Here is a 56,656-nt window from a genome sequence, read left to right on the forward strand (position 1 = left end):
TACAGAAGACCGCACTCGATCACTCGCCAATAGGGTCAAAAAATTCTTGCACTACGGGCGGCAACCACAGAAGGCCCGAGAGCACCGTGCCCCCGATGAAGAAGACAAAGCCAAAGACGCCCGCCGCCCCGACCGATTGCCACAGGTGAATGGGTCTGCGGCTGTGGACGAGGAAGGTCTGCATATAGCCTTTGATCCAGCGCGACCGTTGGCGCACCCAGTTCGGGATCGAGACGTTGGCCTCTTCAAAGGTCGTGGAATCGATGACGCCCACGCGGTAGCCCTTCTGCGTCAGACGAATGCCCAGATCGGCGTCCTCGGTCACGTTGAAGGGATCCCATGCGTTCAACTCGCGCAGCACGTCCATGCGGAAGTGGTTCGAAGTGCCGCCCAGCGGGATCGGCACGCCCAAACGCTCCAACCCCGGCAGCATCAGGTCGAACCACAGCGAATAGTCCAGCGTGAACATCCGTGTCAGCCAGTTCTCCCGCGCGTTGTAATAGTTCAAACGGCATTGGATGCAGGCGGTATTGGGCGCGGATTGGTTGAAGGCAGCGATGACCTTTTTCAACTGATCCGGTTCGGGCTTATCCTCGGCGTCGAAGATCACGAGGAAATCACCCTGCGCATAGCGCAGCGCAAAGTTGCAGGCCTTGGGTTTGGTCTGCGGGTGGGAGGCCGGGACGCGGATGATCTCGAACACGCCTTCGAGGTCGAGCTTGCGCGCAGCGTCGATGGTCTCGTGGTCGCCCTCTTCCAGCACGATCTTGATGTCGAGCTTGGCCAGCGGATAGTCGAGGTTGCGCAGCGCTTGGGCAAGGATCGGCAGCACCTCGGGCTCGCGGAACATCGGCACCAGCACGGTATAGATCGGCAGGTCTTCGTCGCGCAGCAGCGATGCCTCGGCCGCGATGGCCCGCGATGAAGTCTCTTGTGCAGCACCGCCGAGCCAGACCAGCAGCGCTTTGAACAGGAAGTTGCCGGTGTAGAACACCGTCAGCAGGACGTTCAGCACGATCAGCGTGACCACGGGGGCAAAAGCTAGCCCCAGCAGCAGGGCCGAGATCATGAGGTAAATCACCAAAATCTGCGGCGGGGTCACGACGTTCTGCGCCGACATATCGGGGTCAAGCTCGGCCAGCGCAAAGACCGCCTCATGCGAATGTTTCTCGCGGAAGGCGCGTTGCAACTGCCATGACACATCGAAATGCGAGGCCACGACGATGGTCACGCCAGAACCATAAACCTCACGGATATGCAGCAGCGTGCGCGGGCCGGGGCGCGAGGTGGCGACCGTCAGCGTGCCATCCTCTGCCCGGCCAATCGGCACCGTCATAAATTGGTTCATCACCACCGGATCATACTGGCGGATCAGATCGTCATCGGCACGGTCCTCGATTAGATCGACCAGCGTCAGCCCGTGGTAAAAGGCGATCTCGCGGTAGAGGGTCTGCGTGGTCAGCCAGCGCCGCGACAGAAGAACCTTGACCAGCGAGACATTCCACTCCTCAGCCAGATCCTCTGCCGCGTCGAGCTGTTCCGCCGTCAGCGCGCCACGGTCAAGCAGCAGCGAACCAATGGCTTCGCTTTCGGCATCCAACGGCACGGTGGCTTACGTCTCGTCTTTGCCGCGACGGGCGCGGTAGACGCGCTGGAACACGATCAGCACAAGCAGCGTCACCAGCACCCAGATGGCCCCCACGATCCAGGGGCGGTATTTGGCCAGCATCTGTGCAAGGCTGGTGCGGTCGGGGTAGACGACATCAACGAGCGGGCTGCGGTCGGTGGCGGTGGCAAGGATCACCCCCTCCTGCCCGATCAGCGCGAGATCGCCGCGGTCCAGCATCATGGGGCGTTCGGGCGTCAGCTCTGGTGCAGGGCCATTGCCAGGACGCAGCCACAGGCCACGGGTGTCGCCCCGGGTGACGATCTGCACCACGCCAAGCCGCGACAGGTCTTCGCCCGAATAGATCAGGTTGTCTTGACGGTCGCGCACCTCGATCCGGCCCTGATCGAAGGTGATCAGTGGCTCTGCATCGCCGGGGTTCTGGTCAGAGATCACAAAGAAAGGCTCATCCCCCTCAAGCGCCTCGACAGAGGCGCGCGGCAGGATGGAGGCGCGGTCCGGGATCACGCTGCCCGCGACACCTGCAAGCCACGGCAGGGTCTGCGCGAAATCAAGCGAAAGCGCGGGGTCGAGCACGACCTGAACGCCATCGGCGAATTCCTGTCGCAGGGTAAAGAAATCCTGACCCTGTGGCGCGGCATCCGAAAGCAGCAAGGCGCTACCGGGCAGGATTTGCGCCGGATAGCCCTGCGGTTTGAACCGGCACTCGCCGCCCGAAGGCTGGCGCTGGATCGACACCCGCAGCAGGTTGTCCCGGCCCAGCAGGCCGCTCGGGACCGAAAAGGTCAACTGCTCTGGACGGCCACTGTCAAGCGGGCGGTTGCCCAGCAGTGTGTCATTCAGAAAGACCGAAGCCGTCGCCCCCCGCCCTTCGGGGTCAAGCGCTGCGGCGACATGCAGGTTCACGCCAGACACGCCCTTGCCCGCCGGAAGGTCGGAGGATTGGAACGGCACGAAGAAGTCTTCGGTCGAAACCACGGGACGCGGGGTGAGGTCGCCCTCCAGCGCCGACAGCGGCAAACGGTCGTCAAAGCGGGCCGGTCCCCCGGCCACATCGACCACGGTCGCGCCTTCGTTCGACAGGGGCGACCATTCCGAGACCAGTTGCCACAGGCCCACCTGCGGATCGCTGCCGCGCAGGTTCAAGACGGGCAGCCCGGCTTCATTGTCCACGGCCATCTCGCTCGCCACGCCGGAGGTGGATACGTCCAGTTCGATGACCCCTTCGGACCATGCACCCGATGTGCTGACCCCGTCACCGCCAAAGGTCAGCCGCCCGGCCTCAGCGTCAAACAGCGCTGCGGCGCGGGTCGCAGCCGCCAAGGCCGCAAGGGAGTCGTTGCCCCCGATGGCCAGACGCGTGTCCGCAGGGCGCAGCCCGGCGAATGCCGCCGATGTGTCAATCTCAGACGGGTCCAATTGCAAGGTCACGGAAGAAGCCGCCGTGATCTCAAGAAAATCGCCCGAAGCGCGTTCGTCTACGCAGACCCGATCGCTGAAAGCCCCGGAATAGGACAGGCCCACGGCGATAAACCCGCCCGACACGTCCTCGGGGCTAAGCGGCACCGGAACGCTCAGGCGCCCTGCCCCATCGGGCAGCGCCTGCGAGGTTACCGGACGGCCCGCGACCGAGACCTGCAAATAGCGATCCACCTCGGTGGTGGCGGCATGTTCAAGCTCAAGCTGCAAGCTGCCCGAACTCAGCGCATCCGGGTTGGGCAGCGGGATATAGATCGTCGCATTGCCCGACAGCTGCCGGAAGGACAGACCATTTTGAAAGCCAAGCTCTGCCAGATTGAAGGTCCGCGCGATCAACCCCTCTTGGACCTGTTCTGCGGGGACGCTCACCGCGCCCTCACCCGTGGTTGTTTGGCCGTGAACTTGAAACGGCAGCAGAGCCGCCAACAAACCGATTGCGGGATACTTCATGAATAGGCTTTCTTAAATTTCTTCAGTGACACTGCGGGCATCGGCCAGAGCCGTTTCAATTATACGAATGTCATCGGTCGACAAGGGCGCGGAGGTTTCATCGGCATCTTCGGCCACGCGCAACCCCTTGCGCAGGCGATCTTCGATCTCGGCATATTCCAGCATCGCGGCATTGCCAGCCAGATCGTGCAGCATGCGGTGGACCTTGCGCGCCTTGGTCTCGCGCGGGTCAGCGCCATCCGTCTCGCGCAGCGCATCGGCCACGGCCTGCAACCGCTCCGGCATCCCTTCGATAAAGCGCTTTCGCGTCGCGGCGACGCGTTGTTCATATGTCTCGGTAGGTGCCACAGATCGTCCTTCGTACCCGCCCGCAAAGAAGCCCAGATAGCTCGTTTAGATTATTGTTCGAAACCTGTCAGAATTATGGCGCAATGGGCGATTTCTAAGTTTTTAAGCGTGAATGCCCAAAATTTGAGCCGTTGAATTTAGGCACTCGCCGCGCTGCCCGGCGAATGCGCAGCCCGCCTCACTAGCCGGCGCCCTCAGACCAAATGGAAGACGGGCGCGACATGCCGCGCCCGCCTTCTCCTATCAGCTTTCCAGCGCCGCAAGAATCGCATCGCCGGTGATCGGCAGATGACGCACCCGCGCCCCGGTGGCGTTGAAGATCGCATTGGCAATCGCCGGGGCGATGACCGTGGTCCCCGGCTCTCCGAGACCCACGGGCACTTCCGTGCTCTCGACGAAAGCGACCTCAATCTGAGGCACATCGACCATCCGCAGCGGCGTGTAAGACCCAAGGTTCAGGTCGACGACATTGCCGTCTTCGATCCGCGTGCCCTCATGCAGAGCCATGGACAGACCCCAAAGCGCCGCGCCCTCGCATTGCGCGCGCGCGCCGTCGGGGTCGACCACAGTGCCGCAATCGAAGGCCAGCCACATCTTCTCGACCGCGACCTCCCCAGTTTCGGCATCCACCGCCAGTTTGACGGCGGCGGCGGTCCAAGTCGGCATGGTGCGAGATTGGCCAGAGGTGGTGGCGATCCCGATTGCCGTGCCCTCGGGCAACTCTGTCTGCCCATAGCCTGACATCTCGGCCACGCGCTGCAAAACAGCCGCTTGCCGCGATGCCCCGCCCACCGCATTGGGGGCGGAACCTGCGTTGAGACCCTCGGCCTCCAGGTGATCCAGGCGGAACTGCAACGGATCGGCGCCGACTTTATGCGCCGCCTCATCCATGAAGCTTTCCACGGCGAAGTTGGTCCAGCCCGGCCCGACCGAGCGCAGCCAACCGGGGCGGAAGGTTGCATTGGCCAGATCGTTCGAGATCGCCCGCACGCGATGCGCTCCGACAGAATACCAGTGATCCGCGCCGTCGATGGCAAAGGGGTCATAGGGTTCTTCGTTGACGCCCTTGGGCATGAAGCCCGGTGCCATCACCTGCGTCGGCCAACCGGCGGCGGCGTGATGCTCCATCCCGGTGATGGCTTTGCCCTCATCAAAAGCCATGCGCAGCTTTTGCACCGAAGGCGAGCGGATGCTGTCGAACTGGGCGTCTTCCTCGCGGGAGAAGACCAGTTTCACCGGCTTACCCACGGCCTTGGAGGCCAGCGCGGCGGGCACAATGTAATCGCCGTTCAGACGCCGGCCAAAGCCACCGCCCAGCATATAGCTGCGCATCACGATCTTGTCGGCGGGCACCTCCAGCGCGGCGGCCAGCGTCGGCAGGATCAATGATTGCCACTGGTTGCCTGCATGGGTCTCCCAAACGCCATCGGCGTTTTGGAAGACGGTCGCGTTGACCGGCTCCATCTGGAAGTGCAGCACGGATTGCGTGGTGTATTCGGCCTCTAGCGTCTCGGCGGCGGCATCGAAGGCGGCGCCGGTCTCGGGCTGCTCGGTATGCAGGATCGAACCTGCATCACTGTCGATCAATTCGCGTGAGCGGGCTTGGATATCGTCTTCGGAGACATCCGCCGTCTCGCCCGCCGTCCAATCGACGCTGATCTCATAGGTGGCCATCCGCGCGGCGTGGAGCGTTTTGCCCAGCACCACGACCCAGCCCGGCACGGTGCCCGACGGATCATCCAGCACCACGGTCTCAAGATAGCCTTTGACCTCTTTCGCGGCGCTGTCATCGACTGAATTGACCTTGGAGCCATAGCGCGTCGGCGGCAGCATCGGCACGCCGTAGACCATGCCGTCGACCTTGGCATCCAGACCATAGATCGCCTGCCCCGTGGTTTTCGTGTCCAGATCAAGCGGATGCACGTCCTGCCCCACGAGCCGCAGATCGGCATGGGGTTTCAGCGGCAGGGCCGCCAGCTCGTCTTCGGTAAAGCTGCGGTCAAGGCCTTCGGCCACCAGATCGCCGTAGCTGATGCTCTGCGTGCCATCGGTCACGGCCCCGTCGCGCGCGGTCAGACCGGCGGGATCGACGCCCCATTTGGCCGCCGCCGCTTCGATCAGCGCGGTACGCCCGGCAGCACCCGCCTGACGGTAGACCGGCCAGCTTTGCCAGATCGACCAGCTGCCGCCGGTGACCATCAGGCCCCATTTCTCAGCCGTGTCGACATGGGTGATATGCACATTTTCCCAAGCGACTTCCAACTCATCGGCCAGAATGCGGGCGATGGCGGTGCCGACGTGCTGGCCCATCTCGGCGCGGATGATGTTGACGTTGACCTGACCTTCGGCGTCGATCCAGTACCACATCGACGGCTCAAAGGGCTGACCATTGGGCGCGATCGGCGTGCTATCGGGCACGGCAGGGTTCATCGCGGCATTCGACGCTTGCGGGAAGCCAAAGGCAACGCCAGCGGCCGTCATCGACACCAGAAACCCGCGGCGGGTCATCTGCGGTTGCGCGTCGGAGCCTTTCAGGCGGGACATCAGATTAGCCATTGTCGGTCTCTCCCATTGCGGTGGCGGCGTCGCGCACGGCTTGGCGGATACGGGGATAGGTCATGCAACGGCAAAGGTTGCCGGTCATCACCGCGTCGATGTCTTCGTCACTGGGGTTGGGCGTGTCTTTCAACAAAGACGCCGCCTGCATGATCTGGCCCGACTGGCAGTAGCCGCATTGCGGCACGCGCAGATTGCGCCATGCTTCTTGAACCGGGTGCTTGCCCTCTTCGTCCAGCCCTTCGATCGTGGTGACCGACAGGCCCTCTACGTCCCCCAGATAGGTGATGCAAGACCGTGTCGCGGTGCCGTCGATATGCACGGTACAAGCGCCGCAGGCCCCGATGCCGCAGCCGAATTTCGTGCCGGTAAGACCGATTTCATCGCGGATCGCCCACAGTAGGGGCATATCCGGGTCTGCATCGACAGAAATCGGCCGCCCGTTCAATTCGAATTTTATCATGAAGTGGTGTCCCTTGGGGTATGCTTTGCCTGAGGGGAGCGCGCGTATAGCTGCCCTGATTTGAGGAGCTGTACATAGGTCCAATGGCTGGGGATGACAGCGCAAGACTGCCCTGATCACGCGATTGTCAGAAAGCTCGCGCGCCGCGCGGTCAGACGTGCTGGCCGCCGTTCACCTCGATCTCGGTCCCCGAGACATAGGAGCTTTCCGCGCTGCACAGGAAATAGATCGCCCGCGCGACCTCATCGGGCTGACCAAGACGACGTAGCGGAATGGTCTGCACAATTTTATCGGTGCCTTCGCTGAGGATTGCCGTGTCCACCTCGCCCGGTGCAATGGCGTTGACCCTAACGCCAAGCGGGCCGAAATCATGAGCCATCTCGCGCGTCAGTGCGGCGAGCGCCGCCTTTGAGGTCGCATAGGCAGCCCCGGCAAAGGGATGCACCCGCGACCCGGCGATGGAGGTGACATTCACCACTGACCCGCGCCCGGCGGAAAGCTCATCCTGAAGCCCGCGCGCCAGCACCACGGAGGCGAAGAAATTCACATGAAACACCTCGCCCCATGTCCGCAGATCGGTGTCGAGCGTGCTGAGCCGCGCGCCATCCTCGCCCTTGGGCGAGACGCCCGCGTTGTTCACCAGAGCATGCAAAGGGTTGCCGCCCAACAGCCTTTTGACCTGCGCGACCGCCTCTATCGTCTGGTTCGGGTCACTCAGATCGACCTGCACATGGTCCTGCGCCCCACCGGGCCAAGGGCATTCGGGCGAGAACGCCTGCCGCGAACAGCCGATCACCCGCCAGCCCTTGTCGGCGAAAGCCTTGGCCGTGGCATGGCCAATGCCCCGGCTGGCACCGGTCAGTAGCAGCGTCTTTTGGTCGTTTTCCGCAGGTTTCATCGTCTGATCCATCTTGGGCGCAGCGGCTGAGGTAGCGCCCTAATCGGCCGCCGCCAGCGCGCGTTCATAGTCCTGCCCCGGAATAGCGTCGAGCAGGCTGCGCGTATAGGCGGTATCGGGGTCGTGCAGCACTTTGCTGACCGGCCCCGCCTCAACGATCTGGCCCTTTTGCATCACGATGATCCGGTCGCAAATCCGCGCCGCGACGCGCAGGTCGTGGGTGATGAAGAGCATCGACAGATGCAGCCGGGTTTTCAACTCGGCCAGCAAGTCGAGCACCTGCGCCTGAATGGAGACGTCGAGGGCCGAGACGGCCTCATCCGCGATGATGATCGACGGGTCCAGCGCCAATGCGCGGGCGATGCCGATCCGCTGCCGTTGCCCGCCCGAGAACTCATGCGGGAAACGTTTCATCGCGCTTTCGTCCAGCCCGACCAGTTCCAGCAACTCGCGCGCCTTGGCCTTGGCCTCCTTATCCGGGGTGCCATAGGCAATCAGCCCTTCGGTCAGGATGCGGGACACGCGGGCGCGGGGGTTGAGCGAGGAAAACGGGTCTTGAAAGATCATCTGCAACTTGCGCCGCTGCGCCCGCAGTTCTGGCCCCGACATCTCCGCGATGTCGACACCGTCCATCAGGACGCGCCCCCCGTCAGGGTCAAGCAGCCGCACCAAACAGCGTCCGACGGTGGATTTGCCCGAGCCGGACTCCCCCACAATGCCGATGGTTTCGCCTGCAAAGAGCTCGAAACTCACGTCCTGCACGGCCTTCACCACCCGACGCTTACCGAAAAGCGTACCAGAGCCGGTGGAGAAGGTCTTTTGCAAGCCTTCAACCTTCAAAAGCGGGCTACGTTCGACTTCTGCCGCGGCTTCGGTCTTGGTCAGCCGGGGGATCGCGTCGATGAGGGCGCGGGTATAGGGGTGTTGGGGCTTCAGCAGCACCTCTTGGGCCGGGCCAGCCTCGACGATCTCCCCCTTTTTCATGACGATCACCCGGTCGGCGATATCGGCCACCACGCCAAAGTCATGGGTGATGAAGATCACCGCCATACCGCGTTTGCGCCGCAGGTCTTCGATCAGCTTGAGGATCTGCGCCTGCGTGGTCACATCAAGCGCGGTGGTCGGCTCATCCGCGATCAGGATGTCAGGCTCCAGCGCCAAGGCCATCGCGATCATCACCCGCTGCCGCTGCCCGCCCGAAAGCTGGAAGGGATAGGCCCGGATCGCCGCTTCGGGGTCGGGAATGCCGACCTCCTCCAACAGCTTGAGCGCGCGCGCGCGGCGTTCGGCCCCGGTGAGCGCGCCGTGGGCCTCGAACACCTCGGCGATTTGCGCGCCGATCCGCATCAGCGGGTTTAGTGCGCTCAGGGGCTCCTGAAAGATCATCGAAATGCGGCTGCCGCGCAATTTCAACATCTCTTTCTCAGACAGCCCAAGGATCGACTGCCCGTCAAAGGTGATGCTGCCCTTGTCGGGCAGAACCCCCTGCGGCAACAGCCCCATCACCGCATTGGCCGACATGGATTTGCCCGACCCGCTTTCGCCCACGATGCAAAGGATCTCCCCCGGGGCGAGGTCAAAGTTGATGTCCTTAGCGGCATAGAGCCGATCCGCCCCCATGGGCAGAGCGATAGACAGGTCACGGATGCTAAGCAGGGTCATTCGGATTTCCTCGTCAATCGCGGGTTCAGCGCGTCGTTCAGACCTTCGCCAATCAAGTTCAGCGCCAGCACGGTCAAAAGGATCGCCATGCCGGGTAGGAAGGACAGCCACCATGCGGTGCGGATCACGGTGCGCGCAGCCCCGATCATATAGCCCCAAGACATGATGTTCGGATCGCCCAGCCCCAGAAAGGACAGCGAGCTTTCCAGCAGGATCGCCTGCGCCACCATGAGCGAGGCCAGCACGATGATTGGCGGCAGCGCATTGGGCAGGATGTGGCGGGTGATGATCTGAAGGTTGCCGAGGCCCGACAGGCTCGCCGCCTCGACGAACTCACGGGTTCTGAGCGACAGCACCTCGCCCCGTACCAGACGCGCGACCGGGGGCCATGACACGATGGAAATCGCGATGATCACAAAGGTCAGGCTGGGCTGAAAGATCGCCAGAAGCACGATCGCCAAGGCAAAGCTCGGGATGGTCTGAAAGAACTCGGTAAAGCGCATGAGCGCGTCGTCGATCCGGCCTGCGAAATACCCCGCTGCGGCTCCCACCGGCACGCCGATGGCCAGCGCCACGATGGTCGAGACCAGCCCGACCAGCAGGCTCACATAAGCGCCATGGGCAAGCCCCGCCATGACATCGCGGCCAAGGGCATCGGTGCCCAGAAGCAGCCCGTCTTGGGTGAAGGGCGGCAGGAAGGGGCGTTGCACCATTTTCCACGGGCTTTGCGGAAAGAGGATGGGCGCAAGGATGGCGGCGGCTATGACGAAGGTCAGGATGACCAAGCCGATCACCGCGCCACGGTTATAGCTGAAACGTTTCCAAAAACTCATCATGTCGTCAGCCTTATCCGCGGATCAACAATGACATAGATGACATCCGTGATCAGGTTGAACAGCAGCACCATGGCCGCCGAAATGTAAAAGACCCCGAGGATCACGTTGTAATCCCGCTGGTTGATCGCCTCGAACATCAGCCGCCCGATGCCGGGCCATGCAAAGACGGTCTCGGTCAGGATGGCCCCGCCAAAGATTTGCCCGGCCTGAAGCCCGGCCAGCGTGATCACCGGCAAGAGCGCATTGCGCAGGATGTGCCGCCGCTGGATCACGCCGCGGTTCAGCCCCTTGGCGCGGGCGGTTTTCACGAAATCCAGCCGCGAGACTTCGAGCATCGAGGCCCGCGTCATGCGCATGTAGATCGCCGTGAAGAACAGCCCCAGCGTCGAAGCCGGCAAGATCAAATGTTTCGCCACATCCAACACATGGGCGAGGCCCGTATAACCCGCGCCGATGGTGGAATAGCCAAAGCCCGGCAACCATTCGAGCCAGACCGAGAACACCAGCGTCGCCATCAGCGCCACCCAAAAGAGCGGGGTTGCATAGAACAGCAGCGCGAAGGTCGAAATGATCGTGTCACCCCACCGCCCCTGCCGGGCAGAGGCCGCAACACCGGCGGTCACGCCCAGCACCAGCGACAGCACGAAGGCCACGCCGGTCAGCAAAAGCGTCGCGGGCAGGCGGTCGCCGATCATCTCGGCCACTGGCATCTGCTGGCGGAAGGAATAGCCAAGGTCGAGCTGCACCGCGCCTTTGATGTAAATCCACAACTGCATGTAGAGCGGCTGGTCCAAGCCGAAACGCGCCCGCAGGTCTGCAAGAAATTTCTCGTCCGCCGCCCCGGCTTCGCCCGCCATGACCGCCGCAGGGTCACCCGGTGCCGCATGGATCAGCAGGAAATTGAAGACAAGGATCGCCAGCAGGATAAACACTGCCTTGACTAACCTGCCCAATATGAAACGTATCACGCTATCCGCCCCGTGTTGTTCTGTTAGATGCCCGAGCCGCCGTGGCGGCTTGGGCCATGAGCGTTGTCGCTCTTGTTACTTATCGAGCCATACGTCGCGGAAACCGTCGTTCACGCCGAAGGCGGTGTTGACCGGGTTCTTCACGTCGCAGCGGTAGATGGTGGGGAAGCCCAGTTCCAAAAGCCAGATGTTCGGCACATCCTCGACGATCGCGTCTTGGATCTCCTTATAGGCGGCCTTGCGCTCTTCCGGGCTGGCCATCAGGGCCGCTTCGGCAAAGAGCTTGTCGGTCTCGGGGTTTTGGTAGTTCGCCACGTTGTTCCAAGGCGAACCGGGGGCGGCATTGTCGCCCATATAGGTCCGCGAAACGCCAAGCGCCGGATCGCCGTATTGGTAGAGATAAGTAAAGGCGAGGTCGAAGTCGCGGTCGGCAACCTTCTGGTTCCAGCCCGCCACATCCGAGGGCACGATCTCGGACTTCATGCCGATCTCGCTCAGGTTCTGTTTGACCGCCTCGGCCCAGCGCTGCCAAGTCTCACCGTAAGGCAGGCCCAAGATGCGGATGGTCTCGCCGTCATAGCTGCTCTCTTCCAGCAGGGCTTTGGCCTTTTCCGGATCATAGGAGATATCCGGCGTGTCGCCGTCATAGAAACGCGTAGAGGAGGACAGCGGCCCGGTCGAAACTTTGCCCAGACCGTTCCACAGCGCGTCCTTGGCGAACTCGCGGTCGACGCCATGCATAATCGCCTTGCGCACCTTCACATCGTCGAGCGGTTTGTTGTCGTTGTTCACCCACATCCAAGACAGCGGGCCGAAGTATTCCCAGCCCTTGTCGGTGATGCAGGTGTTTTCCATTGCCTGAATGCGCGCCACGTCGAAATTCTCGACTGAGCCGCCGGGCAGCACGTCGACCTTGCCGGTCTCATAGGCCACGGCGCGGGAGGCCGCATCGGGGATCACATGGTAATAGACTTCGTCAACGTAGGGTTTCCCCTCCATATAGTAGTCTTCGTTCTTCACCAGATGGATGAAGCTGCCCTTTTCCCATTTGTCGAACTTGAAGGGGCCGGTGCCGATGGGCGTATTGTTCGCCTCGTTATTGGCGAAATCCGTGCCTTCATAGATGTGCTTTGGGATCATCGGCGCGGTGCCGGGCTCAAAAATACCGATGAAGGGGCCGAAGGGCTGTTTGAGGTTGAAGACCACCGTGTGATCGTCGGGCGTCTCGATGCTTTCGACATGTTCCATATAGGTGCGCATCCGCGAGTGGCTCTCGCGCAGGAACTTGTCCATGGAGAATTCGACATCCTCCGAGGTGAAGGGCTCACCGTCATGGAACACCACGCCCTCGCGCAGCTTGAAGGTATAGGTCTTGCCGTCTTCGGAAATCTCCCATGATTCAGCCAACTGCCCTTCGGGCTGGAGGTCGAAATCATAGCGCAGCAGGCTTTCGTAGATATCGCCGCCGACCATCTGTGTCGGGCCGTTCTGCACAAGGCCGATCATCAGGCTGGGCGGCTCGGGCTGGATCACGACGTTAAGCGTGCCGCCGGACTTCGGCTCACCATCCTGCGCGGCCAAAGGCCCGGCCATCGCCAGCGCCAGAACGGCTGCGGTTAATTTAGTGGTTTTTAGCATGTAAATCCCCATTGGTTTTGCTGAAACTCGCCCAAGGGCAGCGTCCGATCTGACGTCGGCTTTTTGCAGTCGCTTGGGTGGTCGCCGCGCGATAGGCGGCGTCTTGGTGGCTCATTCACTTGTGGTGAATGATTGGATGTATCTTATGATCCCCTCCTTTGCGTCATCGATGTCTGCGCGCATTTCCGCAGCCGCGGCCGCGGGATCGCGATTCTCACAGGCTGCAATAATTGCCTGATGATGTCGAACCAGCCCCATCTGCTCTTGCGCATAGTACCCGGCGATTAGCGGCCCCATGCGGAGCCATAGCCCGCTGAGGATGGCCAGCAGGATCGGCATCTCTGCCGCCTCGACCAGCGCGAAATGGAACTCTTGATTATACTTCACCGCCTGCGGCCAGCGCCCGGCCACCGCTGCGGCCTCGTTCCGTTCCACGATCTTTTTCAGGCGGCGGATTTCCTTGGGGCCGACCATCTCAGCGGCGCGACCGGCGGCAAAGCCCTCCAGCTCGCGCCGGATGCTCGCAATTTCAAGATACTGCGCCTCTGTCAGCACCGGCACGCGCACATCGCGCACGCTGCGCTGGACCAAAGCCTCATCCCGCAAGAGCCGCTGCACCGCGTCGCGCACAGGGGTCGAACTGGTGCCCAACCGCTCTGCCAAGCCGCGAATGGTGACCTTTTCATTCGGGCGAAGCCTGCCTTCCACCAAGTCCTGACAGACCCGATCATAGATCGCATCGCCCAATGAAACTTGATTGATCTCGGCCATCGCGCCCTCATCCTTACTGGCCGACTTGCTGCCAGTTTTGATGCATGATGCATCATTTCTATTGAGCCTGCAAATTAAAACTGCAATGCTCCGCCGCAACGACATCAGACCACAGGGAATGTGATGAAAGTCTTTTTCGACGAACGCCAGCTTGGCCATGCGCCGACACATTACTTTCGGCGCGGCGCGGCGATGCCGCATCAAGAACAGCCACAACGTGCTGAAATTCTACGCGATATGTTAATCGGCGAAGGGTTTGAGATCACCAAACCCCAAGACCACGGGCTTGCACCCATTAAAGCCGTACATAACCCTGACTACGTCGATTTCCTGCCCGATGCCCATGCCCGTTTCGTCGAAAGCGCGGGGCCGGATGCGCTGGCCATCCCCACCATGCACCCCGGCGTGCGGCGCGGGAAAGAGCCCAAGGACATTCACGGTCAATTGGGCTGGTGGATGACTGACACCTCGACCCCGCTGACCGAAGGGTCATGGGACGCGGCCTATTGGTCCGCCCAAACCGCCATTGAGACGGCCCAAACGGTGGCGACGGGTGCCCGCGCGGCCTATGCGCTCTGCCGTCCGCCCGGCCACCACGCGATGCGCGATTGCTCGAACGGGTTTTGCTTTTTCAACAACGCCTGTATCGCGGCAGAGCACCTGACCCAGACCTACAAGAAGGTCGCGCTGATCGACATCGACGTGCACACCGGCAATGGCTCGCTCGACATCCTCTATGAACGCGGCGACATCTTCTTTTGCTCGCTGCATCCCGATCCGGCCACCTACCCCACCTTCTACCTTGGCCATGCCGATGAGACGGGCGAAGGCGACGGGGCGGGCAAATCGCTAAACCTGCTGCTGGAGCAGGGCGCGAGCCAAGATGAGGTGCTGGCCCTACTCGACAAAGGCATCGCCGCGATCCGCGATTTCGGAGCCGAGGCGCTGGTCGTCTCGCTGGGCTTTGACATGGCCGCCGACGATCCGCTGGCCGCCGTGAAGGTCTATCCCGACGGCTTTGCCGAAATGGCGCGGCGCTTGGCGGCGCTGAACCTTCCCACCGCATTGATCCAAGAGGGCGGCTACCTTGGCCCCTCCCTTGCCGATAACGCAAAATCATTTCTCACGACATTCCGCGAGGCCACAGCATGAGCAAGACCCCTAAAGAAATGAATGGCGCGGAGAGCGTTGTGCGCAGCCTGCATGCGGGCGGGGTGGAGGTCTGTTTCGCCAATCCCGGCACCTCCGAGATGCAATTCGTCGACGCGCTGGACCGCACCAAACTGATGCGCTGTGTCCTGGGCCTGTTCGAGGGGGTGGTGACCGGCGCCGCCGATGGCTATGCGCGCATGGCGGGCAAACCGGCGGTGACCTTGCTGCACCTTGCCCCCGGTTTCGCCAATGCCGCCGCCAACCTGCACAACGCCCGCAAGGCGCGGGTGCCCATGGTCAACCTTGTGGGCGATCACGCGCTGCGGCATCAGAAATACGACGCGCCTCTGTCGGCGGATGTCGAAGGCGCCTGTGCGCCCTTCAGCGATTGGGTACGTTCGGGCCGTGACGCGGGCAGCTTTGCCGCCGATGCGATGACCGCCCTCGCGGTCGCCCAAGGCAAGCCGGGCAAGGTCGCCACGCTGATCGCACCCGCCGACATCGGCTGGGACGCGGGCGGCCAGATGGCCGAGGTCGTGCCCCCCGCAGCCCCTGCCCCGCTGGACGAAGCCGCGCTTGATGCCGCGGTCAAAGCCTTGGAAAGCGGTGAGAAGACCGTGCTTCTGGTCGGCAGCGGTGTGCTGGAAAACCAAGAGGCGATGGCCTTGCTGCATGGTATAGCGGAAAAGACCGGGGCCGATATCCTCGCCCCGACTTCGAACCGCCGGTTGGAGCGCGGACAGGGGCGGTTTGCCGTCAACAAAATCCCCTATCCGATCAACGCGGCGCTCGAATGCCTTGCCCCCTACCGCCGCGCCATCCTGATCGAAACGCCGCCGCCGGTCGCCTTTTTCGCCTACCCCGAAAAGCCGAGCCTGCTGTTGCCGGTCGATTGCCATAACGTGACGCTCGCCCCCGTCGATGCGGATGGCGCCACCGCATTGGCCGCGCTGGCGGACCGCATCGGTGCGAAACCCGCCACCCCGCGCGACCACGCACGGCCCGCGGCACCACAGGCGGGAGGCATCAGCCTGCAAAACCTCGGCGCGGCCTTGGCCAATGCGCTGCCCGAAGACGCAATCGTGGTGGATGAGGCCGTCTCTTCCGGCGGGGCCACTTTCCCGGCGGGCGACAGTGCCGCGCCGAACACTTGGCTCGCGCTGACCGGAGGGTCGATCGGCATTGGCATCCCCCTTTCCGCCGGGGCCGCCATCGCCTGCCCCGACCGCCCGGTGATCACGCTGCAAGCCGATGGCTCGGCCATGTACACCATTCAGGCGCTCTGGACCCAAGCGCGTGAGAACTCCAACGTCACCACCATCATTCTAGCTAACCAATCCTACGAGATCCTCAAGGGCGAGCTGCACAACGTCGGCGCGCAGCCCGGCCCCGATGCGCTGAGCATGCTGAACCTCGACCGCCCGCAACTGGATTTCGTGGCCATGGCCAAGGGCATGGGCGTGCCCGGCAAACGGGTCGAAGACATCGCCGACTTGATGCGCACCATCGAAGAGGCCGCGAAAGAGCCCGGTCCCTTCCTCATCGAAGCGATGCTGTAACCCCGAAAGGACACGCCATGCCCCTTGATCCTGACCTCAAGTCTCGCATCCTTCAGGCTGTCGAAGACGGATTTGCCGAACAGGTGAGCTTTACCCAAAAGCTCGTGCAAATGCCCTCCTTGCGCGGCCATGAACATGCGATCCAAGACCTGTTGTTTCGCAGCCTGCAAAGCCGTGGCTACGCGATGGACCGCTTCAAGATGGACCGCGCTGCGATCGAGGCGCATCCCGGCGGGTCGAAATACTCCGACGATCATTCCGACGCGCCCATCGTCGTGGGCATCCACCGCCCGCGCGATGAGCGGGGCCGCTCGCTGATTCTGCAATCGCATCTCGACGTGGTGCCCGAAGGCTTGCACGACATGTGGGACGATCCGCCCTATTCGGCCAAGATCGACGGCGATTGGATGTATGGCCGGGGCGCGGGCGATATGAAGGCAGGCGCGGCTGCGAATATCTTTGCGCTCGACGCGCTGCGCCGCATCGGGCTGCAACCGGCGGCGACCGTCTATGTGCAATCCGTGGTCGAGGAGGAATCCACCGGCAACGGCGCTTTGCAGACTTTTCTGCAAGGCTACACCGCCGATGCGGTCTTCATCCCCGAACCCGAAGAGGAAATGCTGGTCCGCGCCAACACCGGCGTCATCTGGTTTCAGGTGCAGTTGCGCGGCGTGCCGGTCCATGTGCGCGAAATGGGCGAAGGGGCCAATGCCATTGATGCCGCCACCCGCGTCATCACCGCCCTGCGCGAGATGGAGGAGGATTGGAACGCGGAAAAGGGCCAGCATCCGCATTTCGAAGACGAAGCCCATCCGATCAACCTTAACATCGGCAAGATCGAAGGCGGCGATTGGGCGTCATCGGTGCCGTCATGGTGCAACATCGATTGCCGCGTTTCCATCTACCCGGGCCGCAGCGCCGAGGATGCCGCGCGGGAGATCACGGAGCGGGTCAAGGCCTTCGCCCAAAGCGACAACTTCCTGTCGAACAACCCGCCCCAGGTGGTCTTCAACGGTTTCCACGCCGAAGGCTATGTGCTGGAGCCGGGCAGCGAGGCCGAAGCCGTCTTGGAACGCGCCCATGAAGAGGCCATCGGCGCGCCGCTGCAGTCCTTCATGACGGCGGGCTACCTCGATACGCGGGTCTATGCGCTGTACAACAAGATCCCCGCGCTCTGCTACGGGCCGAAATCGCGCAACATTCACGGGATCAACGAATCCGTCAGCCTCAGTTCGGTCAAGAAGATCACCCAAGCCATGGCGCTTTTCATCGCCGAATGGTGCGGGACCGAAGGCACCGCCCCATGACCGAGGCCGGGATCACGCCCCATGGCGGCCTGCCCCCCTTCCTCAGCGGTGTGCTGGCCGAAGAGGCCGGGGCCCAGACCGACCTGCTGGCACAAGACCCGCCTGCCGTTGACGCGGCCCGCGCGGCAGAGGTCGCGCTGCGTTTCTATGGTATCTCGGGAGAGATCGAACCGCTTGCCGCCGAGAAAGACGCGAACTTCCTGATCACCCTGACCACGGGCGAAAAGGCCCTGCTAAAGATCACCAACGCCGCCGAAGACCGTGCGGTAACCGACATGCAGACCGCGGCACTGATGCATTTGGCTGCCGCCGATCCCGAACTGCCCGTGCAACGCATCTGCGCCAGCCTGAACGGCAAAGCTGCCGAGGTCGCCACCGCCGCCGATGGGCAGCCCCATGTCGTCCGCCTGATGTCCTTCCTCGGCGGCACGGTGCTCAGCAATGCGACCCCGCAGCCCGGCCTCTACCACGCCTTGGGCGATTTTCACGCGCGGGTCACCCTTGGGCTGCGCGGCTTCTTTCACCCTGCGGGCGGGCATTTTTTGCAGTGGGACATCAAACAAGCGAGCCACCTGCGCCCCCTCTTGGCAGATGTGCAGGACGCCGCGCTGCGCCAGCAGTTGCAGCATAGGCTTGACCAGTTCGACGCGGAAACCGCCCCTCGATTGCCGCATCTGCGGGCACAGATCGTGCATAATGACTTCAACCCCCATAACATTCTGGTCGACGCGCCACAGGCGCAGTACCCCGTCGGGCTGATCGACTTCGGCGATATGGTGCATACGCCGCTGGCCTGCGATCTGGCGGTGGCCTGCTCCTATCAACTCGGCCAAGGCGCGGATCCGCTGGGCGCCATTTGCGAGATGGTCGCGGGCTTCGCCGCACGGCTGCCGCTGGAGGCCGAAGAGGTCGCGCTTCTGCCCAGTCTGATCCGCCTGCGCCATGCCACCACTTTGGCAATCGGCGCCTCCCGCGCGCGGCGCTATCCTGAGAATGCCCCCTATATCCTGCGCAACGCCGCCGCATCGCAACGCGGGCTGGCCGCGCTCGACCAAGTGGGCGACGCCGCCGCGATCAAAGCCCTGCATCATGCTGCGGGAACGGAGTGACCGATGACCATGATCAACGCCTATGACAGCGCCCAGGCCGAGGCCCTCAGCCCCGCAGACCGCGCCCTGATCGACCGCCGCGCCAAGGCGCTTGGCCCCGCCTACCGGCTGTTCTACGACCAGCCGCTGCATATCACGCGCAGCGAGGGTGTCTGGCTTTATGATAAGGACGGGCGCAGATATCTCGATGCTTATAACAACGTCGCATCGGTTGGCCATTGCCACCCCCGCGTGGTCGAGGCGATCACCCAGCAGTTGGGCGTGCTGAACACCCACACCCGCTATCTGCATGAAAACGTTGTCACCTACGCCGAACGGCTGCTCGCCACGATGCCCGAGGCGCTTGGTCATGTCATGTTCACCTGCACCGGGTCCGAGGCGAATGACATCGCCCTGCGCATCGCCCGCAGCTATACCCGACGCGAGGGCGTCATCGTGACCCGTCTTGCCTATCACGGGCTGACCGAAGCGGTGGCCGAACTCTCCCCCTCTCTGGGCGAATTCACCCCGCGCAGCCCGCGCATCCGGCTGATCGACGCGCCCGACACGCTGCGCATCCCCGAGGCGCAACAGGGTGCCAAACTCGCCGCCGATCTGGCCCAAGCGATTGCCGAGATGCGCGCCGATGGGATCGAGCCTGCGGCCTTCATCGTCGATACGATCTTTTCCAGTGACGGGCTGCATCCCGATCCGGCGGGGTTCCTGCAACCGGCGGTCGATCTGATCCGCGCCGAGGGGGGGCTTTTCATCGCCGACGAAGTGCAACCTGGCTTTGCCCGCACCGGCGATGCCTTCTGGGGGTTCCAGCGCCACGGGCTGGTGCCTGACATGGTAACGATGGGCAAGCCGATGGGCAATGGCTTCCCCCTTTCCGGCACCGCGATGCGGCCAGAGCTGGTGCAAGAATTTGGCGAAAAGGCGCGGTATTTCAACACCTTTGGCGGCAACCCCGTGGCCGCCGCCGCAGGCATGGCGGTGCTCGACGTGATCGCGGATGAGGGATTGCAGGACAATGCCACAGCCGTCGGCGGTTTCCTCAAGAGAGGCTTGCAAGACATCGCCACCCGCTACCCCGAGATCGGCCATGTGCGCGGCGCGGGGCTGTTTCTGGCGGTCGAATGCGTCACCGCGCGCGAGACCAACGCCCCCGATGCCGCCCGCGCCAAATTTGTGGTCAACCATCTGCGCCAGAATGGCGTCTTGATCAGCGCCACCGGGCCGGGGGCCAACGTGCTGAAAATCCGCCCCCCGCTTGTCTTGCAGCAGGCCGAGGCCACGCTGTTTCTAGAGGCGACCGAAGCCGCCTTCGCCGCCGCGCGGGCCGAGGGGGTTTAACCCTGCGGCCCTACTGCGCCTCGCGCAGGGACCGCTCCCGCGCGCGGGCCTCGGTCAGCCATTCCGGGTCCATCTGCGGGACCGATGTCAGCAGCCGCTTGGTATAGGCCTGCTTTGGGTCGCCAAAGATCTCATCACGCCCGCCTTGCTCCACGATCTGGCCATTCTTGAGCACGATCACCTTATGGGCAATCGCCTCAACCGTGGCCAAGTCATGGGTGATGAACATGAAGGTCAGGTCCAACTCAGTCTGCAACCGCACCAAAAGCCGCAGGATCCCCTCGGCCACCAATTGGTCCAGTGCGCTGGTGACCTCGTCACAGATGATGAACTCGGGCTCGGCTGCCAGCGCCCGCGCAATGCCCACGCGCTGCTTCTGCCCGCCGGACAATTCGCTGGGTTTGCGGTCAAGGAAAGTGCGGTCGAGGTCGACCAAATCCATCAGTTCCGCCACCCGTGCCTGAAGCTTTTGCCCCCTGCGACCCGTGAACTTGCGCACTGGTCGGGCCAAAATCTCGCGGATACTGTGGCGCGGGTTCAGCGAGGTATCCGCCGATTGATAGATCATCTGGATATTGCGCAGCGTCTCGGCCCCGCGTTTGGCCAGTTGCGGCTCAAGCGGCGCGTCGTTCCAGAAAAACTGCCCGGCGACGGGGGGCAACAGCCCTGCGATGACCCGGGCGAGGGTAGATTTACCCGACCCGCTTTCCCCCACCACCGCCGTGGTCTGGCCGCGCGGAAAGGTGAAGTTGAGATTATCCAGCACGGTCATCGGCCCATAGGCCGCCGAAACCCCCTCGCAGCGGATCAACGCTGGAGCCTCCCCCGCCTCGGCGTCGGGGCGGCGGAAGGAGCGCACGGCCCAGAGCGAGCGGGTGTACTCCTCTTGCGGGGCATCCAGCATGGTCTTGGTCGGCGCGGTCTCCACCGCTGCGCCATCCTTCATAACGCAGATGCGGTCGGCCATCTGGCTCACCACCGCCAAATCATGGGTGATATAGATCGCCGCCGTGTCATATTGCTCGACGATATCGCGGATCGCGCCCAGCACTTCGATCTGAGTGGTGACGTCTAGGGCGGTCGTCGGCTCGTCAAAGATGATCAGGTCGGGGCGGCAGGCCATGGCCATCGCCGTCATCGCCCGCTGCAACTGGCCGCCCGACACTTGGTGCGGGTAGCGAAAGCCGATCTCTTCGGGGTTGGGCAGTTGCATCTGACGGTAGAGCGCGACAGCGTCCTGCTCTGCCGCCGTGCGGCCCGAGACACCGTGCAGGCGCGGCGCTTCGGTATATTGGTCGATCAGGGTCTTGGCGGGATTAAAGCTCGCCGCCGCGGATTGGGCGACATAGGCGATGCGCTTGCCGTGCAACCGGCGCAATTGCCCGCGCCCCATGCCAATCAACTCGGTGCCGTCGAATTCGACACTGCCCCCCGCAAAGCGCACCCCGTCGCGGACATAGCCCATCGCCGCCAAGCCGGCGGAGCTTTTGCCCGCCCCGCTTTCGCCGACAAGACCCAGCACTTCACCCCGGTCCAGTTCCAGATCGAGCCCCTTGATGATCACATTGGGCCGCGCGCGGCTGCCTGCCTCAAGCCGGAGACCGCGAATGTTCAGAAGGTTTCCCATATGCTTGGCCCCTGCTCGGTTAACTTTTCAGACCGCTGGCGCGGTGCAGCATCCAATCGACGATCAGGTTGATCGCGACGGTCAGCAAGGCGATGGCAGCCGCCGGGATCAGCGGGGTGATATCGCCAAAGCTGATCAGGGTGGCGTTCTCTTTCACCATCGACCCCCAATCCGCCGTCGGCGGCTGAATACCGATGCCAAGAAAGGACAGCGCCGCGATAAAGAGAAACACAAAGCAAAAGCGCACGCCGAATTCAGCGATCAGGGTGGACCAGATGTTGGGCAGAATTTCGCGCCGCAGCAGCCACGGCGTGCGCTCTCCGCGCAGCTTGGCGGCCTCGACGAAATCAAGACCGACGACATTCATCGCCGCGGCGCGCGAAAGGCGGTAGACCGGCGCCACATAGATCACCGCGATCACCCCGACCATATTGGGGATCGAGGGGCCGACAATGGCCAAGAGCATCAGCGCCAAGATCAGCGGCGGCACGGCCATCAACACGTCGACGAGCCGCGACAGGACTTCGTCCAGCCAGCCGCCTTTTAGCGCGGCCAGCATCCCCAGCGTGGCCCCGACCGAAAAGGAAATGGCCGTGGTCAGCAGCGCCAGCCCAACCGTATTGCGCGCGCCAAAGATCATGCGTGACAGCATATCGCGGCCAAGATTGTCGGTGCCAAGCGGATGCGCACCACTCCACGGCAGATAGGCGTCGCCCACCACCTCCGTCTCGCCATAGGGCGCGATCCACGGGGCGAAAAGCCCGGTAATCGCCACCAGGACCAGCACCACCATGCCAAAGATCGCCGAAGGGGGCGCGGATTTCAGCAAAGATTTCATCGTTATCTCCCGTGCCGCAGACGCGGGTTCGACATGATCGAGATGATGTCGGCCAGAACGTTCAGCGTGATATAGACAGCGGCAAAGAACAGCCCCACGGCCTGCACCACCGGGAAATCCCGGCTGGAGACGGCATCGACCAACAACTGGCCCAAACCGGGGTAGGAAAAGACGACCTCAACCACCACCACGCCGACCACCAGATAGGCAAGGTTCAGCGCCACCACATTGACGATCGGCGCGAGCGCATTGGGCAGCGCGTGTTGCAGAATGATGCGCCAGCGCGGCACGCCCTTGAGGCGGGCCATCTCGATATAGGGCGAGGCCAGCACATTGATGATGGCCGCCCGCGTCATCCGCATCATATGCGCCACGACCACCAGAATAAGCGTCAGCGCGGGCAGAAAGCTGCGATAGAGCGCGTCCCAAAGCCCCGTGGCGCTGTCGATCCGTGCCAGCGTCGGAAAGACGCCTGCTTTGATCGACAAAAACAGGATCAGGACATAGCCCACGAAAAACTCGGGCATGGAGATGGCGGAAAGCGCGGTCAGGTTGACGCCGCGGTCAAACAGCGTGTTGCGCCACAGCGCCGCCAGCAGCCCAAGGATCACCGCCAGCGGGGCGGCGATGACGGCGGCATAGACGGCCAGAAACATGGTATTGGCAAGCCGCGGGCCCAAAAGCTCAGACACCTCGCGCCCCGAGGCCAGAGAGGTGCCGAAATCGCCGCGCAGCACACCGCCGAGCCAATCGAAATACCGAAGATGCGCAGGCTGATCGAGGCCAAGCTCGGCGCGAAAGGCCGCGAGGGTCGATTCAGTCGCCGATTGGCCAAGGATCTGCTGCGCCAGATCACCGGGCAAGAGTTCGATGCCAACGAACATGAGGGCGGATACGACAAAGAGGGTCAGAATGCCGAGGGACACTCGGCCGATAACAAGCTTCTGAAGCCGGGACATTTTAAGGTTTTCTCCGGCCCGGGGCGGGCCATTGGTGCGGGAAACGGACGGCCCTTGGGGGCCGCCCGCGTGAAGCTGTGGCTTAGGACATCCACCAGCGTTCGATGAAGCGCTGGCTGTCGAGATCCCACATCTCGGACACTTCCTCGGGCATCTGAACGCTTTCGCTCATGGCCGAGACATATTGACCAAAGGCCGGGATCAGCGCGCCGCCCTGCTCTTTCACGATCTTCTGCATCTCGCCGTACATCTCGGCGCGGCGAGTCTGGTCCAGCTCGGGCCGGGCCTGCAACAGCAGTTCATTGAAGCGCTCGTTGTCCCATTTGGTCTCGTTCCACTCCGCATCGGCGGCATAGCCGGTCGAGAACATGAGGTCAGGCGTCGGGCGACCACCCCAATAGGAGCAGCAGAAGGGCTTTTGCAGCCAGACGTTCGACCAATAGCCGTCATCCGGCTCGCGCTTCACGTCGATGTTCAAACCAGCAGGCCGCGCGCTTTCGGCAAAGAGCACAGAGGCATCCACCGCCCCGTTGAACGCCGCATCCGAAGTCGAGAGCGTCACGTCGAGGCTTTCCAGACCCGCCTGTTTCAGGTGGTACTTCGCCCGCTCGGGATCATAGGTGATCTGTTCCAGATCGTCGTTGTAATAGGGCATGGAGCGCGAGATCGGTTGGTCATTGCCCACGGTGCCATAGCCGCGCAGAACCTTTTCGATCATGTCTTCGCGGTTGATGCCGTATTTCAGCGCCATGCGCACGTTCAGATCATCGAAGGGCGCCGTGTTGGTCTGCATCGGCATGATGTAATGCAGCGTGCCGTCTTGAGTGTGGATCTTCACGTTGGGCGCGCGGCCCAGAAGGTTGATGGTCTTGAGGTCGGGCCGGTCGATCAGATCGACCTCACCGGTCATCAGCGCGTTCATCCGGGCCGCCGGATCGCCGACTTTCAGGATCACGACCTTGTCGAAATGCGCGCGGCCTTCTTTCCAGTAGTCATCGCGGCGCGACAGTTCGACCCGCACGCCCGGCTCGAAGACATCGATCACATAGCCGCCGGTGCCGATGCGGCTGTTGGGGTCAATCGTGCCATCGCCGGTGTCTTGGCGAATGCCGAGGTGGTAATCATTGAAGATGAACGGGAAATCCGCGTTGCCGGCGGCCAGTTCAAAGATCACGACCTTATCGCCATCGGCGCGGATATCGGTGATCTGCTCAAGCAACGGTTTGATACCGGATTTGGACTCGGGCCCCATGTGGTGACGGATCGAAGCGATCACGTCATTCGCCGTGGCCGTCTTGCCGTCCGAGAATTGCGCATTGTCGCGCAGGCGGAAGGTCCATTTGGCCGCATCGCTGCTGGCCTCAAAGCTCTCTGCAAGGTCGGGCTGGGCGGTGCCGTCGGGGGCGATCTCGGTCAGGGTGTTGAAGACCGCGTAGCCGCTGGCGAACATAAAGTCGTTGTTGAAGGTCGCCGGATCAAGGCTGTCGGAAGTGGAGCCTTGGGTAAAGCCCACCCGCAGGGTGCCGCCCTTCTTGGGTTGCGCCTGTGCCCGCGCTCCGCGTGGCAGGATCAGCCCTGCCCCCACGGCGGCGGCGGTCCCGGCTAGAAAGCTGCGACGGCTCGGGCCGTTTTGACGGTTTGTGAAATTGGTCATTGTATCCCCCTTTGTTTGTTTTCTTGCTCGAACGCTCTGACAAAGCGCTCGGCGTCTTGCTGCGGTGCCGCGTCATTGGCCGCCGCCCTCGCACTGGCGTGGGCGCTTTGCCCAGCCGCAGGCGCGGTCGAAACACGCGGCCAAAGGATGGCGCGCGCCCCTCTGCGCTGCGATCCGTCGCGGCATTTCGCCCGCCGCAACGATCTTGGCCATAGGCATAGCCGGTTCCGACACCGGGGTATAGATACCCCGGTCGCCTGTCGCGAAGTTACGTTACGGCTAGTGATGTTTTACGGGAAGATCAAGATGTTGAGGGGTGGCGGGTGGGAGACCTCCCCCGCCGCCCCCTCCCGCGACCGCTGCAAACCGGCGGTCAGTCGGGGCTACAAGCCGTCCTAGAAATCCCTTAGCTTTGGCCGCCCGTTGACCGAAACATTGTCGATATCCTCAAGCTTAAAGCCGCGCACCAAGGACGGTATCATCATGCAGACCAGCACAAAGATCGGCAGCCCCACCACGGTGATCACCTGCTGCAAAGCGGTGAGCCCAGTGTCGCCCGTCAGCAAGATCAGCATCGCCGCCACCAGCCCTTCGGCAAGACCCCAAAAGACCCGCTGGCGCACGGGGCCGGGTTTGGCATGGCCGGTGCAAAGCATATCGACGACCAGTGAAGCGGAGTCCGACGAGGTGGCAAAGAAGATCGCCACGATGATGATCGCCACGCCTTGGACGAAGAGCGTGAATGGGAAATGCTCAAGAAAGACGAAAAGCGCGAGGGGGATGCTCTCTGCCACCGCCCGGCTGATCTCGCCCGCCTGATCGCCCATCGCTTCCCGCGCTGCCGTGCCGATGCCGTCAAAGCCGATGGCCTGCCAGCCGAAGATCGAGAACCAGATCAACGTGAAAGCCGTCGGCGCAAGAAGGACGCCGAAGACGAATTCGCGAATGGTCCTGCCGCGCGAAATCCGCGCCACGAACAGCCCGATGAAGGGCGACCAAGTGACCGTCCACGCCCAGTAAAAGACCGTCCAATCCCCTTGCCAGCCCCAATCCCCGTTCGACGGGTTCCGATTGGCCAGCATATCGTTCCAAAATGCCAGCCGCGGCAGGTTTTGCAGATAAAGCCCCGCGGTTTCGACAATGCCGCGCAAAAGAAACAGGGTCGATCCGGTCACCAGCACGAAGATCATCAGCAGAACTGCCATGCCGATGTTGATATTCGACAAGAGCTTCACCCCGCTGTCGAGCCCCGCCACGATCGAGCCAACGGCGACCATGGTCAGCACGGCGAGGATCATGATCTTCAAAAAGGTCGAAGCATCCCAGCCGAAAAGCTCGGACAGCCCCGCCGCGATCTGCGAAGAGCCGAGACCGAGGGACACCGCCACGCCAAAGATCGTGCCCAAGATGGCCACGATATCAATGGCTTTGCCCACCGGCCCGTGAATACCCTCACGCAGCAGGGGATAAAAAACCGAGCTGACGCGCACCGGCAGATCATAGCGGTTGATGAAATAGGCAAAGGCCAGACCCGGCAGCGTGAAAATCGCCCAAGTGTGCAGCCCCAGATGATAAATCGCGATTGAAATCGCGTCTTTCGCCGCCTGTTCCGAATAGGGCTCCACCCCCGGCAGGGGCGGCTTCTGGAAATGGCTGATCGGCTCTGCCACGCCCCAGAACATGAGAACGGTGCCGATGCCCCCGGCGAAAAGCATGGTGAACCACGACAGGTTCGAATACTCCGGCTCAGAGCCTTTCGGCCCCAATCGGATATGGCCGTGGCGCGACGCGGCGGCCCAAATCAGAAAACCCAGCCAGACATTCACGCCAAGAATGAAGAACCAGCCGAGATTGGTCACGACCCAAGCCCGACCGAGGGCAAAGACCTCTCCAATCGGTTCGGGGACAATGACCAAGAGCAGGACGAATAGCGCAGTCAGCCCGGCTGAAATGAAAAAGATGACCGGGTCCGTTTTCAGGCCAAGACGCCGTGCGATATTTTCCACCTGATTTTCCTTTGTTGTTGTTTTCATTGGTCGACTTCTTCAGGGCACCGCCGGGGCCTCGCTGTTCGGCGGCCCCTCATCCCTGCGGCGGATCTCCATATTCCCGCGCAGACGCGGCAGCGCTTGGGGGTGCTCCTTTTGCAGCCAGTCGATCATCTTCTCGCGGATTTCACAGCGCAGATCCCATGCCTGTGGTGAGGTCCGGGCGCTAACAAGACCACGCACGGCGATACTGTCTTTCTCGGTCTCGGAAACCTGAAGGTTGACCACCTGCCCGTCCCATAGGGGCGAGGCTTTGGCCAGTTCCTCAAGCTTCGCGCGCATTGCGCCGATCGGCACCGTGTAATCGAGATACCAAAACACCGTGCCGATGATCGACGCGCTTTCGCGGGTCCAATTCTGAAACGGCTTTTCGATGAAATAAGACAGCGGCACCACCATGCGCCGCCAATCCCACAGACGCACGACGACATAGGTCGCGAAAATCTCTTCGACCCAGCCCCATTCGTCTTCGACGATCACCACATCTTCGAGCCTGATCGGCTGGGTGATGGCGATCTGAAGCCCCGCGATCAGATTGGTCAGCACCGGGCGGGCCGCCAGCCCGACGACCAGCCCCGCCGCCCCGGCCGAGGCAAAAAGCCCGGCCCCGTATTTCTGCACGCTTTCAAAGGTCAACAGCACCCCAGCGGCGGTGAAAATCCCCAAGATGATGGTCACGGTCCGGCGCAGCACGCGCGCTTGGGTCACGAACTTGCGGGCCGAAAGATTGTCTTCGACGTCCAACCGATGCCGCCGCACGGCGCGTTCCGCGAAATGATTGGTCAGCAGGATCAGCGTCCAGCCGACGAGGATGATCAGCAAGACCAAAAACAGATGCGCCGCCCCGTCCTGCCAGCCGTAGAGCCGGACATTGGGCAGAACCCAAGCAAGTGCTGCGACCACGGCGGCAAGGCGCAGCGGCCTACGCGCCCGGCGCAGCAAGGACCGCCCGGTGATGTTCTTTTCCGAGATTACGCGGTCGAGAATACGGTATCCGATCCAATGCACCGCCAGCCCCGCCGCACAGGCCAGAAGCACGGCAAGCAGGGGGCGGACGAAATCGGGCGCGTTCTCAAGCTGCGTTGCAACACCTGTCGCTATGCGGTCCAGCGTCTCCATCGCTTAGGCCCACCAAACCACCATCGCCAGCGTGGCCACAACAAGCAGCCCGGCCCAGAGGGTGCGATCCTGCCACAGCGGTTTCTCCCATTGGGTAAAGATCTCCTTGGCCTCTTCCCCCTGCCAAACGAGGTCTTCGATATTCTCTTTTTCCTTCGGCGAGGTGGCGTAGGAAATACCGAAATGCAGGATGATCCCAATGGTCATCATGATCGACGACATCACCGTATAGTGGATTTCCGGCAGCCCCATATAGGCCCAGTAATTCGTCACCTCTTTCAGCACGAAAAGCGGAATGCCGATGATGAGGCCAAACATGATCGTCCAAAACGCGCCGTTGCCGTTCAGCCGCTTGAACATGAGGCCAAGGATATAGACCACGACGATGGTCGGCACGATATAGGACAGCGAAGATTGGAAATAGCTGAACAGGCTTTCGAATCCGGCAATCATCGGGGCATAGATCGCGCCAAAGACCATGACGCCGGCGGTGACCAGCTTGCCCATCCAGACCTGACGCTCTTCGCTCACGTTGAACATCGGCTCGGCAAAGTCCTTTACCACCAAGGTTGAGGCAGAGTTCAAGGCGGAGTCGAGCGAGGACATGATCGCCGCAATCAACGCCGCCATGATCAGCCCGCGCACGCCGATCGGCATCAGCTCAAACGCCAGTGTGGGGAAAGCAAGGTCAGGCGTTTCAAGATCGGGGTAGAGCTTGAGCGCGATCACCCCCGGCAGCACCATCAAAAAGATGTTCGGCAGTTTCAGGAAACCGGCGAAGATCGCCCCGATCTGCCCTTCTTTCAGGTCCTTCGCGCCCAGCGTCCGCTGCACGACGAACTGGTTGATCGTCCAATAGTAAAAGCCGAGCAAGATAACGCCCAAAAGCCCCGTCCACGGCAAGAAATCATCGTCCGCGGGCAGGATCATATGGGTCATATCCTCGGGCGTGCCGGTAAACAGCTCCTCCCAGCCGCCGATCTCATCAAGGCCGATCCAGAACAGGGCGGCGGCCCCGATGATCAGCAAGATCGCCTGCACCGTATCGGTCACGACAACCGCCGAAAGACCGCCCAGAATGGTGTAGATGCCCGCGACCAAAGCCAGCACGGCGACGGCGGCCCAAAGGTTGAGGTAGCCGGTGACATTTGAGATCACCAACCCACCCGCATAAAGCGCGCCCGCCGTGTCGATGAACATGATGGCGAGGATGGTGAAAAGCGAAAACGCCCGACGTGAGCGGACGTCATAGCGCTCTTCCAGAAATCCCGGCACGGTCGAGATCTTGGCCCGCAGGTAAGACGGCAGAATGAAGATCGCGAATAGGATCAAGACCAGCGCCGCAGTCCATTCGTAATTGAAGATCACGACGCCATTCGCATAGGCCCCGCCCATCAGCCCCACAAAGCTGGAGCCAGACATGTTAGAGGCGAAAAGCGAGAAGCCGATCAGATACCAAGGCAGGGATCGCCCGGCGAGGAAGTAATCCTCGGACCCGCCGGATTGTTTGCGCGAAACGTAAATACCATGGGCGACGACACCGATAAAATAGGCCACCACAATCGCATAGTCGATCAGGTGCAGGTCAAATTTCGCGCTCTCCATCTTGCTCTCCTAAAATATGTCTTGCGCTTGGTTCCGAAATTGAACGCGCCCCCGGGGGCTCAGCCGTCCTCTTCCCAAGGCTCCATTTCTTGCAATTCTTTCTCGGTCGCCGAGACATAGGCCCGCAGATCGTCTCCGCCCAAACGGCGCAACTCGATCATATCCAGCGGCACGGCGACCTGCGTTTCGCCCAAACCAAGGAAGCCGCCGATGTCGAGGATCACCATTTTGATCTGGCCATCTTCGCTAAAGGTGACCTGCGAAATCTCACCAATCCAATTGTCGTTCTGGCCAAAGGCCGCGAGTCCTAGAAATTCTTCCGAATCCAGATCGCTCAATTTAACGATCTCGATCTTTTCGCCACCTTCGCGCATATCGGCGGCCCGCAGACGCACGTCGTCTTCGTTGTATTCCGGGGCGGCCTTCAGGTCTTCTTTCTGCCCGGTATAGAGCAGGAAGAACTCGTTCACTTCATCCGCGTCCGGCAGGAAACGCAGATCATCGAGCGACAACACCCGCGTCGCCCCCTTGCCCAGAAATCCGCCCGCATCGACGATGATGCCGCGCAGTGTTCCATCGCGGCTGATGACCACTTCGGACACCTGCCCGGCCATGGTCCAGCCTTCCATGGGCTCTTTCAATTCTTCGAGGTCGATCTCGGCAAGCGGCTCATCCTTTGCGGGCAAGAACAGCTTGTGACCATTCAGGCTCGACAAGGCGATCATCGTGTCTTGGGGAATGAATTGCGGTGTCTCAGTCTCGGATCGCAGTGCCGTGGCGGCGAGGCTGCCAATCAGCGTAATTGCTAGAAGCGGCGCGTTTCTCATGATTATCTCCTGCTGAAAATTCGGGCGGGCAAGGCCGGTAGCATCATGGGGATAACGGGATTTTGATGAGATAGTTCCCTTGTTACGTGAATTTAGAGAACCTGCACCGCAAGCGCGCCTGCGTAGATCACCAGAAGGCCGATACTCTCCCAACCGATCCCTTTGCGCTGGCGAAATATCAGGCCAAGGATCAGAACCGCCGTCATCATCATCGCCACGGTGAGCCAAAACAGGTCATCCGCAGTGATCGCGTGATAGAGCGATCCGTCGCGATAGCCGATGTCCGACAGGGTGAGGAACAGCGTGTCGAACGTATTGCCGCCGATGATCCCGCCCACGGCCAATTGCAGCGCCCCGCGCCGCACCGCGACGAGGGTGGTCACAAGCTCGGGCAGAGACGTAAGCACCGCCGTCATAGTCGCCCCCACCACTGTATCAGAAAGGTTAAACCGGTCCGAGATTTCCGCCGCAATCCGTGCCACGGCGAAACCGGAGAGGCCCATCAGCACCAGCAAGATCAAAAACGGCACGACCAAAGCGCCGACGGGTTTTGCAGCCTCTTCGTCGTCCTCAGGCTCATCCGCGCGGGTGTCCGAGGTGGACACTGGGTGCCACATCGGCTCTTCCCGCAGGCGAGCGGTGGCGCGCATCCCATAGGCGTAAAGCGCAAACAGCGCGATGCTGGCCGGGTGGATGCCCCAAAAGGCAACCTCCGGCGCGGTGAAGGCCATCAGCGGCACCGTTAGCAGCAGCAGCAAAAGCCCCGCCTGAAAGACATTCGCCAGATCGGCTGCCGCATGTTCCAGATTGGCCCGCCGGTAGATCATATCGGCCAAGGCCAGAAATGCCGTCTGCGCCGCGATGCCGCCGATGCCGTTCGAGAAAGCCAAAGACGCCCGCCCGTCCAGCGCCGAGGTCAGCGAGACGACGGTGCCAGACATGGAAGTGGCCGCGCCGAGCAGGGCCGCGCCAACCAGCGCCTCCCCCCAGCCGGTCCGGTCCGCGATCTGGTCGCTGAGCCCCGTCATACGGTAGCCGGTCACGAGAATGACAAGCCCGGCGAGACCGCCAAGAGCGAAGAGGATCGGGGTGGAAAGGCTTGCAAACATGCCCGGTCAACGCGCGAGGGGGCGATCCGTTCGCGCCAATTAGTGAAAAAGTTCACAAAGTTCCGGAACCCCACGGGAAGTTTACCGTTGATGTGATGCAGACCAAAATTTCAAGCGGAGCCGCAATTTATGGCAAAGCTCTTTTCACGGCGAGCTATTTTAGCCCAAATCGCACTTGGTACAGGTGCCGCGACTGTCGGATTGCCGGTGCAACACGCATTCGCCGCCCGCGATGATCGGCCTTGGGCGTTTTTCACGAATGACGAAGCGCGGTGGATGGCCGCCGTGGTCGATGTTTTCATTCCTCAAGATGAGTTTCCCTCGGCCTCGCAAGCCGGTGTGGTCGACTTTATCGATTACCAGATGGCCACGGCCTATGGCGCGGGGAAAGGGCTCTACCTTGAGCCGCCTTTTCCCGATGGGGCTGTGGCCGAACAGGGATATCAGCTTGAATTCACACCGGCCCAACTCCTCCGCCAAGGGATAGAACAGGCGCGCCAATTGGGGGATTTTGCCACGATGGATGCCACCGCCCGCGCCGATCATGTCGAAGAACTATCGAACCGGGACGATTTTATCGGCACGCTGATCGCCGAATTGTGGAAGCTGACGCGGCAGGGTTATTTCGCCGATCCGATCTATCTGGGCAATCATGATTACGCCGGCTGGCGCATGGTCGGGTTCCCGGGGGCGCATGCCTATTACACTGAGCGGGTGGATGAACACGAACGTTCGGTCACGCCGCCGCCGCGTGGCATTGCCCATGATCGTGGCGGCTCCCCCTACCCGCCCCGCGCGATTGACGGAGGGTCTGACTGATGGCATCCAGAAAGCTTCCCAAAACCGATGTCTTGATCATTGGCGGTGGCTGGACCGGCCTGACCGCCGCCTACGAATTGGCCCATGCCGGGCAGCGCTGCGTGGTGCTGGAGCGGGGCAAACAACGCCATACCGCCACATCCTTCGGCGCGCCCGAGGAACATGACGAACTCAAATACGCCCACCGCTATGAACATATGGTCGACGTCAAGAAAGAGACGCTGACCTTTCGCAACAACCGTGACCAACAGGCACTGCCAATGCGGCGCCTGGGGTCTTTCCTGCCCGGATCGGGCTTGGGCGGTGCAGGCATCCATTGGAACGGCCAGCTATGGCGGCCCCTGCCCTCTGACCTTGAGATGCGCAGCCATTACGAAGAGCGCTACGGCAAGGATTTTATCGGCCCCGACCTCAGCATTCAGGACTGGGGCGTCACCTATGATGAGCTTGAACCGCATCTTGACTTTTTCGAACGGATTTGCGGAGCCGCCGGGCAGGCTGGCAACCTAAACGGCGACGCACTTGCCGGGGGGAACGTCTTTGAGGGGCCGCGCAGCGCGGATTACCCCAACCCGCCAATGCGCCAGCCGATCTCCAACACGCTCTTTGGCAAGGCGGCCGAGCGGATGGGGTTGAACCCCTTCCCGATGCCCTCGGCCAATGTGACCAAAGCCTATGTGAACCCCTATGGCGCGCAGCTGCACCCCTGCACCTATTGCGGCTTTTGCGAGCGTTTCGGCTGTGGCTACTACGCCAAGGCCGACCCGATCATCTGCGTCTATGACCGGATCAAGGACCACGAGAATTTCGAGATCCGCCTGAATGCGCAGGTGCTGCGCATTGAGAAGAGCGAAGACGGCAAGACCGCCACCGGCGCGATCTATCTTGATGAGAACGGCGAAGAAGTTTTTCAGCCCGCCGACACGATCTGCATGAACGCCTATGCGCTGTGGAACGTGCATCTGATGCTCGTCTCCGGCCTTGGCAAACCCTATGACCCCGAAACCCGCACCGGCGTCGTTGGGCGCAACTACAGCTATCAAACCGTGGCCGGGGTCGACGCCTTCTTCGACGACAGCGTGAAAACCGACCCCTACATGGGTGCGGGCGCGCTCGGCGTGGTGATCGACGATTACAACGGCGACAATTTCGACCATAGCGATCTGGGGTTCGTCGGCGGCGGCTATATCGCCTGCAAACAATACCATGGCCGGCCCATCGGCTATCAGCCGGTGCCCGAAGGCACGCCGAAATGGGGCGCGGAGTGGAAACGCGCGGTGCGCGAGAACTACAATCATCACGCCGATCTTGTGGTGCATGGCTCCTCGGTCTCGACGCCCGAGAATTACCTCGACCTTGATCCGACATGGACCGATGCCTATGGCCGCCCGCTGCTACGCATGACCTTCGATTTCCCCGAGAATGACCGCAAGATGTCAGACTATGTGATGCAGCGCGCGATGGAGGTCGCCCGCGAGATGGACAATGTGACTTCCGTTAGCGGCAGCAACAACGCGGCGATCGACAGCCACTATGACATCGTCCCCTATCAGACCACCCATAACGTCGGCGGCGCGGTGATCGGCACCGACCCCGAAACCAGCGTGGTCAACCGCTATGGCCAGATGTGGGACCATCACAACGTCTTTGTTTTCGGTGCCTGCCTGTTCCCGCAGAACCTTGGCTACAACCCCACCGGGCCACTGATGGGCCTCGCCTATTGGACGCTTGAACACATGAAACGCGACTACCTGCCGAACCCCGGCCCCTTGATGGATGCCTAAGACAGATCGAAAGGACCGCCCCATGACATTCCGTACCGTTCTGACGACCTGTAGCGCGATCGCCGTTCTCGGCATTTCCGCCGGTTTCATCCGCGCCCAGAATTACGAGGCCGCCCCCGGGATTTCGGCGATGGAGCAACGTTTGCAGGACGACGTTCTGCGCTTCAATGCGACGGTCAACACCGAGGTCGACGACGATGTGCTGGAACTTGGGCGGCTGGTCGCGATGGGCGGCTCCGAGGCGGGCGACAGCGGCATGGCCTGCATCACCTGCCATGGCGGCGACGGCGCGGGCGACGGTTCGGGCGCTTTCCCACGGCTCGCAGGTCAGGCCGGGTGGTACACTTACAAGCAACTCAAGGACTACGCCTCGGGCGACCGGCAGAACCGTGTCATGTCGGGCATCGCCAAGAAGCTGACCGAAGAAGAGATGGAGGCTGTTGCTGCCTATTACGCCACGATCTCGGCTCCCTACACCCCGCCCTTGAGCGATGTGGACGGCATGACATTGCAATGGGGCGGCCAGCTTGGCGCTGTCGGCTCGGCTGAGCGCGGCGTGCCCGCTTGTGTGAATTGTCACGGGCCAAGCGGCCTCGGCAACCCGCCCTCGGTCCCGTACCTTGCCGGGCAATATGCCAGCTACATGGCGCATCAATTGCAGATGTGGAAAGAGGGCAAGCGCGACAATGACGTGGACAATGTCATGTCCGCCATTGCCAAGAAGATGACCCAGAAAGACAACGAAGCCGTCAGCGCCTATTACAACCGTGTCCGCCCGACGCAGCCGCTGCCGCCCGAGACGTCACCGCTGTTGGAGCCTTCCACGGCGCCGACGCAGTGAGCTGAGGCATGCGCGTCTTCACCGTCATATCGGTTCTGCTGCTGACTGGCCTCGCGATGGTCTGGTCGGCCCTGCCGCCGCAAAGCAGCCTTGCCGCCGCTGTGTCAGGACCGATTCGAGAAGCCTCGCAACAGGTGTCGGACTGGGCCCGGATCAACATTCGCCAAGGACTGGTGGAAAAGACCCCGGATTACGAAGCCGCCTCGCGCCGGTTTCTGGATGCCGACCCGCAGCGCGGGGTTGCCCTGATCCGGCTTCATGGCTGCGGCGCTTGCCACCGCGTGCCGGGGCTGCGCGATGCCCAAGGCACCGTTGGCCCCGACCTGCATGATTTCGCCCGACAATCCTATGTCGCAGGCGTTTTGCCGAACCGCCCCGGCGATCTGACCCGTTGGTTAATGAACCCGCCCGCCCATAGCCCTGAGACCGCCATGCCGAACCTTGGCCTGAAACGTGACGAAGCGCGCGACATCGCCACCTATCTTTTGGGATCGGAGGTGCGCGAATGAGCGAGACCGCACAGTCCACGCTTGGCGAATACGGCGTGCAATCCGCCCTGGCGCCTGAAGGGGTCGGCGCCACGGCGATCAACGGGCTGACCATCGGCATGACGGTCGCTTTCGGCGTGATCTTCGTGCTGCTGCTGCTCTTCGTCTGGGGCGTCCTGGCCGGTAAGCTCGCCCCGCGCAAATGGTGGATCTGGGCGGGGGGCATTGCCCTGCCGCTCGTCTCGGTTCTGATCCTGATGGGCTTTTCCACCGTCATCCTGCAACGCATCACCTTGGAAGACCCCAAGGCGCTGGTCATCGAAGTGACCGGCAAGCAATTCTGGTGGGACGTGGTCTATGACCCCGAAGGCTGGGCCATGCGCGGCGCCAATGAAATCGTCATCCCCAAAGGCCGCCCGGTGACCTTTCGCTTGAAATCCAGCGACGTGATCCATTCCTTCTGGGTGCCCAAGCTTACCGGCAAGATGGATATGATCCCGGGCCGGGTGAACAGCCTGCCGATCATGGCGACCGAAACAGGGCGTTTCCGCGGGCAATGCGCTGAGTTTTGCGGGCTGTCGCACCCCAAAATGGCCTTTGAGGTCGTCGTGATGGAGCCCGAAGACTTCGACGCTTGGATGCAGCGCAGCAGTGGCGAGGCGCGAGACGCGGCCACCACGGAGTTGACCCGCGGGCGCGATGTCTTTGTCGAGGCGGGATGCCCCGCCTGCCATACCATCCGCGGCGTGGCTGAGACCGGAACGCTTGGGCCTGACCTAACCCGCGTGGGCGCGCGCGGCAGTCTTGGCGCAGGAATGTACCGCATGAACCAAGGCACGCTCGCGGGTTGGATCGCGGATCCGACCGCGATGAAACCGGGGGCCAAGATGCCTTCTTACAACCATCTGCCGGGACCCGACCTGCGCGCGCTCTCGGCCTATCTGGCGAGCCTTAAATGACGGACCGTAAAGCATATGTCGTGGATCTGCCCGAGGATCAGACCTATTCCGGCAGCGCCAAGGGCGCGCCGGACAAAGGGTTCGAGCGGATCTGGGACGCCCCGCCGGGCATCCGCTATCTGTCCTCGGTCAGCCACCGGGTGGTGGGCAAACGCTTCCTCGTCACCGGCTTCGTCTTTTTCCTGATCGCTGGTTTCCTCGCCCTTCTGGTGCGCACCCAGCTTATCGTGCCGGACAATACCTTCCTCGACTCCGAGACCTACAATCAGGTCTTCACGATGCATGGCACGATCATGATGTTCCTCTTCGCGATCCCCATGCTGGAGGGGTTCGCGGTGCATCTCATCCCGCTCATGGTGGGTGCACGCGACCTTGTGTTTCCGCGGCTCGGGGCCTTTGGCTATTACTGCTACCTCTTCGGCGGCATCATCGTGCTGTCGTCCTTCGTCTTCGACGCCGCCCCCGCGGGGGGCTGGTTCATGTATGTGCCGCTCTCGACCAGCGCCTATACGCAGGACCTCTCGGCGGATTTCTGGCTCATCGGCATCACTTTCGCCGAGATCGCCAGCGTGACCGCGGCGGTGGAGATCATCGCCGCGATCCTCTGCACCCGCGCGCCGGGGATGAGCCTGACCAAGATGCCGATCCTGATGTGGTATCTGCTGATCACCGCCTTCATGATCGCCGTGGGCTTCCCGCCGCTGATCATCGGCTCGATCCTTCTAGAGGCCGAGCGCCTTCTGGGCCTGCCGTTCTTCGACATCGCGCTTGGCGGCGATCCCCTGCTCTGGCAGCACCTGTTCTGGCTTTTCGGTCACCCTGAGGTCTACATCATCTTCCTGCCCGCCGCGGGCATGGTGGCCACGATGCTGCCGACCTTCGTGGGCAAGCCGCTTTTCGGCTATGGGTTTGCCGTGGCGGCGGTGGTGACGATGGGTTTCCTCAGCTTCGGCCTCTGGGCGCACCACATGTTCGCCACGGGCCTGCCGGTGATGTCGCTGACGCTGTTCTCCGCCGCCTCTACGATGGTGGCGATCCCGACGGGGGTACAGATTTTCTGCTTCCTCGCCACGCTGGCACAGGGAAAGCCGCGGATGGAGGTGCCGATGCTTTTCATCCTCGGGTTCCTGTTCATCTTCGTGCTGGGGGGCCTCACCGGCGTGATGGTGGCCGCGGTACCCTTCAACCTTCAGGCCCATGACAGCTACTTCGTGGTGGCGCATCTGCACTATGTGCTGATCGGCGGCTTCGTCTTCCCGATGTTCGGCGCGCTCTACTACTGGATGCCGCATTTCACCGGGCGGATGATGTCGGACACGCTGGGCCGCTGGGTCTTTTGGCTGATGTTCATCGGGTTCAACGTGACCTTCTTCATGATGCATCTCACGGGCATGCGCGGCATGCCGCGGCGGATCGCCAGCTACCCCGAGGGGCTGGGCTGGGACCGACTGAACATGCTGTCGTCGATCGGCTCTTACATCCTCGCCGCGGGCGTGGTGCTTTTTGTCTTCGACTTCTTCTGGCACCAGCGCAACGGGCTACGCGCGCGGCGCAACCCTTGGGGCGCGGGCACGCTGGAATGGCTCTATCCGCCAATCCCGCCGGGGTTCAACTTTCACGCCATTCCCACCGTCCGCTCGCGTGAGCCGCTCTGGGATCAGCCCGAGTTGCTGGACCGCCCGGCCCATAAGGTCGAAGGCGCGCTGCGCCCCACCACCGACCACCGGCGCGAGACCATGGGCAATGACCCCGTGACCGGCGCACCGATGCAGATCGTGCGCCTGCCCCATCCCACATGGGTGCCGCTGATCACGGCCTTCGGTCTGGCGCTTGGCTTTGGCGCGACGCTGGCTTCGGCCTATTGGCTGGTGGCGGTCGGTTTCGCCATCGCGCTGGCGGGGATCACCGCGTGGATTTGGGAGCCGTCGGACAGCGGCGTGCTGCGCGACAGCGGCTTGGGCAAACTGCGCCTGCCGGTTAATATCGTCGATCCGCGCAGTCACCTGCATTTGGCGGTGGTGGGCACGATGCTGATCTCCGCCGCACTCTTCGCCTCCTTGCTCTTTGCCGGGCTTTACCTGTGGAACACCCAGCCCCATTGGGCCGAGACGACACCCGCCGCTGATCCGCTCATGGCGGGTCTGGCAGCCCTCGCCGCTCTGGGCCTGCTGCTGTTCAGTTGGGCCAGCCGCCGGGCGGCCTATGGGGCCAAGGTCAAATCGGTCATCGCCGTCGATCTGGGACTGGCCGTGGGGGCCATCGCCTTGGGCGCGCTGTTGTTCCTGTCGATCCAAGAGGTCGATCCCTATGGGTCGGCCTATGCCGCCGTGGGCTGGGCGCTCTTCGCCTTCGTGGCGGGATACCTTGCCGTGGTGCTCTACTGGTCGCTGATCAATGCGCTGCGCAAAGCCGTGGGCGCGGTCCAGCCGGGGCAGATGCTGCCCAACCTGCTCATCGCCACATTCGCCAAGGTGGTGGCCATCATGGGCGGGGTCACGGCGGCGGCCTATCTGCTGGCAGGAGGCGCGATATGAGAGGTCTGACCAAAGGCATCGCCAAACCGGCCCTGCTCTGGGCACTGCATTTCACGCTGATCTACGCGCTGATCTCAGCCGCCTGCGCGCCGCGCGCGCTGCTGGGGCAGGACCACCTGCTGATCATCGCCGTCGTGCTGACGCTTGCCATGGCGATGGTGCAAATCTTTTGGATGTGGCGGGGCGCGCATAGCGGACGGCGGTCGGACCTGAACCGGGATGAGACCACCCTTTTGCGCGCGGGATGGTGGACCGGGCTGATCTCGCTCATCGCCACGCTGGCCAATCTAACCCCGGTGCTGATCCTGCCCGGCTGCCACGGATAGAGAGAGAGGAGACCCCTCATGCAACAGGACGCCTATACCCCATTCTGCGGCACACCGCCCCTCCCCGGAGAGCTTTTGACCCGCTGGACCCTCGACCCCTTTCTGCTGGTCGGGCTGCTGGCATTCGCGGCCCTGCTCTGGACGCGGGCCGAGCGGCGGGGCCAAGCGCTGAGCGGTGCTGCGCTGGTGGCGTTTTTGTTCATCTCACCGCTTTGCGCGGCCTCGATGGCGCTGTTCTCGGCCCGGGTGGGGCAGCATATTCTGCTCACGCTGATTGCCGCACCGATGATCGCGGCGGCGCTGCCGAAGGTACGGCTGCCGCTCTGGCCCCTCGTCTTGGTCTTCGCCCTGCTGTTTTGGGGGTGGCACAGCCCGACGCCCTATGCGGCGACCTTGCAGTCCGACCTTGTCTATTGGGCGATGCATCTGTCGCTGACAGGCTGCGCGATTGCGCTCTTCATGGGGTTCCGCGGGGCCGGAGCGCAAGCGGCGGTGCCTGCGGTCTTTACCGCAGCACAGTTGACCGCCTTTGCGGTGACCCTCACCCTCGCCCCCACGGTGTGGCATGGCTGGCACGAGCTGACCGCCCTGCCCTATGGGCTTTCCGCCTTGGCCGATCAGCAACTGGCGGGCGCGCTCATGTGGGTCGCGGGCGGCGGGCTGTTCATGGTGCTGGTGGCGCTTCAGGTGCGGCAACTGCTGCGGCATGACACGCTGGCCCAAAGCGCGGGCTGAGCGGGTCAGCCTGCCGCGAAGGCTCTGGTCAGGTCTTCCTGCCTGTCGCGCGGCAGCACCACGATCAGAACGTCGCCCTCTTGCAGGGTGACATCCCGGCCCGGCAACTGCTCTTCCCCGTCGCGGATCAGCGCGACAAGGCGGCCTAGCCCCGGCAGGTCCAACCGCTCCCCGGCCAAACGCTCGGGCACGGTGACACGGGTCAGCAGCAGATCGTCCTGTAGCAGCGGCTCTTTCATCGCATCGTCATCGCCTGTCAGCATGTCGACGATGTCTTCGGCGACCTTGGCATGGGGGTTGATCACGTCGTCCAAGCCCAACTCGCAACAGACCCGCAGCAGCGCGTTCGAGGTGATCTGCGGGATCACCCGGCCATAGCCGATAGAGCGGCCAATGAGCGCCGCTAGAATGTTAATCTCGGAGGCATTGGTCACGGCGATGCACACGTCGTCTTCGTCGCGAAAGGCTTCGCGCAGCACGTCTGGGTTGCTGCCGTCACCCTCTATCATGCCGCAGTCGATCCGCTCTGCCGCTTGTTCCAACAACTCGCGCGACTTGTCGATCAACACGACCTCGCGGTCGGTTTCGATCAACTCCTCCGCAATGGCGAGGCCAAAGCTCGACGCGCCGATGATGACGATACGCATGGGTAATCTCCTAACTTGGGCGGGTCCAACTGCGTGGCAGCAAAAGCGCCAGCACCGCAATGAATTCCAACCGGCCCAGCCACATGGCAAAGGCGACCGAGAGTTTCAGATCGCCGGGCATGTCCGCCCCCACCGCCCCGGTCGAGAGGCCCACAGTCGAAAGCGCTGAAATCGTGTCGAACAGAGCGGGCAACGGGGGGTAGCCATGGGCCACGAAGTGAAACCACAAGAGCCCTGCAAAGCTGAAATAGATGAGCACCAGCGCCAAAAGCGACACAACCGCTTCGGTCGAGACGGGCCGCCCACTGTGGCGCAGGGGGGCGATGGCATGTTCGGTCAGCCGCACATGCTGCACCGCATGGACCACTGCGCCAATACAGACATGCAGACGGCTGAGCTTAAGCCCCCCCGCCGTCGATCCGGCATCGCCGCCCCAAAGCATCGCCAGCAACAGGATCAGCAACGCGGGACCGGCATCATAGACCGGCCCCGTGGAAAACCCCGCCGTCGTCAGCCCCGAAATCAGGTTCAGCGCATGGGCGTAGAGGGTAAGTTCGCGATCTTGGGAGGTGGTCAGCACCGCAGCAAGGTAAATGACCAACGCCAGTGCAATCGCCACCAGCACGCGCTGGACCGAGCCGAGCTTCCAAGCCTCACGGTGCCGCCCCTGGCCGACAAAGACAAAGACCAGCAGCGATATCGCGCCCAAGACGCAGGACAGGATGACCATGCCCTGCCCCAGCGGAGAATAGCTCGCCAGACTATCGGCCCGGGGCGAAAACCCTGCGGTCGAAATCGCGGCGAGGGTCAGCACCAATGCCTCGCGCCAATCGGGGATCACCAGCATGGTCAGCAGCACCATGACCAAGGTCAGCGCGCTATAGACGGTCAGAAGCTGCCGCGCCTGCTCTCGGGTCGATGAAATGCGATCCCCCTGCTGGATATCGACCCGCCCCAAACGCCGCGCAGGTCGCCCCCGCGGCAGCAGTAGGGCCAGCACCGCCGTAGCGATCACCAGACCTCCGCACCATTGCATCCAGCCGCGCAAGACATGGCCCGCGAAAGGCCAGCTTTCCGCCTCTTGCGCGACGGTAAGGCCGGTGGTGGTGATGCCGCTCACCGCCTCGAAAAACGCATCTATGGGGGGCATGCCAAGGGTGACGAAAGCGGGTGTGGTCAACAGCGCGGCAATGAGAAAGACCAAAGCCACGGTCATCATCGCTTCCATCCCGCGCAGATCATCAGGCAGCGGGCGCGACCGCACCGCGACATGCACCATGCCCGAGAGGACAACCGGCGCGAGCAGGACCAGCGCCAGCAGCAAGTCCCCCTCGGCCAATGCCCAAGCGCCGGGTGGCAGGCACAACGCGCCAAAGATCGGCGCGTGTTTGCCGAGGGTCAGCGCAATTACACGCGGCCGCGCGACGGTCATCACGGTCGAGGATCCCGACCGGAAGAAAGAGGCCGGGCGAATTGCCATCAGCTTGGGGCCATCTGTATCCGTAGTGGTGTAGCTTTATTCCGCATCAGGCGGCGTCTGCTGGTAGTATAGGGCAACCGCGCGGATTTCCTCATCGCTAAGCGATTTGGCGATGTCTTCCATGACGTTAAGCGGCCCATTCGCCCGGTCGCCGTTCTGCCAAGCCACCAGTTGATCGGCGATATACTGCGCCGATTGCCCTGCCAAACGCGGAATCGCCGCGCCGCTTGTGTCGCTGCCACCGTGGCATTGGTTGCAGGCTGGCACGCTGTCACTGCCAGAGGCCGCAAGCGCGCCGCCCTGTTGCACCACATCGGTCGGGGTGCCGTGATCGAACTTGGACAGTTTCGGCGCGACGGAGGCGTAGTAATCCGCCACGGCCAAACGTTCTTCTTCGGTCAACTGCGTGGCGATGGGCACCATGATCGGCGAAAACCGTTCACCCGCCATGAAAGCCTGAAGTTGCGCTTCGATATAATCGGCGGGCAACCCGGCCAGACCGGGCATCTCGCCCAAGCCTGCGCCTGCGTCATCCAGCCCGTGGCAGGCCATGCATTTCATGCCGACGCCGCCCTGCTGCGCGCCGCCTGAGGCGACGGTGCGGCCCAAAGCGGTATCCGGGGCACGTTCGACGCCGCCATCATCGGCGTCGTCAAAGAGCGGTGGCGGAGACTGCGCCGCAGCGGCACAGGCGATGAAGGTGGCAAAGGGAACAAGAATTGAAAGTCGCATGGTCTACCCCTCCTCCAGATCAGCGAACTCGGCCCGCATACGCTTGACCTCTTCGGCGGTGACATCGCCTTCGTAGTCATTGCCCAAGTTGGTTTGGATGTAGGACACGATGGCGGCGACCTGTTCATCGTCCAGCCAATCGGCAAAGGCCGGCATGGCGCCATTGCCTTCGAGGATCAGGTTGACCGGATAGCGCTTGTGCCCCAGCCGCGGGTTGGCGGCCAAAGGGGGGTATTTCCCGGCCCCGTATGCCCCCTCGCCCTCCGGCCCGTGACAGCCCGAACAGGCGCGGCGGTAAAGATCGGCCCCCTCGCTATCGGTGAATTTCTCGGTGGTGGAGCCCAGATCACGCCGGCCGACATCGACCTGAGAATTGTCCTCCTGCGCAAGGCCCGGCGTGGCGAGCGCCATGAGCAGGGGAAAGATCAGATAACGCATGGTTCAACCCTCCTTCACCGCGCGGTCATGGACCTGTCGCACCGCATCCAGAGCGGAGAGCAGAGAGCCTTCCTGCCAGCCCGGCAGATAGCTGATATGCTCCCCCGCGCAGACGAAACGGTTGTCCATGGTCGCAGCGATCTCATAATCGCGACCCCGGTCATCCCAATCGGAATAACAGCCCAGCATCCACGGCACCCGGTGCCAGCTCAGCACCACACCGCTGCTGAATTCATCCCGGTACTGCGGGTGGATCCGCGCGCCCTGCTCCAACACGGTTTCAAGCCGCTCTTCGGGCGACATCGAGTTGAAGGCATAGGCATGCGGCCCATAGGCATAGCAGCCCAGCAGCACGCCCGGCCCATCGGAATGCATCTCAGCCGAGGGATAGCTGATCTCGGCAATCGGCAGGTCGGTCAGGGTGATGCCGCCGTAAATTTGCTCATCCCGTTCCCAAAAGCGGCGCTTCATCTCAAGCCCGGCTTTCACCGCCTCATGGTAATGCAGCGCCCGCATGACGCGGCGCATGTCGGCAGAGACATCGACATCAAGCTGGCTGAGCACGGTGAAGGGGATAGTGCAGATACAGTAATCCGCCGTTTCAACCCCGCCCTCCCCTTCGCCATCGGCGCTGGAATACTCCACCTCGACCCCGCTTTCGGTCTGCCGGATCCGGTCAACCTTGGCGTTATAGGTGATCGTATCCTCCACCTCGCGGGCGAAGGCATGGGCGATCTCCTCCATGCCGCCCACGGGCTGGAACATCGGCGCATGGTGGCGGTAGGTCGTGTGGTTGCGCATCTTCTCCCAAAAGCGGGATTTCAGCAGGTCTTCCAAGGCAATCGGCTCGGAAGGTTCAGGCGCAGCGTTGTAAAGCCCCCCGCCCGGCGCGCCATTCTCAGGATAGCCGCGGTATTCAGCGGTATCGAGACTGGCCTCATAGCTGTAATCATTGTTCAGGATGCCAAAGGATTTCAGGGATTCCAAAAGGATCTCAGTGTCCTCTTTGGTCAGCGCGCTATCAAGCCGCCCTTTGTCCACCGATTTGGCCAGCAACTCCGTGATCTGGCCCACGTAATCCGCCCAAGCATGACCATAGCGAATGGGCTTTCCGTCGAATGCCGTTTGCGAATGGAGATAGGCGTTCTGGTTTTCCTGAACGAAAACTTCCAGCGGCACGTTCAAGCGGTGACAATAGTCCAAGAGCGCTAGATGGTGATGCGGAATGCGCCAAGGACCGATGTTGATATATTGCCCTTTGGAGAATTCGACCTTTTGCTTATAGCCGCCCAATTCTTCGAATTCATCGCCGCCCTTGAGGGTCCAACAACGGCCCCCGGCGCGTTTCTGATACTCTAGAATGCTGACTTCATAGCCCGCGTTGCGCAGCTCCAGCGCGGCGCACATGCCCGCAAGACCCGCCCCAAGCACAACAACCTTGCGCCCCTGAGGCGCGCCGGAAAGTTCGATGGGGCCTTTGTAAGGGCTTTGCCGGGCATGCCCAAGTGAGGACATGGCGTGCAACATGGTGGAGGAACCAGCGGCCAGACCGATCATTTTCAAAAGATCGCGCCGTGAGGGGGGCCGGACGTTGGAGGGGTGGGACATAAAGACCGCTCCTATTTCAGGTAAATTTTTTGACCAATTAACGAAAGAACGCCCGCCGTTGGTCATTGTTCCAAGAAGGTCGGAAAAATCACGATCCGCCGCGATTGAGTTTCATGGCATCAAGCATGACATTGACCTGCGCGGCGTCCTGCGGCGGCACGAGGCCGGTCGCATCCTTGCCTTCCAAAGTGTCCAAAAACGGCTCCACCCCCTCGCCCGCATCAAGCGGGGGAAGCTCTATGCTCTCGACCGGTTTCTGTTGCCCTCTAAGACCGAAGTCCAGCACACCCGCCCGCAGGCGCGCCCAACCGGCCTCGCCCACGATGTCCAACTCAAGGCGCATTTCGCTATCCGTCCAGCCCGCCTCAACCACGCCGGTGACGGGCGGGGTCGCGAATTCGATCAGGGCCGCGCCGTGGTCATCCACCGGCCAGCCAAGCGCGTTGCCCGTGACCGCATGGCCCGAGGCGATGGGGCCGACAAGCCATTGCAGAAGGTCGATGACATGCACCGCCTCATCCACGAACCCGCCATAGCAGGCGCGCGCCGGGTCGGTCATCCAGCAATCGAGGTCGAGCCAATCGGCATAGCCGCCGTCATGGGAAAAGCGTCCGCGGGCCTCTAGCACCCTGCCCAACTCGCCCCGCGCGATACTCTCGTGCAGGTGGTTGAGCGCTGCGGACCTGCGCAGGAAATACCCCGCCGCCAAGACCAAACCCTTTTCGCAGGCCAAGTCAGCGCAGCGGCGCGCCGCTTCGGCGCTGCCCGCCATCGGCTTTTCGACAAAGACCGGCAGACCGGCGTTCAGGGCGGCGGTGATGTCCTCCTCATGAAACACCGTTTCGCTGCACACAATCGCGCCGCGCACATCCAATCGGGCAGGGTCAGTCAGCGCGACCCGGCTGGCCTTGAGCTGGCCACAAAGCGCCTCTCGGCGCGCCTCATCCCGGTCGAAAACATGCGAGACGCGCCAGCCGCGCTGTTCGATATGCGCCAGATGGTCGGACAGATGCACATGCGCCCCGCCGAGCAGAACCAAATTCTTGTCAGTTGTCATAACTGTTTCCCCCCGCATCAATCGCCCAACAGAAAACGTGACAGCGTGATCTGAACCGCGAAAACAGTGTCGCCGCCTTCGGTGTGGTTCACGTAGCTGAGCAATGACGCATCGAGCGGCGCGTTGCCCTCGTCGAGATCGTAGTTCACCCCGACCTCATAGCCCGTATAATCCAGAATATCGTTCCGCTCGACAAAGGCATAGGCATCAACGCGGTCGTTGAACGTATAGCCGCCTTCGAGCTTATAGACCCAATCGCCCCGCTCCGGCTCGACCCCCAGATCGACGGTGGCCCGCCACTCTTCGCTCACGCTATAGTCGAATTTGCCATGCAACTCGCCGCGCACATCGCCCGTCTCATCGCGCAGAAAGCGGGTGTAATAGGCGTCATAGGCCAGTTTCTCCGTGAGATCGCCACGGTGGCCCAGCGTCAGTTCGAATTGCGCGTCATCCCTTGGGTCGTCCAGCGATAGTACGAGGGCGTGGAAATAGGCCGGGCCATAGGCGACCTCCGCAAAAGCCTCGATCTCCGCGCTTTCGGCAGCACCGGGGCCATCGTTGAGACGGTAAAAGAATTTCGGCGTGACGCCCACCTCTAGGCTCCAATCCGAGGCGGAGGTGTTCCGCTCCATCTCCGGGGCTGAGGTTGTTGTCTGATCCACCGTTTGCGCCAAGGCCCCAGCGGGGGCCAGAAGGCATATGAGCGATAGGGTTTTGTGAAACTGTGGCATCCTTTTCTGCCTTTCTGTGAAATCGGTTAATATTCGCGGGGTCTAATCTGCCCCTTCTGCGTGCGTGAGATGGCGCCCGGAAAATGCCCGGGCGATACGAAAAAGCAGCGCGATTTTCTCGCGCTGCTTTGCCGTTCACTTCTCTTGCTTCACCACCTTTTGCGGGTTCTTTGGATCGAACTCCTCGGGGCGGTGCGCCGCGCCTTCGTGATCGTCCTGCGCATTGTGGCGCTCACGATGGGGCGGGCGTTTCTCTTTGGCGTGATCTGGCTCGTTTGGCATGTCACTCTCCTTTTTTGCTATGCGGCGGTGGCCTGCATGCCGGGTTTGAGGACCACTTTGGTCCAGTCGTTCTGGTCGAAGCGGAAGTTGTGATAGCCCTTGGCGGCCTGCTCCAGCGGCAGGCGGTGGCTGATCATGAAGCGGGTGTCGATCTCGCCCTCGGCGATGCGGTGCAACAGCTCCTTTGTGTAGCGCTGCACATGGGTTTGGCCGGTGCGGATTTGCAGACCTTTCTCCATCATCGCGCCCAAAGGGAATTTATCGAGGAAGCCGCCATAGACACCGGGGACCGAGACGCGACCGCCCTTGCGGCAAGCCATGATCGCTTCACGCAGCACATGGCCTCCGTCAGCACCGACGCCGACCGCCTGTTTGACGTTGTCCATCATCGTATCGGGCGCGAAACCGTGGCTTTCCATGCCGACCGCATCAATCACCGCATCGGGGCCGTGACCGCCCGACATCTCCATCAGCGCCTCCAGCACATGGGTCTGGGTGTAGTCGATGACCTTGGCCCCCATCTGCCGCGCGAGGTTCAGCCGGTTCGGGTAGTGGTCGATCGCGATGACCTGCGCGGCCCCCATCTTGAGCGCGCTTTGCACGGCGAAAAGCCCCACCGGGCCGCAGCCCCAAACGGCGACGGTGTCGCCCTCTTCGATGTCGGCGTTTTCGGCGGCCATCCAGCCGGTCGGGAGAATATCCGACAGGAATAGCACATCGTCATCGTCGAACCCTTCGGGAATGACTATCGGGCCCACGTCAGAGAAGGGCACCCGCACATATTCTGCCTGTCCGCCGGGATAGCCGCCGGTCAGATGAGAATAGCCAAACAACCCGCCGACCGCGTGGCCGAATTGCTTTTCGGTCAAATCCTGTTTGTCAGCCGGGTTGGAGTTGTCGCAGGCCGAATACTGTGTCTTTTTGCAGTGAAAGCAGGACCCGCAGGAGATGGTGAAAGGCACCACCACCCGCTGGTCTTTCTTAAGGGTGCTCTTGGGTCCGGTCTCGACCACCCGACCCATGAACTCATGGCCCAGAATATCGCCCGCCATGACGCCGGGGATCACGCCATCATAAAGGTGCAGGTCAGAGCCACAGATCGCGGTCGAGGTGACCTCGATAATGGCGTCGCGGGGGTTGACGATTTCCGGGTCGGGGACCGTATCGACCCGCACGTCGTGCTTGCCTTGCCATGTCAATGCGCGCATGTCTCTCTCCTCACTTGTCCGATTTGCGATTGGCGGAGGTGGCGATCTCGCCGGTCTCCATCAGCATTTTGAACCGCTTCAAATCCCGCCGCCCCTGAAGCGCGGGTTCGGTCTGAAACAGCTTGGCGATCCAGCGCCCCAGCTCCCCGGCGGGCGGGTTATAGGCGATGATCGCCTCCACCTCGGTGCCCCGGTCGCCCGGCGCGTCGCGGAACGAGACTTTCCCCTCGGTATCGATCTGCGAACTGTCGAGGGCGCGCCACGCGATCTCTTTTCCCGGTTTGTCACTGACCACCTCGGTCTCGACCCGCAGGTCTGTCCCCGCCGGGCCTGCGATCATCCAACGGAACTGACCCTTCGCGGCGTCGATCGGCTCGACCGCCTTCACGTTCTCCATGAACTCTGAGAGCTTTGTGAAGTCGCGCCAGTGGCGGTAGAGTTCGTCACGCGGACGGTCGATCGTCACCGTGCGTCCGACAACGGCATAATCCCCGAAACGCGCCTGTTTCGCACTGCGCCCGGGCGCGGAATCTGCTGGCCGATGGCGCAAACCGTCACGATCCCGCCGCGCGGCGTAGAGCGCATAGGCAGAGGCCCCGGCAAGCGCGCCGACGCCGAGCCCCCAGAACAGCGAGCTTTGCCGCTCTGTCAGCGCGTCCCGCGCGCCCTCAGCGGCACTGCGTTGGTCGTAAGGATAAGATGTCATCAAGAAACCTCCTGTTGCTGAATATGGCAGACCGAGTGTTTCAACTGGAACGCGAGGATCGCGGCAGGTGTTCCGAAGAAGTGGCTCCAAAGCGCGGCTCCGGCGGAAATCGACCGATCGCGCGCGGGGGTCGGGCTGCCCCTAACAGGAACCTTTCGGGAAACCGCCCGTTGATCCCCCGCGATCCGGCCCAAAGGAATAATGTAATGACGCCCCGAGAAACTACGCCACATGGTGCCAAAGGCGTGGACAATCCAATTGGTTTAAGAGTTTTGGTCCCTGTCGCTGCCCTAAGCCTGCTCGCCGCTTGCGACGACCTGCGGTTCCCTCGGGATGTGGAAGGCACCCTCGAAACCGTTCTCTCCGATCAGAAAATGACCGTGGCGGTATCGGAAAACCCGCCATGGGTCGTGCTGGCAGACGGCCAGCCGCCGCAGGGGGTCGAAGCCGACCTGACCCGCGCCTTCGCCGAAACCTTGGGGGTGGCCATCGAGTGGAAGCACCTCGGCGCCTTCGCAGCGTTGGAGGGGTTGGAAAAGGGCGACATCGACCTTGCCATCGGGGGTTTCACCCGCAAGGACGTGACCCCGGTAAAAGGTGCCGCGCCGAGTTACGCCTATTTCGAGGAGTCCTTCGTCATCGGCAGCCGGGGGCCAGACGCCTTGCCCGATGGCATCGAAGGCCAACGCGTTTTCGTACCGCCCCACCTGCCCCTCGCCGCGCTGGTTGAAAAGGAAGGCGGCATTCCGGTGGATCAATGGGCGGAAGGTCTCAACCTCGCCGCCCTCCCACATTGGCAACTTGATGAGAAAGACCTTACCGCCACCGAAACCACGCTACAGCGCGCGCAGCATGTCGTTGCCGTGCAGCAGGGCGAAAACGCTTGGCTGATGGAGATCGAAGGCTTTCTTCGAGATGAAGCCGGAACCATCGGGGCGCGTTTACGCGCATCTGCCCCATGACCCGCTCCATCCGCACCATGCCCGAGGCGCAGAAGAAAGCGCTGCACCGCGCGCGCTGGCTTGAGGTCATTTGGATTGCGGTCTTGGCGTCGATCGTGGCGGCGATCTATTTTGCAGTGGGCAGCAGCCAAGCGATGAAAACCGCATGGATCGAAGACCTGCTCAGCTTCGTGCCGCCCATTGCCTTTCTCGTTGGCTCGTGGATCGAAGGATGGAAGCCCAACCGCCGTTTCCCACTGGGCTATATCCGCGTCACATCAATCGCTTATCTGATCAGCGCCGTGTCGCTCGGCGGGGTCGGGATTTTTCTTATCGTCGACTCTTCCATCGCACTGTTCAAGCAGGAGCACCCCACCATCGGCAGTGTCGAGCTTTTCGGCACCACCATTTGGTTCGGTTGGGTGATGATCGCGGCGCTGGCCTATAGCGTCGTGATGCCGGTCATTTTCGGCCATTTAAAAATGAAACCCGCCAGGATGCTCCATGACAAGACGCTCTATGCCGATGCCATGATGAACAAGGCGGATTGGATGACAGGGCTTGCCGGGATCGTGGGCATCCTCGGGATCGGCATGGGCTGGTGGTGGGCCGATGCGGTCGCGGCCATCGTGATCGCATTGGACGTGCTGCATGACGGTTTCAAGCACACCGGCGCGGCCATCCGCGACCTCAGCGATGAGATGCCGCGCACGATTGAAGATAAGGAGTTCGACCCGCTGATCGAAGAGGTGCAGAATACTTTCAACGCGCTGCCATGGGTCTGCGAAAGCCGCCTGCGTCTGCGCGAAGAAGGGCGCTTTCTGACCGGCACGATCTACGTCGTGGCGCATGAAAACGGCGCTACGCCCGAAAGGGTCGAGGCGGCGGAGGCCGAACTGCTCGACCTGCATTGGCGCATTCATGACATCTCGATCATGCCTCGGACCGAAATTGCGGAGTCTGTCACGATTGAAGGGGCGGATGACGGCACTCTGCCGCTGCGGTCCGGCGCCCGGCGGCGTCCGGTGGGGTGACCGGGGGCGGATCGCGTCCGATTTAAAACTAACCTACAGACCTGCCCCCGGATTGCGTTTGCCCCGCGCCATCGCACGCGGGGCAACATTCATCTGGCTTATCCGCCGACCAATGTGCCGCCGTTCGGATGCAGCACCTGCCCGCTCATGTAAGACGAGTCCTCGCAAGCGAGGAACAGCAGCGACGGGGCCACCTCATTCGGCTGACCGGGGCGGCCGAGGGGGGTGTTTTCGCCAAATTCCTCAACCTTATCCGCCGGGAAGGAGGCCGGGATCAGCGGCGTCCAGATCGGCCCCGGGGCCACGCCGTTCACCAAAATACCCTTGGGCGCCAGCTTGCTCGCCATGGCCCGCAGGAAGGACAGGATCGCCCCTTTGGTCGACGCATAATCGAGCAGTAGGTCCTGACCCTTATAGGCGGTGATCGAAGTGACACAGATGATCCGCGCGCCCTTTTTCAAATGCGGCAGCGTTGCCTGCGTCATCAGGATCATGCCGATGATATTGGTGCGGAACGTGCGTTCGATCTGCGCTTCTTCAATGTCTTCGAGGCTTTCCTGCGCGTGCTGTTCGCCCGCATCATTGACGAGAATGTCAATCTTGCCAAAGCTCTCCATCGTGCGGCTTACGGCATCTTTGCAAAAGGCTTTCTCACCGACATCGCCTTCCAGCAACAATGCCCGGCGGCCCTCGGCCTGGACCAATCGCTTGGTCTCTTCCGCGTCGCGGCTTTCGTTGCGGTAGACGATGGCGACATCCGCCCCCTCGCGCGCATAGAGCAGCGCGGTGGCGCGGCCGATCCCGCTGTCGCCCCCGGTGATCAGCGCCACCTTATCCTTGAGCCGGTCGGAACCGGGGTAGCGCGGGGTGTAATCGGGCGCGGGGTCCATCTTATGCTCTCGCCCGGGCTGGCTCTGCGGGCTGTCGAGGGCATCAAAATTCTGATCTGTCATGGTGCATTCCTATCTGTTGTGGCCCCGCGCGGGCGGGGCGTTCAAAAAACTAGGGTTACAAAGGGGCAATGATCGCTTTGCCGGTCTGGTTTCAGCGCGGCAGCGGGATGAGAGAAATTTCGCGCATCACGGGTGTTGCGCGCAGGGGCCGGTCGCCTTTCCGCGTCGCCCCTTCCAGCGGTGGCAAGCTCCCGCCAATCACCAGCGGGCCAAGGAACCAAGCATCAGCCCCATGGTTTTTCAGGTAACCTTGAGAAGGAGTATATCCCATGCGAATGAGCGCATTGCTAATTTTCGGCGCCGGTGCCGCGAGCCTCGCCTATCTGATGAACCGCCAGTCCCGCGCCCAAAGGGCGGTGGCGTATGACCGGGCGCAAGACCACGTCCGCGTCGCAGGCCCGCGCGAGATGGTCGACCCGCCCCGCAAATGGAATATTGTGGACGAGACGGTCGACGAATCCTTCCCCGCCAGCGATCCGCCAGCGACCTATTGATGGCGGGCTGCGCGTGGCCGGTTAGAATACGAAGTTCCGATCCTGCGCCACCGCGCTTTCCGTCAGGTCGCCTTGCAAAAAGATCACCCCATGCGCGCCGAGGCCGACCGCAACACCGCCCTCTCGCGCCGTGATTTCAAGATCATCGAGCCCCCTGATGCCGGAGAGCGAGAGCTGGATCACGTCGACGCCGGGGGTGAAGTCGGTGATGGCATCGCCCGTGGCCACCTCGCCCTCGGAAAAGCCGAAAACGTCGTCGCCGGTCCATCCCGTGACGGTGTCTGACCCCGCCCCGCCGACGACCGTGTCATGCCCGATGCCGCCGTTTAGCTGGTCTTGCCCCTCCCTGCCGGAAAGCTGATCGTCGCCCCGGTTGCCCAGCAGATGGTCATCCCCCTGCTGGCCGATCAATAGGTCATCATCGTCGAAGCCGCGCAGGGTGTCGTCTCCGCCCCAGCCGTGGAGCGTGTCCTCTCCCGGTGCGCCGCGCAGGTTGTCATCACCGCGCCCCCCGGTGAGGCTGTCGTCACCGCCATGGCCATTGATCACGTCGTCGCCATCCCCGCCGTGCAGCGTGTCGTCCTGACCAAAGCCGCCGATCGTGTCGTTTCCATCCGTGCCGGTCAAATCGTCCGCCGCGCCGCTGCCGTCGATCTTTTCCCCGCCCGCTGTCGCCCCGGCATCGAAGGTGATCTCGATCACTTCGAAGGGTTTCAACCGCAGCTCGACCTGCGGGGGTAGGCCAATGGAGTTGTTGAGGTCTTGGAGTTTCAGAGCGCTGACGTCAGAAACTCTGAAATACGGTCGAACCAGGCGTCGATCTCAACGCGCTCCAAGGAATAGCGCGCGCAATAATAAGCGCTTGCGAACTCAGGTGTCTGATTTCCGTTCGGCTCAAAATCATAGAGAGTAACATAGGATTTACGGGTCATTCTGTGTCCTTTCGTGAGGCATAGAGAGGTCGGGCCCAGACAAAAGTTGCCTCGGCGGGTTGTGATGAAGAGGGGTGAAGATCAGCCACGGCAGACTGTTGGGTCTGGCTGATCTTCTGAAGAAAATCAGACTACACGCGTCCGGATAATTTCAGTGCTGCGTTCGATCTTTTCGTTCCGCAACATCTGGAGGTGGCCGGAACGGACCAGACGAACGACGGCGCGAAATCCCATTCCTTCAAGGCCCGTTTTGTCTACAAGGGCCCCGACGGTTGTGATGCCGCATACATTCTTGCAAACATCTTGGGCTACGGGGTCCGCGAAGTCATCGGAACGGCGCACCGAATGAAACAGCGTCGCATTGTGCAACTCAACGGGGCATACGTCCTTCTCCGAAAACAGGCGGAAGTCGTCCCGGAAACATTGAGCGATCGCCTGTTCCTTGATGCGCGCCAGCTTACGAAGATAAGCATCGCTAACCCGTCCCATGGGACGAACGGCATACCCAACTACCTTGCCGTCGTTGCGCCATTGTACGACATTGATGTAGTGGTCGAAGTATTCGCCGTCCTCATCGTACCAAGCGAACCGCACCTGCTCGATAAGATCGAGGGTCGTTGCACGGTAGGCCAGCAACAAATCTGCGTTTTTCTCAAGATGGCTTTCCGTACCAAAGCGCACGCCTTCGCGGTCGCCGAGGATGAGGCCACCGGTAAAGTGCTTGGTGGAACCAATTTGCGTCTTGCGGTTGCCACGGCTGAAGTCGGGAAGGCGGATACCGCTGGATCGGAAGTGATAGGACATAATCGTCTCTTTCTTTCTAACATGGGGATGGAAACGCTGCCCGGAGATCGCGGAAAGCGGCTGATCCCAAAGGCTGCCCCACCCGCTTCATCACAGGCTCCAAATGCCCATTGAGAAACGGTGGAAGACAAGCCTTTCCCTTTTCCATCCGAAGATGGGTTGGGTGGAATCTGTCATGCATTGAAAAACCGATGCCCTTGAAACGACCACGTGGGGGTGATATCGTTCAGTCTAAGTATGAGAGACTTCGGTCTTTTGAAAAAGGTCGCGGTCTGTTGGCGTAGATCGCGATTTTCATTTTCGGCTAGGTCATCTTGGTTCCTTTCGTTTGATGCCACTCATTGTTGATCTGTCTCAACGATAGCTAAAGATCCTCCCTGAAAACATTTTTTCTCATTTAAATCAGCGACTTAGAGAAGGGCCGCAGTTGCGTTTTTCGCATATGTCTGAACCGACGGTTTAGTTTTCTACCAAATTTCCCACACGACATGACCGAACACTTTGCATGAAAATCTGCATGTCAAAGCCTGCGAAAAGAAATCTGACTCAAATAGTCGGAAAATAATTTTTCATGCGGTCATGGGGCCGAACGTGAAAATGCCTCCCCCTTCAAGGGCTACCGTTAAGATCGTGATTCGGGCTTCACAGCCAAAGAATGACCATCAGACCACTTCGCGCGCGGTATGGGGCAAAACCTCAAGGAAGGGTTTGTCGCATTTATCCAATACCATTGTTGGTCTCCTTTAGATGTTGCCGCCTATTTCTTCGTGACCCGGCTTGTTTCATCAAAGCTAGAGACGCCTATTCACCGCGTAAAGTCTTTCACAAGCTTACCTTATGCACTTAGCTCAGGTTTGATTGCGCTCTGTTATGCACTTGAGTCAGGTCAAAGTTTGTGCCTCAGCGCATGAAGGCTGCCGAAGGAAACGAAAGCAGTTCTCGGATAGCATCGTTTGCAGGCTGATGGTCCACTCGCGGGAAATTTAGAGACCCGCGAAGCAGGGCCAGAAGAAGCGTGACTACGAAGAAAAAGGGTCGGCAGCACTCATTTTCTAAATTTCGACAGACCGTCTTCCGGATCATCAATTTCGTAATACTCTAGGAGCTCGGTGTAGCGGTCCCCTTCGTAGGCGTATTCATCGATTACATCATCGCAAAGCAGAGTTCCCCAAAAGCCACCCATAGGCTTTTGCAGCTCCTCGAACATTTCAAGGCGTAGCTTTCTGGCGGGACGATAGCTAAGACCAACAATCTTGGAGAAATTTGCTATGGTTTGGGTACTAAACTTGCCCCCCGCCATGCTTGCAATGATCCACTCTGCTCCTTTGAAACAACCAAGCAAAGATGCGCGTTTTCGATATAAATCCGTGACTGACCGCCCGTGTATTGGTGCCGGCAATTTGGACATTGATACATCCGACGCGTCTTCTGAACCCAGATATCGCCCTCATAATCGCATCTTGGGCATAGATATCCAAGCTTCCAGATCGTATGGAACAGATGCTGTTCACATTCCTCCTCGGTCTTGAAATATTCTGCCACCTTTCCCTTCGGAAAATGTGCGTTTAGCCTCATCCAATGCTGCAGGTCAAAATCTTCAGCTTTAATCCGCAACATCGGGTATGCCCTCGTCTCTATGGTATTTTTGGCGCAGACTATGCTTCGTTCCAGCCCTGCTACACTCAAATAGCTCTGCGACTCAAGGGTTTGCATTCGATTGCGGCCACGGGATATGCCTGCCGTTCCGAAGGAGAATTGAATCAAAAGTCGAGTTCTTCTCCGGAGGGCGACTTACTCATCGACACGGCGATCCTCTTGGAGGTCGCCTTGCTCTATTTGAACTTTTCTATAGTGAGTTTCGGGCCGCATTCGACTGGATCGATGAACTTGGTGCCGTATATGCGCTCACTTTAGGACAAAAACGTGACCTTCCCAGTGGCGTGCTGACTGCTCGACGTTTCTCATAACGACAATAAGCTGAAGGCAACCATTGGCCCCGATTACACCAATCGCTCGAAGCGAACAAAACTACGATCAAATCATCATCAACTATGGCACATTGCCCCTGGACGAATTGTATTTCGAACAGGGTAACTCAATTTGTGTTGATTGTCACTGAGAACTGACCCGGTATTTTCACCGAGATTTGACCCACCCTCAGTTATGCGTCGTGGTTTAT

51 protein-coding genes and 1 pseudogene are annotated in these 56,656 nt (G+C 61.7%); 16 read left to right on the plus strand and 36 right to left on the minus strand.

Features of this window, described 5'->3' with window-relative positions; genetic code table 11:
- Nucleotides 1–19: 19 nt before the first annotated feature.
- The 11 genes from ACGYLA_RS16750 to ACGYLA_RS16800 form a co-directional block, all read right to left on the minus strand.
- A complete protein-coding gene (locus ACGYLA_RS16750; protein WP_394433945.1) occupies nt 20–1,606 on the minus strand; it encodes a glycosyltransferase family 2 protein in 1,587 nt (528 codons plus the stop codon).
- 6 nt (nt 1,607–1,612) lie between these two features.
- Nucleotides 1,613–3,556, minus strand: a complete 1,944-nt coding sequence (locus ACGYLA_RS16755; protein ID WP_394433947.1) for a cellulose biosynthesis cyclic di-GMP-binding regulatory protein BcsB — start codon at nt 3,554–3,556, stop codon at nt 1,613–1,615.
- 12 nt (nt 3,557–3,568) lie between these two features.
- On the minus strand, nt 3,569–3,904 hold the full coding sequence (locus ACGYLA_RS16760; RefSeq protein WP_394433949.1) for an Hpt domain-containing protein: 336 nt from the start codon (nt 3,902–3,904) through the stop codon (nt 3,569–3,571).
- Nucleotides 3,905–4,147: 243 nt separating this feature from the next.
- On the minus strand, nt 4,148–6,448 hold the full coding sequence (locus tag ACGYLA_RS16765; RefSeq protein ID WP_394433951.1) for a molybdopterin cofactor-binding domain-containing protein: 2,301 nt from the start codon (nt 6,446–6,448) through the stop codon (nt 4,148–4,150).
- A 4-nt stretch (nt 6,449–6,452) separates the two neighbouring features.
- Nucleotides 6,453–6,923 (minus strand): (2Fe-2S)-binding protein, encoded by a 471-nt coding sequence (locus tag ACGYLA_RS16770; protein WP_394433953.1) that lies wholly within the window; start codon nt 6,921–6,923, stop codon nt 6,453–6,455.
- Between the two features lie 151 nt (nt 6,924–7,074).
- Complete coding sequence (locus tag ACGYLA_RS16775) at nt 7,075–7,821, minus strand: SDR family NAD(P)-dependent oxidoreductase (protein WP_394433955.1); 747 nt, start codon at nt 7,819–7,821, stop codon at nt 7,075–7,077.
- Between the two features lie 39 nt (nt 7,822–7,860).
- Nucleotides 7,861–9,483 (minus strand): ABC transporter ATP-binding protein, encoded by a 1,623-nt coding sequence (locus ACGYLA_RS16780; protein WP_394433957.1) that lies wholly within the window; start codon nt 9,481–9,483, stop codon nt 7,861–7,863.
- Complete coding sequence (locus ACGYLA_RS16785; RefSeq protein ID WP_271689235.1) at nt 9,480–10,319, minus strand: ABC transporter permease; 840 nt, start codon at nt 10,317–10,319, stop codon at nt 9,480–9,482. Before ACGYLA_RS16785 ends, ACGYLA_RS16780 begins: the two co-directional genes overlap by 4 nt.
- A complete protein-coding gene (locus tag ACGYLA_RS16790; RefSeq protein WP_271689234.1) occupies nt 10,316–11,287 on the minus strand; it encodes an ABC transporter permease in 972 nt (323 codons plus the stop codon). Before ACGYLA_RS16790 ends, ACGYLA_RS16785 begins: the two co-directional genes overlap by 4 nt.
- Before the next feature lie 75 nt (nt 11,288–11,362).
- On the minus strand, nt 11,363–12,937 hold the full coding sequence (locus ACGYLA_RS16795; RefSeq protein ID WP_394433959.1) for an ABC transporter substrate-binding protein: 1,575 nt from the start codon (nt 12,935–12,937) through the stop codon (nt 11,363–11,365).
- Between the two features lie 99 nt (nt 12,938–13,036).
- Entirely contained in the window at nt 13,037–13,855 is an 819-nt protein-coding gene (locus ACGYLA_RS16800; RefSeq protein WP_394433961.1) for a GntR family transcriptional regulator, read from the minus strand.
- Between ACGYLA_RS16800 and ACGYLA_RS16805 the strand changes: the two genes are divergently transcribed.
- Genes ACGYLA_RS16805 through ACGYLA_RS16825 form a run of 5 tightly spaced genes read left to right on the plus strand, consistent with a single transcriptional unit; the run spans nt 13,820 to nt 20,158 of the window.
- Nucleotides 13,820–14,848 (plus strand): histone deacetylase family protein, encoded by a 1,029-nt coding sequence (locus tag ACGYLA_RS16805; RefSeq protein WP_394433963.1) that lies wholly within the window; start codon nt 13,820–13,822, stop codon nt 14,846–14,848. The genes ACGYLA_RS16800 and ACGYLA_RS16805 overlap by 36 nt on opposite strands.
- The gene (locus tag ACGYLA_RS16810) at nt 14,845–16,407 is read left to right on the plus strand and encodes an acetolactate synthase large subunit (protein ID WP_394433965.1); all 1,563 of its coding nucleotides are present in this window, start codon (nt 14,845–14,847) and stop codon (nt 16,405–16,407) included. The genes ACGYLA_RS16805 and ACGYLA_RS16810 overlap by 4 nt, the downstream gene beginning before the upstream one ends.
- A gap of 17 nt (nt 16,408–16,424) precedes the next feature.
- Nucleotides 16,425–17,714, plus strand: coding sequence for an ArgE/DapE family deacylase (locus ACGYLA_RS16815; protein ID WP_394433967.1), 1,290 nt, complete (start codon nt 16,425–16,427; stop codon nt 17,712–17,714).
- Nucleotides 17,711–18,823 carry a phosphotransferase gene (locus ACGYLA_RS16820; protein WP_394433969.1) on the plus strand — a complete coding sequence of 371 codons (1,113 nt, stop codon included), beginning with the start codon at nt 17,711–17,713 and terminating at the stop codon, nt 18,821–18,823. The genes ACGYLA_RS16815 and ACGYLA_RS16820 overlap by 4 nt, the downstream gene beginning before the upstream one ends.
- A gap of 3 nt (nt 18,824–18,826) precedes the next feature.
- Nucleotides 18,827–20,158 carry an aspartate aminotransferase family protein gene (locus tag ACGYLA_RS16825; protein ID WP_394433971.1) on the plus strand — a complete coding sequence of 444 codons (1,332 nt, stop codon included), beginning with the start codon at nt 18,827–18,829 and terminating at the stop codon, nt 20,156–20,158.
- 10 nt (nt 20,159–20,168) lie between these two features.
- On the opposite strand, the gene ACGYLA_RS16830 is transcribed toward ACGYLA_RS16825, so the two are convergent.
- The 9 genes from ACGYLA_RS16830 to ACGYLA_RS16870 form a co-directional block, all read right to left on the minus strand.
- Nucleotides 20,169–21,785: an ABC transporter ATP-binding protein gene (locus ACGYLA_RS16830; RefSeq protein ID WP_394433973.1), complete on the minus strand. Its 1,617-nt coding sequence runs from the start codon at nt 21,783–21,785 to the stop codon at nt 20,169–20,171.
- 19 nt (nt 21,786–21,804) lie between these two features.
- Nucleotides 21,805–22,623 carry an ABC transporter permease gene (locus tag ACGYLA_RS16835; RefSeq protein ID WP_082852164.1) on the minus strand — a complete coding sequence of 273 codons (819 nt, stop codon included), beginning with the start codon at nt 22,621–22,623 and terminating at the stop codon, nt 21,805–21,807.
- A 2-nt stretch (nt 22,624–22,625) separates the two neighbouring features.
- Nucleotides 22,626–23,582 carry an ABC transporter permease gene (locus ACGYLA_RS16840; protein ID WP_067268104.1) on the minus strand — a complete coding sequence of 319 codons (957 nt, stop codon included), beginning with the start codon at nt 23,580–23,582 and terminating at the stop codon, nt 22,626–22,628.
- A gap of 82 nt (nt 23,583–23,664) precedes the next feature.
- Nucleotides 23,665–25,236, minus strand: a complete 1,572-nt coding sequence (locus ACGYLA_RS16845; RefSeq protein WP_394433975.1) for an ABC transporter substrate-binding protein — start codon at nt 25,234–25,236, stop codon at nt 23,665–23,667.
- A 395-nt stretch (nt 25,237–25,631) separates the two neighbouring features.
- A complete protein-coding gene (locus ACGYLA_RS16850; protein WP_394433977.1) occupies nt 25,632–27,269 on the minus strand; it encodes a BCCT family transporter in 1,638 nt (545 codons plus the stop codon).
- A gap of 12 nt (nt 27,270–27,281) precedes the next feature.
- Nucleotides 27,282–28,403 carry a mechanosensitive ion channel family protein gene (locus tag ACGYLA_RS16855; RefSeq protein ID WP_394433979.1) on the minus strand — a complete coding sequence of 374 codons (1,122 nt, stop codon included), beginning with the start codon at nt 28,401–28,403 and terminating at the stop codon, nt 27,282–27,284.
- Between the two features lie 3 nt (nt 28,404–28,406).
- Nucleotides 28,407–30,008, minus strand: coding sequence for a sodium:solute symporter (locus ACGYLA_RS16860; protein ID WP_271689221.1), 1,602 nt, complete (start codon nt 30,006–30,008; stop codon nt 28,407–28,409).
- A gap of 59 nt (nt 30,009–30,067) precedes the next feature.
- A complete protein-coding gene (locus ACGYLA_RS16865; protein ID WP_394433981.1) occupies nt 30,068–30,835 on the minus strand; it encodes a PRC-barrel domain-containing protein in 768 nt (255 codons plus the stop codon).
- A 92-nt stretch (nt 30,836–30,927) separates the two neighbouring features.
- Complete coding sequence (locus ACGYLA_RS16870; RefSeq protein ID WP_394433983.1) at nt 30,928–31,944, minus strand: sodium:calcium antiporter; 1,017 nt, start codon at nt 31,942–31,944, stop codon at nt 30,928–30,930.
- Nucleotides 31,945–32,151: 207 nt separating this feature from the next.
- Between ACGYLA_RS16870 and ACGYLA_RS16875 the strand changes: the two genes are divergently transcribed.
- From ACGYLA_RS16875 to ACGYLA_RS16910, 8 genes are read left to right on the plus strand one after another with little or no spacing between them, the layout of a single operon-like run.
- Nucleotides 32,152–32,763, plus strand: coding sequence for a gluconate 2-dehydrogenase subunit 3 family protein (locus ACGYLA_RS16875; RefSeq protein WP_394433985.1), 612 nt, complete (start codon nt 32,152–32,154; stop codon nt 32,761–32,763).
- Nucleotides 32,763–34,547 (plus strand): GMC family oxidoreductase, encoded by a 1,785-nt coding sequence (locus ACGYLA_RS16880; protein WP_394433987.1) that lies wholly within the window; start codon nt 32,763–32,765, stop codon nt 34,545–34,547. Before ACGYLA_RS16875 ends, ACGYLA_RS16880 begins: the two co-directional genes overlap by 1 nt.
- 22 nt (nt 34,548–34,569) lie before the next feature.
- On the plus strand, nt 34,570–35,388 hold the full coding sequence (locus ACGYLA_RS16885) for a c-type cytochrome (RefSeq protein WP_394433988.1): 819 nt from the start codon (nt 34,570–34,572) through the stop codon (nt 35,386–35,388).
- An 8-nt stretch (nt 35,389–35,396) separates the two neighbouring features.
- Nucleotides 35,397–35,897, plus strand: coding sequence for a c-type cytochrome (locus tag ACGYLA_RS16890; RefSeq protein WP_394433990.1), 501 nt, complete (start codon nt 35,397–35,399; stop codon nt 35,895–35,897).
- A complete protein-coding gene (gene coxB, locus ACGYLA_RS16895) occupies nt 35,894–36,835 on the plus strand; it encodes a cytochrome c oxidase subunit II (protein WP_394433992.1) in 942 nt (313 codons plus the stop codon). The genes ACGYLA_RS16890 and coxB overlap by 4 nt, the downstream gene beginning before the upstream one ends.
- The gene (gene ctaD / locus ACGYLA_RS16900; RefSeq protein ID WP_394433994.1) at nt 36,832–39,369 is read left to right on the plus strand and encodes a cytochrome c oxidase subunit I; all 2,538 of its coding nucleotides are present in this window, start codon (nt 36,832–36,834) and stop codon (nt 39,367–39,369) included. Before coxB ends, ctaD begins: the two co-directional genes overlap by 4 nt.
- Nucleotides 39,366–39,695: a hypothetical protein gene (locus ACGYLA_RS16905; RefSeq protein WP_394433997.1), complete on the plus strand. Its 330-nt coding sequence runs from the start codon at nt 39,366–39,368 to the stop codon at nt 39,693–39,695. Before ctaD ends, ACGYLA_RS16905 begins: the two co-directional genes overlap by 4 nt.
- Before the next feature lie 18 nt (nt 39,696–39,713).
- On the plus strand, nt 39,714–40,430 hold the full coding sequence (locus ACGYLA_RS16910) for a cytochrome c oxidase assembly protein (protein WP_394433999.1): 717 nt from the start codon (nt 39,714–39,716) through the stop codon (nt 40,428–40,430).
- 5 nt (nt 40,431–40,435) lie between these two features.
- Here ACGYLA_RS16910 and ACGYLA_RS16915 read toward each other — a convergent pair whose 3' ends face one another.
- The 10 genes from ACGYLA_RS16915 to ACGYLA_RS16960 form a co-directional block, all read right to left on the minus strand.
- The gene (locus ACGYLA_RS16915; RefSeq protein WP_394434001.1) at nt 40,436–41,077 is read right to left on the minus strand and encodes a potassium channel family protein; all 642 of its coding nucleotides are present in this window, start codon (nt 41,075–41,077) and stop codon (nt 40,436–40,438) included.
- Between the two features lie 10 nt (nt 41,078–41,087).
- Complete coding sequence (locus ACGYLA_RS16920; protein WP_394434003.1) at nt 41,088–42,557, minus strand: TrkH family potassium uptake protein; 1,470 nt, start codon at nt 42,555–42,557, stop codon at nt 41,088–41,090.
- A 36-nt stretch (nt 42,558–42,593) separates the two neighbouring features.
- The gene (locus ACGYLA_RS16925; RefSeq protein ID WP_394434005.1) at nt 42,594–43,289 is read right to left on the minus strand and encodes a c-type cytochrome; all 696 of its coding nucleotides are present in this window, start codon (nt 43,287–43,289) and stop codon (nt 42,594–42,596) included.
- Nucleotides 43,290–43,292: 3 nt separating this feature from the next.
- Nucleotides 43,293–43,727: a c-type cytochrome gene (locus ACGYLA_RS16930; protein WP_394434007.1), complete on the minus strand. Its 435-nt coding sequence runs from the start codon at nt 43,725–43,727 to the stop codon at nt 43,293–43,295.
- A 3-nt stretch (nt 43,728–43,730) separates the two neighbouring features.
- Nucleotides 43,731–45,335, minus strand: coding sequence for a flavin monoamine oxidase family protein (locus tag ACGYLA_RS16935; protein ID WP_322329111.1), 1,605 nt, complete (start codon nt 45,333–45,335; stop codon nt 43,731–43,733).
- An 88-nt stretch (nt 45,336–45,423) separates the two neighbouring features.
- Nucleotides 45,424–46,392 (minus strand): Gfo/Idh/MocA family protein, encoded by a 969-nt coding sequence (locus ACGYLA_RS16940; RefSeq protein WP_394434010.1) that lies wholly within the window; start codon nt 46,390–46,392, stop codon nt 45,424–45,426.
- Nucleotides 46,393–46,409: 17 nt separating this feature from the next.
- Nucleotides 46,410–47,054 (minus strand): hypothetical protein, encoded by a 645-nt coding sequence (locus tag ACGYLA_RS16945; RefSeq protein WP_394434012.1) that lies wholly within the window; start codon nt 47,052–47,054, stop codon nt 46,410–46,412.
- A gap of 204 nt (nt 47,055–47,258) precedes the next feature.
- Nucleotides 47,259–47,405, minus strand: coding sequence for a hypothetical protein (locus ACGYLA_RS16950; protein ID WP_156505615.1), 147 nt, complete (start codon nt 47,403–47,405; stop codon nt 47,259–47,261).
- Between the two features lie 17 nt (nt 47,406–47,422).
- Nucleotides 47,423–48,613: a zinc-dependent alcohol dehydrogenase gene (locus tag ACGYLA_RS16955; protein WP_394434014.1), complete on the minus strand. Its 1,191-nt coding sequence runs from the start codon at nt 48,611–48,613 to the stop codon at nt 47,423–47,425.
- Nucleotides 48,614–48,623: 10 nt separating this feature from the next.
- The gene (locus tag ACGYLA_RS16960) at nt 48,624–49,319 is read right to left on the minus strand and encodes an SRPBCC family protein (RefSeq protein ID WP_394434016.1); all 696 of its coding nucleotides are present in this window, start codon (nt 49,317–49,319) and stop codon (nt 48,624–48,626) included.
- 206 nt (nt 49,320–49,525) lie between these two features.
- On the opposite strand from ACGYLA_RS16960, the gene ACGYLA_RS16965 reads away from it, so the two are divergent.
- Nucleotides 49,526–50,281, plus strand: a complete 756-nt coding sequence (locus ACGYLA_RS16965; protein ID WP_394434018.1) for a substrate-binding periplasmic protein — start codon at nt 49,526–49,528, stop codon at nt 50,279–50,281.
- The gene (locus tag ACGYLA_RS16970; protein ID WP_394434020.1) at nt 50,278–51,294 is read left to right on the plus strand and encodes a cation transporter; all 1,017 of its coding nucleotides are present in this window, start codon (nt 50,278–50,280) and stop codon (nt 51,292–51,294) included. The genes ACGYLA_RS16965 and ACGYLA_RS16970 overlap by 4 nt, the downstream gene beginning before the upstream one ends.
- Nucleotides 51,295–51,392: 98 nt before the next feature.
- Here the strand turns inward: ACGYLA_RS16970 and ACGYLA_RS16975 are convergent, their stop codons facing one another.
- Nucleotides 51,393–52,247 carry an SDR family oxidoreductase gene (locus ACGYLA_RS16975; RefSeq protein WP_394434022.1) on the minus strand — a complete coding sequence of 285 codons (855 nt, stop codon included), beginning with the start codon at nt 52,245–52,247 and terminating at the stop codon, nt 51,393–51,395.
- Between the two features lie 275 nt (nt 52,248–52,522).
- Between ACGYLA_RS16975 and ACGYLA_RS16980 the strand changes: the two genes are divergently transcribed.
- A complete protein-coding gene (locus ACGYLA_RS16980; RefSeq protein ID WP_394434024.1) occupies nt 52,523–52,741 on the plus strand; it encodes a hypothetical protein in 219 nt (72 codons plus the stop codon).
- A gap of 21 nt (nt 52,742–52,762) precedes the next feature.
- On the opposite strand, the gene ACGYLA_RS16985 is transcribed toward ACGYLA_RS16980, so the two are convergent.
- The 5 genes and pseudogenes from ACGYLA_RS16985 to ACGYLA_RS17005 form a co-directional block, all read right to left on the minus strand.
- A complete protein-coding gene (locus ACGYLA_RS16985; protein ID WP_394434026.1) occupies nt 52,763–53,458 on the minus strand; it encodes a calcium-binding protein in 696 nt (231 codons plus the stop codon).
- A 53-nt stretch (nt 53,459–53,511) separates the two neighbouring features.
- Entirely contained in the window at nt 53,512–53,673 is a 162-nt protein-coding gene (locus ACGYLA_RS16990; RefSeq protein ID WP_394434028.1) for a hypothetical protein, read from the minus strand.
- A 126-nt stretch (nt 53,674–53,799) separates the two neighbouring features.
- Nucleotides 53,800–54,477, minus strand: a complete 678-nt coding sequence (locus ACGYLA_RS16995) for a hypothetical protein (protein ID WP_394434030.1) — start codon at nt 54,475–54,477, stop codon at nt 53,800–53,802.
- A 1,045-nt stretch (nt 54,478–55,522) separates the two neighbouring features.
- Nucleotides 55,523–55,885 (minus strand): hypothetical protein, encoded by a 363-nt coding sequence (locus ACGYLA_RS17000; protein ID WP_394434032.1) that lies wholly within the window; start codon nt 55,883–55,885, stop codon nt 55,523–55,525.
- A gap of 38 nt (nt 55,886–55,923) precedes the next feature.
- Nucleotides 55,924–56,190, minus strand: a pseudogene (locus ACGYLA_RS17005) (hypothetical protein); the annotation flags it as partial.
- Nucleotides 56,191–56,656 lie beyond the last annotated feature (466 nt).

Origin of the sequence: Sulfitobacter sp. 1A13679 (assembly GCF_043557115.1) — a bacterium.
Lineage (GTDB): Bacteria > Pseudomonadota > Alphaproteobacteria > Rhodobacterales > Rhodobacteraceae > Sulfitobacter > Sulfitobacter faviae.

Coding starts and splice junctions, on each gene's coding strand:
- ACGYLA_RS16755 (WP_394433947.1), bottom strand. CDS start 3,556: ATGAAGTATCCCGCAATCGGTTTGTTGGCGGCTCTGCTGCCGTTTCAA.
- ACGYLA_RS16765 (WP_394433951.1), bottom strand. CDS start 6,448: ATGTCCCGCCTGAAAGGCTCCGACGCGCAACCGCAGATGACCCGCCGC.
- ACGYLA_RS16770 (WP_394433953.1), bottom strand. CDS start 6,923: ATGATAAAATTCGAATTGAACGGGCGGCCGATTTCTGTCGATGCAGAC.
- ACGYLA_RS16775 (WP_394433955.1), bottom strand. CDS start 7,821: ATGAAACCTGCGGAAAACGACCAAAAGACGCTGCTACTGACCGGTGCC.
- ACGYLA_RS16780 (WP_394433957.1), bottom strand. CDS start 9,483: ATGACCCTGCTTAGCATCCGTGACCTGTCTATCGCTCTGCCCATGGGG.
- ACGYLA_RS16785 (WP_271689235.1), bottom strand. CDS start 10,319: ATGATGAGTTTTTGGAAACGTTTCAGCTATAACCGTGGCGCGGTGATC.
- ACGYLA_RS16795 (WP_394433959.1), bottom strand. CDS start 12,937: ATGGGGATTTACATGCTAAAAACCACTAAATTAACCGCAGCCGTTCTG.
- ACGYLA_RS16805 (WP_394433963.1), top strand. CDS start 13,820: ATGAAAGTCTTTTTCGACGAACGCCAGCTTGGCCATGCGCCGACACAT.
- ACGYLA_RS16800 (WP_394433961.1), bottom strand. CDS start 13,855: ATGGCCAAGCTGGCGTTCGTCGAAAAAGACTTTCATCACATTCCCTGT.
- ACGYLA_RS16810 (WP_394433965.1), top strand. CDS start 14,845: ATGAGCAAGACCCCTAAAGAAATGAATGGCGCGGAGAGCGTTGTGCGC.
- ACGYLA_RS16815 (WP_394433967.1), top strand. CDS start 16,425: ATGCCCCTTGATCCTGACCTCAAGTCTCGCATCCTTCAGGCTGTCGAA.
- ACGYLA_RS16820 (WP_394433969.1), top strand. CDS start 17,711: ATGACCGAGGCCGGGATCACGCCCCATGGCGGCCTGCCCCCCTTCCTC.
- ACGYLA_RS16825 (WP_394433971.1), top strand. CDS start 18,827: ATGACCATGATCAACGCCTATGACAGCGCCCAGGCCGAGGCCCTCAGC.
- ACGYLA_RS16830 (WP_394433973.1), bottom strand. CDS start 21,785: ATGGGAAACCTTCTGAACATTCGCGGTCTCCGGCTTGAGGCAGGCAGC.
- ACGYLA_RS16835 (WP_082852164.1), bottom strand. CDS start 22,623: ATGAAATCTTTGCTGAAATCCGCGCCCCCTTCGGCGATCTTTGGCATG.
- ACGYLA_RS16840 (WP_067268104.1), bottom strand. CDS start 23,582: ATGTCCCGGCTTCAGAAGCTTGTTATCGGCCGAGTGTCCCTCGGCATT.
- ACGYLA_RS16845 (WP_394433975.1), bottom strand. CDS start 25,236: ATGACCAATTTCACAAACCGTCAAAACGGCCCGAGCCGTCGCAGCTTT.
- ACGYLA_RS16850 (WP_394433977.1), bottom strand. CDS start 27,269: ATGAAAACAACAACAAAGGAAAATCAGGTGGAAAATATCGCACGGCGT.
- ACGYLA_RS16855 (WP_394433979.1), bottom strand. CDS start 28,403: ATGGAGACGCTGGACCGCATAGCGACAGGTGTTGCAACGCAGCTTGAG.
- ACGYLA_RS16860 (WP_271689221.1), bottom strand. CDS start 30,008: ATGGAGAGCGCGAAATTTGACCTGCACCTGATCGACTATGCGATTGTG.
- ACGYLA_RS16865 (WP_394433981.1), bottom strand. CDS start 30,835: ATGAGAAACGCGCCGCTTCTAGCAATTACGCTGATTGGCAGCCTCGCC.
- ACGYLA_RS16870 (WP_394433983.1), bottom strand. CDS start 31,944: ATGTTTGCAAGCCTTTCCACCCCGATCCTCTTCGCTCTTGGCGGTCTC.
- ACGYLA_RS16880 (WP_394433987.1), top strand. CDS start 32,763: ATGGCATCCAGAAAGCTTCCCAAAACCGATGTCTTGATCATTGGCGGT.
- ACGYLA_RS16885 (WP_394433988.1), top strand. CDS start 34,570: ATGACATTCCGTACCGTTCTGACGACCTGTAGCGCGATCGCCGTTCTC.
- ACGYLA_RS16890 (WP_394433990.1), top strand. CDS start 35,397: ATGCGCGTCTTCACCGTCATATCGGTTCTGCTGCTGACTGGCCTCGCG.
- coxB (WP_394433992.1), top strand. CDS start 35,894: ATGAGCGAGACCGCACAGTCCACGCTTGGCGAATACGGCGTGCAATCC.
- ctaD (WP_394433994.1), top strand. CDS start 36,832: ATGACGGACCGTAAAGCATATGTCGTGGATCTGCCCGAGGATCAGACC.
- ACGYLA_RS16905 (WP_394433997.1), top strand. CDS start 39,366: ATGAGAGGTCTGACCAAAGGCATCGCCAAACCGGCCCTGCTCTGGGCA.
- ACGYLA_RS16910 (WP_394433999.1), top strand. CDS start 39,714: ATGCAACAGGACGCCTATACCCCATTCTGCGGCACACCGCCCCTCCCC.
- ACGYLA_RS16915 (WP_394434001.1), bottom strand. CDS start 41,077: ATGCGTATCGTCATCATCGGCGCGTCGAGCTTTGGCCTCGCCATTGCG.
- ACGYLA_RS16920 (WP_394434003.1), bottom strand. CDS start 42,557: ATGGCAATTCGCCCGGCCTCTTTCTTCCGGTCGGGATCCTCGACCGTG.
- ACGYLA_RS16925 (WP_394434005.1), bottom strand. CDS start 43,289: ATGCGACTTTCAATTCTTGTTCCCTTTGCCACCTTCATCGCCTGTGCC.
- ACGYLA_RS16930 (WP_394434007.1), bottom strand. CDS start 43,727: ATGCGTTATCTGATCTTTCCCCTGCTCATGGCGCTCGCCACGCCGGGC.
- ACGYLA_RS16935 (WP_322329111.1), bottom strand. CDS start 45,335: ATGTCCCACCCCTCCAACGTCCGGCCCCCCTCACGGCGCGATCTTTTG.
- ACGYLA_RS16940 (WP_394434010.1), bottom strand. CDS start 46,392: ATGACAACTGACAAGAATTTGGTTCTGCTCGGCGGGGCGCATGTGCAT.
- ACGYLA_RS16950 (WP_156505615.1), bottom strand. CDS start 47,405: ATGCCAAACGAGCCAGATCACGCCAAAGAGAAACGCCCGCCCCATCGT.
- ACGYLA_RS16955 (WP_394434014.1), bottom strand. CDS start 48,613: ATGCGCGCATTGACATGGCAAGGCAAGCACGACGTGCGGGTCGATACG.
- ACGYLA_RS16960 (WP_394434016.1), bottom strand. CDS start 49,319: ATGACATCTTATCCTTACGACCAACGCAGTGCCGCTGAGGGCGCGCGG.
- ACGYLA_RS16965 (WP_394434018.1), top strand. CDS start 49,526: ATGACGCCCCGAGAAACTACGCCACATGGTGCCAAAGGCGTGGACAAT.
- ACGYLA_RS16970 (WP_394434020.1), top strand. CDS start 50,278: ATGACCCGCTCCATCCGCACCATGCCCGAGGCGCAGAAGAAAGCGCTG.
- ACGYLA_RS16975 (WP_394434022.1), bottom strand. CDS start 52,247: ATGACAGATCAGAATTTTGATGCCCTCGACAGCCCGCAGAGCCAGCCC.
- ACGYLA_RS16980 (WP_394434024.1), top strand. CDS start 52,523: ATGAGCGCATTGCTAATTTTCGGCGCCGGTGCCGCGAGCCTCGCCTAT.
- ACGYLA_RS16990 (WP_394434028.1), bottom strand. CDS start 53,673: ATGACCCGTAAATCCTATGTTACTCTCTATGATTTTGAGCCGAACGGA.
- ACGYLA_RS16995 (WP_394434030.1), bottom strand. CDS start 54,477: ATGTCCTATCACTTCCGATCCAGCGGTATCCGCCTTCCCGACTTCAGC.
- ACGYLA_RS17000 (WP_394434032.1), bottom strand. CDS start 55,885: ATGTCCAAATTGCCGGCACCAATACACGGGCGGTCAGTCACGGATTTA.